This window comes from Sulfurovum sp. UBA12169 (genome assembly GCA_002742845.1).
Taxonomy (GTDB): Bacteria; Campylobacterota; Campylobacteria; order Campylobacterales; family Sulfurovaceae; genus Sulfurovum.
This window is the reverse complement of the sequence record DLUH01000001.1, coordinates 591,087-648,757: the sequence shown is the minus strand read 5'-3', so window position 1 is coordinate 648,757 and position 57,671 is coordinate 591,087. Positions and strand designations below refer to the sequence as shown.

Annotated in this window: 55 protein-coding genes (2 of these 55 cut by a window edge); 29 read left to right on the top strand and 26 right to left on the bottom strand. The window is 39.8% G+C overall.

Features of this window, described 5'->3' with window-relative positions; genetic code table 11:
- Positions 1-1,006: the 3' portion of a threonine synthase gene (locus tag CFH81_03375; protein ID DAB41346.1), read on the top strand. Its footprint begins 461 nt before the window's first position; 1,006 of the gene's 1,467 nt are visible here — the last part of the coding sequence; the start codon falls outside the window, past its left edge; the stop codon is at positions 1,004-1,006.
- A gap of 152 nt (positions 1,007-1,158) precedes the next feature.
- Positions 1,159-2,166, top strand: a complete 1,008-nt coding sequence (locus tag CFH81_03370; protein DAB41434.1) for a hypothetical protein — start codon at positions 1,159-1,161, stop codon at positions 2,164-2,166.
- 21 nt (positions 2,167-2,187) lie between these two features.
- Here the strand turns inward: CFH81_03370 and CFH81_03365 are convergent, their stop codons facing one another.
- Positions 2,188-4,128, bottom strand: a complete 1,941-nt coding sequence (locus tag CFH81_03365; protein DAB41345.1) for an ABC transporter ATP-binding protein — start codon at positions 4,126-4,128, stop codon at positions 2,188-2,190.
- A gap of 110 nt (positions 4,129-4,238) precedes the next feature.
- Between CFH81_03365 and CFH81_03360 the strand changes: the two genes are divergently transcribed.
- The 6 genes from CFH81_03360 (at position 4,239) to ppk2 (ending at position 9,244) form a co-directional block, all read left to right on the top strand.
- Entirely contained in the window at positions 4,239-5,537 is a 1,299-nt protein-coding gene (locus CFH81_03360; protein ID DAB41344.1) for a peptidase M48, read from the top strand.
- 2 nt (positions 5,538-5,539) lie between these two features.
- On the top strand, positions 5,540-6,385 hold the full coding sequence (gene prmC / locus CFH81_03355; protein ID DAB41343.1) for a protein-(glutamine-N5) methyltransferase, release factor-specific: 846 nt from the start codon (positions 5,540-5,542) through the stop codon (positions 6,383-6,385).
- Entirely contained in the window at positions 6,369-6,848 is a 480-nt protein-coding gene (locus CFH81_03350) for a hypothetical protein (protein ID DAB41342.1), read from the top strand. Before prmC ends, CFH81_03350 begins: the two co-directional genes overlap by 17 nt.
- A gap of 20 nt (positions 6,849-6,868) precedes the next feature.
- On the top strand, positions 6,869-7,372 hold the full coding sequence (locus CFH81_03345; GenBank protein ID DAB41341.1) for a DNA-deoxyinosine glycosylase: 504 nt from the start codon (positions 6,869-6,871) through the stop codon (positions 7,370-7,372).
- Positions 7,373-7,433: 61 nt separating this feature from the next.
- Complete coding sequence (locus CFH81_03340; GenBank protein ID DAB41340.1) at positions 7,434-8,258, top strand: diadenosine tetraphosphatase; 825 nt, start codon at positions 7,434-7,436, stop codon at positions 8,256-8,258.
- Between the two features lie 212 nt (positions 8,259-8,470).
- Entirely contained in the window at positions 8,471-9,244 is a 774-nt protein-coding gene (gene ppk2 / locus CFH81_03335) for a polyphosphate kinase 2 (GenBank protein DAB41433.1), read from the top strand.
- A 67-nt stretch (positions 9,245-9,311) separates the two neighbouring features.
- Here the strand turns inward: ppk2 and CFH81_03330 are convergent, their stop codons facing one another.
- The 6 genes from CFH81_03330 to CFH81_03305 form a co-directional block, all read right to left on the bottom strand.
- Positions 9,312-9,539 (bottom strand): hypothetical protein, encoded by a 228-nt coding sequence (locus CFH81_03330; protein DAB41339.1) that lies wholly within the window; start codon positions 9,537-9,539, stop codon positions 9,312-9,314.
- An 86-nt stretch (positions 9,540-9,625) separates the two neighbouring features.
- On the bottom strand, positions 9,626-10,804 hold the full coding sequence (locus CFH81_03325) for a glutathionylspermidine synthase (GenBank protein ID DAB41338.1): 1,179 nt from the start codon (positions 10,802-10,804) through the stop codon (positions 9,626-9,628).
- A 3-nt stretch (positions 10,805-10,807) separates the two neighbouring features.
- Positions 10,808-11,401 (bottom strand): hypothetical protein, encoded by a 594-nt coding sequence (locus CFH81_03320; GenBank protein ID DAB41337.1) that lies wholly within the window; start codon positions 11,399-11,401, stop codon positions 10,808-10,810.
- Positions 11,402-11,542: 141 nt separating this feature from the next.
- Positions 11,543-12,703: a cell division protein FtsZ gene (locus CFH81_03315; protein DAB41336.1), complete on the bottom strand. Its 1,161-nt coding sequence runs from the start codon at positions 12,701-12,703 to the stop codon at positions 11,543-11,545.
- Between the two features lie 33 nt (positions 12,704-12,736).
- Positions 12,737-14,140, bottom strand: coding sequence for a cell division protein FtsA (gene ftsA / locus CFH81_03310; protein ID DAB41335.1), 1,404 nt, complete (start codon positions 14,138-14,140; stop codon positions 12,737-12,739).
- Positions 14,137-15,612: a hypothetical protein gene (locus tag CFH81_03305; GenBank protein DAB41334.1), complete on the bottom strand. Its 1,476-nt coding sequence runs from the start codon at positions 15,610-15,612 to the stop codon at positions 14,137-14,139. Before CFH81_03305 ends, ftsA begins: the two co-directional genes overlap by 4 nt.
- 68 nt (positions 15,613-15,680) lie before the next feature.
- Between CFH81_03305 and CFH81_03300 the strand changes: the two genes are divergently transcribed.
- Complete coding sequence (locus CFH81_03300) at positions 15,681-17,021, top strand: adenosylmethionine--8-amino-7-oxononanoate transaminase (protein ID DAB41333.1); 1,341 nt, start codon at positions 15,681-15,683, stop codon at positions 17,019-17,021.
- 119 nt (positions 17,022-17,140) lie between these two features.
- On the opposite strand, the gene CFH81_03295 is transcribed toward CFH81_03300, so the two are convergent.
- Both CFH81_03295 and CFH81_03290 read right to left on the bottom strand, forming a co-directional pair.
- The gene (locus CFH81_03295; GenBank protein DAB41332.1) at positions 17,141-18,340 is read right to left on the bottom strand and encodes a hypothetical protein; all 1,200 of its coding nucleotides are present in this window, start codon (positions 18,338-18,340) and stop codon (positions 17,141-17,143) included.
- A gap of 65 nt (positions 18,341-18,405) precedes the next feature.
- Positions 18,406-18,978, bottom strand: a complete 573-nt coding sequence (locus tag CFH81_03290; protein DAB41432.1) for a hypothetical protein — start codon at positions 18,976-18,978, stop codon at positions 18,406-18,408.
- Between the two features lie 92 nt (positions 18,979-19,070).
- Here CFH81_03290 and CFH81_03285 point away from each other — a divergent pair, with 92 nt between their 5' ends.
- A complete protein-coding gene (locus CFH81_03285; protein ID DAB41331.1) occupies positions 19,071-19,985 on the top strand; it encodes a 16S rRNA (cytosine(1402)-N(4))-methyltransferase in 915 nt (304 codons plus the stop codon).
- The gene (locus CFH81_03280; GenBank protein DAB41330.1) at positions 19,986-20,264 is read left to right on the top strand and encodes a hypothetical protein; all 279 of its coding nucleotides are present in this window, start codon (positions 19,986-19,988) and stop codon (positions 20,262-20,264) included. It begins immediately after the preceding gene.
- 13 nt (positions 20,265-20,277) lie between these two features.
- On the opposite strand, the gene CFH81_03275 is transcribed toward CFH81_03280, so the two are convergent.
- Complete coding sequence (locus tag CFH81_03275; protein ID DAB41329.1) at positions 20,278-21,105, bottom strand: hypothetical protein; 828 nt, start codon at positions 21,103-21,105, stop codon at positions 20,278-20,280.
- A 132-nt stretch (positions 21,106-21,237) separates the two neighbouring features.
- Here CFH81_03275 and CFH81_03270 point away from each other — a divergent pair, with 132 nt between their 5' ends.
- From CFH81_03270 to CFH81_03210, 13 genes are all read left to right on the top strand, one after another.
- Positions 21,238-23,133, top strand: coding sequence for a hypothetical protein (locus CFH81_03270; protein ID DAB41328.1), 1,896 nt, complete (start codon positions 21,238-21,240; stop codon positions 23,131-23,133).
- On the top strand, positions 23,130-23,579 hold the full coding sequence (locus CFH81_03265) for a hypothetical protein (protein ID DAB41327.1): 450 nt from the start codon (positions 23,130-23,132) through the stop codon (positions 23,577-23,579). Before CFH81_03270 ends, CFH81_03265 begins: the two co-directional genes overlap by 4 nt.
- A complete protein-coding gene (locus CFH81_03260; protein DAB41326.1) occupies positions 23,576-25,468 on the top strand; it encodes a hypothetical protein in 1,893 nt (630 codons plus the stop codon). Before CFH81_03265 ends, CFH81_03260 begins: the two co-directional genes overlap by 4 nt.
- 50 nt (positions 25,469-25,518) lie before the next feature.
- Positions 25,519-25,794: a hypothetical protein gene (locus CFH81_03255; protein DAB41325.1), complete on the top strand. Its 276-nt coding sequence runs from the start codon at positions 25,519-25,521 to the stop codon at positions 25,792-25,794.
- Positions 25,795-25,802: 8 nt separating this feature from the next.
- Positions 25,803-26,699: an octaprenyl-diphosphate synthase gene (locus CFH81_03250; GenBank protein DAB41324.1), complete on the top strand. Its 897-nt coding sequence runs from the start codon at positions 25,803-25,805 to the stop codon at positions 26,697-26,699.
- A gap of 2 nt (positions 26,700-26,701) precedes the next feature.
- Positions 26,702-28,009: a glutamyl-tRNA reductase gene (locus CFH81_03245; protein ID DAB41323.1), complete on the top strand. Its 1,308-nt coding sequence runs from the start codon at positions 26,702-26,704 to the stop codon at positions 28,007-28,009.
- The gene (locus CFH81_03240) at positions 28,006-29,712 is read left to right on the top strand and encodes a proline--tRNA ligase (protein ID DAB41322.1); all 1,707 of its coding nucleotides are present in this window, start codon (positions 28,006-28,008) and stop codon (positions 29,710-29,712) included. Before CFH81_03245 ends, CFH81_03240 begins: the two co-directional genes overlap by 4 nt.
- Positions 29,713-29,714: 2 nt before the next feature.
- The gene (locus CFH81_03235; GenBank protein ID DAB41321.1) at positions 29,715-30,146 is read left to right on the top strand and encodes a hypothetical protein; all 432 of its coding nucleotides are present in this window, start codon (positions 29,715-29,717) and stop codon (positions 30,144-30,146) included.
- On the top strand, positions 30,091-30,924 hold the full coding sequence (locus CFH81_03230) for a hypothetical protein (protein ID DAB41320.1): 834 nt from the start codon (positions 30,091-30,093) through the stop codon (positions 30,922-30,924). Before CFH81_03235 ends, CFH81_03230 begins: the two co-directional genes overlap by 56 nt.
- A gap of 4 nt (positions 30,925-30,928) precedes the next feature.
- Positions 30,929-31,882: a hydroxymethylbilane synthase gene (locus CFH81_03225; protein ID DAB41319.1), complete on the top strand. Its 954-nt coding sequence runs from the start codon at positions 30,929-30,931 to the stop codon at positions 31,880-31,882.
- A 372-nt stretch (positions 31,883-32,254) separates the two neighbouring features.
- The gene (locus tag CFH81_03220) at positions 32,255-34,081 is read left to right on the top strand and encodes a menaquinone biosynthesis decarboxylase (protein DAB41318.1); all 1,827 of its coding nucleotides are present in this window, start codon (positions 32,255-32,257) and stop codon (positions 34,079-34,081) included.
- A 74-nt stretch (positions 34,082-34,155) separates the two neighbouring features.
- Positions 34,156-34,752, top strand: coding sequence for a peroxidase (locus tag CFH81_03215; GenBank protein ID DAB41317.1), 597 nt, complete (start codon positions 34,156-34,158; stop codon positions 34,750-34,752).
- 82 nt (positions 34,753-34,834) lie between these two features.
- Entirely contained in the window at positions 34,835-35,263 is a 429-nt protein-coding gene (locus CFH81_03210) for a transcriptional repressor (protein DAB41316.1), read from the top strand.
- A gap of 26 nt (positions 35,264-35,289) precedes the next feature.
- Here the strand turns inward: CFH81_03210 and CFH81_03205 are convergent, their stop codons facing one another.
- The 13 genes from CFH81_03205 to CFH81_03145 all read right to left on the bottom strand — a co-directional run bounded on the left by CFH81_03205 (position 35,290) and on the right by CFH81_03145 (position 50,226).
- Entirely contained in the window at positions 35,290-35,991 is a 702-nt protein-coding gene (locus tag CFH81_03205; GenBank protein ID DAB41315.1) for a YggS family pyridoxal phosphate-dependent enzyme, read from the bottom strand.
- Entirely contained in the window at positions 35,979-37,034 is a 1,056-nt protein-coding gene (locus CFH81_03200; protein DAB41314.1) for an RIP metalloprotease RseP, read from the bottom strand. The genes CFH81_03205 and CFH81_03200 overlap by 13 nt, the downstream gene beginning before the upstream one ends.
- Positions 37,035-37,143: 109 nt before the next feature.
- Positions 37,144-38,286 carry a hypothetical protein gene (locus CFH81_03195; protein DAB41313.1) on the bottom strand — a complete coding sequence of 381 codons (1,143 nt, stop codon included), beginning with the start codon at positions 38,284-38,286 and terminating at the stop codon, positions 37,144-37,146.
- A gap of 21 nt (positions 38,287-38,307) precedes the next feature.
- Positions 38,308-38,532, bottom strand: coding sequence for an iron transporter (locus CFH81_03190; protein ID DAB41312.1), 225 nt, complete (start codon positions 38,530-38,532; stop codon positions 38,308-38,310).
- Between the two features lie 8 nt (positions 38,533-38,540).
- Complete coding sequence (gene feoB, locus CFH81_03185) at positions 38,541-40,658, bottom strand: ferrous iron transport protein B (protein ID DAB41311.1); 2,118 nt, start codon at positions 40,656-40,658, stop codon at positions 38,541-38,543.
- Positions 40,659-40,868: 210 nt separating this feature from the next.
- A complete protein-coding gene (locus tag CFH81_03180; protein DAB41310.1) occupies positions 40,869-41,990 on the bottom strand; it encodes a hypothetical protein in 1,122 nt (373 codons plus the stop codon).
- Between the two features lie 103 nt (positions 41,991-42,093).
- Positions 42,094-42,654 carry a CDP-diacylglycerol--glycerol-3-phosphate 3-phosphatidyltransferase gene (gene pgsA, locus CFH81_03175; GenBank protein DAB41309.1) on the bottom strand — a complete coding sequence of 187 codons (561 nt, stop codon included), beginning with the start codon at positions 42,652-42,654 and terminating at the stop codon, positions 42,094-42,096.
- Positions 42,655-42,743: 89 nt separating this feature from the next.
- Positions 42,744-43,523: a 7-alpha-hydroxysteroid dehydrogenase gene (locus CFH81_03170; GenBank protein DAB41308.1), complete on the bottom strand. Its 780-nt coding sequence runs from the start codon at positions 43,521-43,523 to the stop codon at positions 42,744-42,746.
- Positions 43,520-44,416 (bottom strand): 4-hydroxy-tetrahydrodipicolinate synthase, encoded by an 897-nt coding sequence (locus CFH81_03165; protein DAB41307.1) that lies wholly within the window; start codon positions 44,414-44,416, stop codon positions 43,520-43,522. Before CFH81_03165 ends, CFH81_03170 begins: the two co-directional genes overlap by 4 nt.
- Positions 44,413-45,765 carry a peptidase M16 gene (locus CFH81_03160; protein DAB41431.1) on the bottom strand — a complete coding sequence of 451 codons (1,353 nt, stop codon included), beginning with the start codon at positions 45,763-45,765 and terminating at the stop codon, positions 44,413-44,415. The genes CFH81_03165 and CFH81_03160 overlap by 4 nt, the downstream gene beginning before the upstream one ends.
- A 64-nt stretch (positions 45,766-45,829) precedes the next feature.
- A complete protein-coding gene (locus CFH81_03155; GenBank protein DAB41306.1) occupies positions 45,830-46,906 on the bottom strand; it encodes a dihydroorotate dehydrogenase (quinone) in 1,077 nt (358 codons plus the stop codon).
- 216 nt (positions 46,907-47,122) lie between these two features.
- The gene (locus CFH81_03150) at positions 47,123-48,826 is read right to left on the bottom strand and encodes an ABC transporter permease (GenBank protein ID DAB41305.1); all 1,704 of its coding nucleotides are present in this window, start codon (positions 48,824-48,826) and stop codon (positions 47,123-47,125) included.
- Positions 48,826-50,226, bottom strand: coding sequence for a cysteine--tRNA ligase (locus CFH81_03145; GenBank protein DAB41304.1), 1,401 nt, complete (start codon positions 50,224-50,226; stop codon positions 48,826-48,828). Before CFH81_03145 ends, CFH81_03150 begins: the two co-directional genes overlap by 1 nt.
- A 153-nt stretch (positions 50,227-50,379) precedes the next feature.
- Here CFH81_03145 and CFH81_03140 point away from each other — a divergent pair, with 153 nt between their 5' ends.
- A complete protein-coding gene (locus CFH81_03140) occupies positions 50,380-50,904 on the top strand; it encodes an aerotaxis receptor Aer (GenBank protein ID DAB41303.1) in 525 nt (174 codons plus the stop codon).
- 1 nt (position 50,905) lies between these two features.
- Here the strand turns inward: CFH81_03140 and mviN are convergent, their stop codons facing one another.
- The gene (gene mviN / locus CFH81_03135; GenBank protein ID DAB41302.1) at positions 50,906-52,312 is read right to left on the bottom strand and encodes a murein biosynthesis integral membrane protein MurJ; all 1,407 of its coding nucleotides are present in this window, start codon (positions 52,310-52,312) and stop codon (positions 50,906-50,908) included.
- 197 nt (positions 52,313-52,509) lie between these two features.
- On the opposite strand from mviN, the gene CFH81_03130 reads away from it, so the two are divergent.
- Entirely contained in the window at positions 52,510-53,067 is a 558-nt protein-coding gene (locus CFH81_03130) for a Holliday junction branch migration protein RuvA (protein DAB41301.1), read from the top strand.
- Positions 53,068-53,097: 30 nt separating this feature from the next.
- On the opposite strand, the gene CFH81_03125 is transcribed toward CFH81_03130, so the two are convergent.
- Together CFH81_03125 and CFH81_03120 are read right to left on the bottom strand one after the other, a co-directional pair.
- Positions 53,098-53,925 carry a hypothetical protein gene (locus CFH81_03125; protein ID DAB41300.1) on the bottom strand — a complete coding sequence of 276 codons (828 nt, stop codon included), beginning with the start codon at positions 53,923-53,925 and terminating at the stop codon, positions 53,098-53,100.
- Between the two features lie 123 nt (positions 53,926-54,048).
- A complete protein-coding gene (locus CFH81_03120) occupies positions 54,049-54,723 on the bottom strand; it encodes a hypothetical protein (GenBank protein ID DAB41299.1) in 675 nt (224 codons plus the stop codon).
- An 87-nt stretch (positions 54,724-54,810) separates the two neighbouring features.
- Between CFH81_03120 and CFH81_03115 the strand changes: the two genes are divergently transcribed.
- The 3 genes in view from CFH81_03115 to CFH81_03105 are tightly spaced (at most 31 nt apart) and all read left to right on the top strand, a layout consistent with a single transcriptional unit that may run on beyond the window.
- Entirely contained in the window at positions 54,811-55,956 is a 1,146-nt protein-coding gene (locus CFH81_03115) for an aminoacetone oxidase family FAD-binding enzyme (protein ID DAB41298.1), read from the top strand.
- A gap of 31 nt (positions 55,957-55,987) precedes the next feature.
- The gene (locus CFH81_03110; GenBank protein DAB41297.1) at positions 55,988-56,719 is read left to right on the top strand and encodes a 2-hydroxy-6-oxohepta-2,4-dienoate hydrolase; all 732 of its coding nucleotides are present in this window, start codon (positions 55,988-55,990) and stop codon (positions 56,717-56,719) included.
- On the top strand, positions 56,716-57,671 hold the 5' portion of the coding sequence (locus CFH81_03105) for a UDP-N-acetylmuramoylalanyl-D-glutamyl-2, 6-diaminopimelate--D-alanyl-D-alanine ligase (GenBank protein ID DAB41296.1). 454 nt of this gene lie beyond the right edge of the window; only the first 956 of its 1,410 coding nucleotides appear in the window; the start codon lies at positions 56,716-56,718; its stop codon lies off the right edge, out of view. The genes CFH81_03110 and CFH81_03105 overlap by 4 nt, the downstream gene beginning before the upstream one ends.

Sequence of the window (57,671 nt, the reverse complement as noted above, 5' to 3'; positions counted from 1 at the left end):
GTTTAAAAACCAAGCCAATATTAAAGTGGCATGTCTCTATCCTGAAGGGGGGACTTCGGATGTGCAAAGACTTCAGATGGTGACCGAAGACGGCAAAAATCTAAAAGTGATAGGCGTCAAAGGTGATTTTGATGATACGCAAAATACACTTAAGTCGCTTCTTGCTTCTGAAGATTTTAAAAATGAATTAAAACATCATAATATTAAACTTTCTGCGGCGAATTCAGTTAACTTCGGACGTATTATTTTTCAAATTATTTATCATATTCATTCTTATTTGGAACTGGTTCGCCAGGAAAAGATTCATATGGGAGAAAAAATCTATCTTGTGGTTCCAAGCGGGAATTTTGGAAATGCATTGGGAGCTTATTATGCAAAAAAAGCAGGTTTACCTATCGAAAAGATACTTATTTCTTCCAATATCAACAATATTCTTACAGATTGGATTACCAAAGGAGTTTATGATCTGACCGTCAGAACACTTGTTCGTACAGAATCGCCGGCAATGGATATTTTAAAAAGTTCAAATGTGGAGCGTATAATGTTTGATAAATTTGGCGCCAAACGGACTAAAGAGCTTATGGAGAGCTTGGAAAAAGAGGGCAAATACCAATTGACTCAAAATGAACTTGAGAAATTAAGAGAAGATTTTGATGCTTCTTTTTCTGATGATGCGACATGCGAAGCAGTCATAGGAAACTATGCCCAAAAAGGTTATATTATGGATCCGCATACAGCAACGTGTATAGGCGCATACGAAAAGCTTCGTGATAAAAAACTTAAAACAGTGGTCTATTCTACTGCTGAATGGACAAAGTTTAGTCCGACTGTTTCAAAGGCACTCGGAAATGAGCTTAAGAGCGATATTGAGGCGCTCAAATGGGTAAGCGGACATGCCAATGCGACTGTTCCTTCTGCCATTAATGCGTTATTTAAAAAACCGATCATTCATACGGTCGTGGTAGAAAAAGAATCTATTAAAAGAGAGATGTTGGACTTTTTGTAGTCTAATATGATACTATATTTTAGATGATTAAAAAATATTTTTTTCTTTTTGTGCTGTTTTGGATAGGATGGGAAAATGCATCAGCAGCCCGTATTGTAGATTGCACAATCGCAACAAAAGGTACGAAGGAGTGTAATCCTTACACTCAGAGAATGATTCGCATAAAAGAAATAAAATATGATTTAAATCGCAATAAACTGATTGTCACCAAAACACTTCCTTCTCCGGAACAAAAATCTCATACCAGAGTAATTACTATTGATGAGATGGCTGAAAAATATGTAAAAATTGAAGATTCGCTGCGTTTTAAAGGGACAAGAAGAGTCCATTTGTCAGATCTTTTTCAGCCAGAAGAAGAGTGCAAAGCCGAGCAAAATATTTCTCAAGAAAATAAGCAAGAGAGAACACAAAGCACGGCAAAAAAAGAAGAAAGCAGTTTAAAGTATGGAGAATATACTGTCATTCAAGGCGATACGCTTGGCGATATTGCAAAAAAATTCGAATTTACACTTCAAGAGCTTTCTGGCCTAAACGGATTGGGAGATAAAGATGCAATCAAAGTAGGGCAAAAACTTCAAATTCCGCTTTCGCAAAACATGATAGATACAATAGTATCGGGAGAATACCGGATTCAAGCCGGAGATACGCTAATTTCGATAGCAAATAAATTCAATTTTTCACCTAAGGAATTGAGCCGATTTAACGATATTAAAACAACTGCCGCCCTCAGAACAGGCAAAATCTTACAGCTTCCTTTTCCTTATATTGTTGCGCAATTAGAAGCAAAACAAAAAAAAGAAGCAGCAATAAAAGCAAAAGAAAAAAGAGAAAAGACTCTCCGTGAGTTTGGAAAAAACAGACTTCGGGTGACAGCAACAGCCTATACCTCGCATGCTTCACAGACAGACAAAACGCCTTTTGTTGCTGCATGGGGAAACCGTATCGGCCCCGGTATGAAAATCATTGCAGTATCAAGAGATCTACTGTCTAGATACGGATTGAGCTATGGCTCAAAAGTAAAAGTAGGGGGATTGGCCGGTTTTTATACTGTAGGGGACAAGATGAACAAGCGGTTTCGAAAGCGTATTGACATTTATATGGGGGTAGATAAAAGGCGCGCTTTGCAATGGGGAAGAAGGAGTGTTGTGCTTCACTGGTAATCCTCGTGAAACAAAAATGTTTTACAGGGATTCTAAAATTTCCAAGATTTCAAAATATCTTTCGCTTTTTTCTTCGTATTCTTTTTCTAGAGCAGCCAGTTCTTTGCCGATAATAGTTACTCCTTTTTCTTGGTAGCATGCAGGATCTTGGAGGCATTTATTGAGCAGCTCTATCTTGTGTTCCAGGGCTTCGATAATATCGGGCAGCATGTCAAAATCCCTTTGTTCTTTATAGCTGAGTTTGGTTTTTTGTTTTTCTTTTTGGGCATTGTCTTGAGACAAGAAAGAGATAGGCTTCATCTCTTTTTCAAGACTTTGAAGTTCTTTGAGTTCTTTTTCTATGTCTAAGTACTCAGTGTAAGATTGATAAGATTCCTCTATGACACCGTTGCCTTTAAAAATAAAAAGTTTAGAAGCAATTTTGTCTATAAAATAACGGTCATGTGAGACAAAGAGAATGGCTCCGGGAAAATTAATCAGTTTTTCTTCTAAGACATTGATAGTTTGAATGTCTAAGTCGTTCGTCGGTTCATCTAGAATCAAACAATCTACTTTCTTGGTTAGCAGCAAAGCCAAGGCGACACGGTTTTTCTCTCCGCCGCTTAATGTGCCGATCTTTTTGTCTAAAAATTCTTTGGGAAAAAGAAAACTTTTCATGTACCCATACACATGCAGATTGCTTCCTTGTACCTCTACTCTGTCTCCGCCGTCAGGACAAAAAGTTTCAATAAGCGTTTTGCTGTCATCAAGCATTTCTCTGTGCTGGTCGAAATAGCCTATAGAAAAATCACCCTGTTTTATCACCCCGCTATCCGGTTTTAGTTTACCAAGCATAAGTTTAAGCAGTGTAGATTTTCCGGCACCGTTGATGCCGACGATAGCGATTTTATCTTTTTGTAAAATACGTGCAGAGAAGTGTTCTATCAGAATTTTTCCAGGCACAGCATAGCTGATATTTTCAAGTTCAAAGAGCATTTTTTTGCGCGACACACCTTCTTCTTGATTGAAATGTTTTTTTTCCCGTTCAAGCTCGATCATCATTTTGCGTATCAAGGTAGGATTTTCTTTGGCTGCATCACGAAGTTCAAAGACTCGCTTTTTGCGCCCCTGGTTCCGTTTTTCTCTTGCTCTTACGCCTTTGGCAAGCCAGGCTTCTTCTTGCTTAAGCAGTCTAAGCAGATTCTCATGACCTTTTTGCAGGGCATGCATCCGGTCTTCTTTTTGTTCAAGATAACTGATGTAGCCTCCATTATAAGAGATGAGCTTTCTGTTGTCTACTTCTAGGATTCGTGTTGCAATGGTATCAATGAAATGTCTGTCATGAGAGATAAAAAGCAGAGTGAATTTCTCCTTCAGAAGCATTTCTTCAAGAAATTCAACCATATAAACGTCAAGATGGTTTGTGGGCTCATCAAGCAAAAGCACATCCGGTTTTTTAAGTATCAAAGAAGCCAGTGCTACACGGCGCTGTTCTCCTCCGGAAAGTGATACAACAGCCCTGTCTTCATACTCTTTGAGTTTGAATTCCTGCAATACACGCTCAATTTTGTCATCAAGGTTCCAGGCATTGTGATGATCCAAAAAAGCAGAGATGCGTTCATACTCTTTGTGCAGTGCGGTATTTTCAAAATCCAAAGAAAGGATTTCCGTTAGATCGTTAAAGCGTTTTTTTGCCTCTTGCAGTTGTGAAAGTTCATTTTCTATGGCTTTTCTTACGCTTAAATGGGCTTCAAAATGAGGCTGCTGCGAAAGCATTTCGATCTGTATGGTGCTGTTGATGATACATTTGCCTTCACTTGGTTCTTCTTGTTTCATAATGATCTTCATCAGGGTGGATTTTCCGCATCCGTTTTGGCCGACGATGGCGACGCGTTCGCCGGCATTAAGATGAAAATCCACATCATCAAGAAGCAATTTGATGTCATACTGTTTTTTGATGTTAAAAAGATCGATGAGTGCCACATTGGTTCCTTGGATTTAATGGTGAAATTATAGCAAACATAGAAGGTTTTTAAGGCCTGCTAAAGCTCATCTTGATATATTTCAACTAAAATAAAAAAGGTATTTTATATATGCTAGAAACAATTCTTATTATTTATTCCATTTATACATTTATGCGAATTTATATTTCTATAATGCAAATTGGATATATCAATGATGAAAAACGAAAAGCTCCTGTACTTATGTCTGCATCCAAATACAAGATCGCAGCTGATTATGCAGTGGCCAAAGAGAAGCTTTCTTTAGCGGAAATGTTCGTAGATTACTTGATATTTGTGTGGTGGGTGCTTATGGGATTTTCATGGCTGGCATCATTCGTTCAGGTTGAAGGAAATATCCTCCAGTCGGTACTTTTTTTGTTTGGTTTTGTAATAATTAATTATCTGGCAGGACTTCCTTTTGAACTGTATCAAAAATTTAAGATAGATGAAACTTTTGGATTTAACCAAATGACACCCAAGATGTTTATGGCGGATACCTTTAAGTCTTCGTTGATATTTTTTATTTTTGGAGGAGCACTGTTTGCCTTGCTGGCATGGATTATCACATTGAGCACATTATGGTGGCTTTGGGGATTTGTGCTGATTTTTTCTGTTGCGATTTTAGTCAATGTACTTTATCCTACTATCATTGCACCGCTGTTTAACAAATTTAATCCGCTCGAAGAAGGTGAACTCAAGAAGGAGATTATTAAGCTAATGGAGCGGGCAGGACTTAAAAGCGATGGTATTTTTGTTATGGATGCGAGCAAAAGAGACAGTCGTCTGAATGCTTATTTTGGAGGACTTGGCAAAAGCAAGCGTGTCGTGCTTTTTGACACACTTTTAGAAAAACTCAATACCAAAGAGCTTTTGGCTGTATTGGGTCATGAGCTTGGGCATTTTTCCCACGGTGATATTTGGAAAAATATCGGCTTAATGGGCATGCTTTTATTTATCTCTTTTTACCTTTTTGGGCACTTGCCTGATATTCTTTTTACGCAGATGGGAGTTACTCCGCTGCCTGGGGCACAGATCGCCGCATTGATACTGCTTTTGCCTTTGATAAGTTTTGTTTTAACTCCTTTTATGAGCTATGTGAGCCGCCGCAATGAATATGCCGCTGATGTATTTGGTTCAGAAATGGGGGGCAGAGAAAATCTTGTTTCGGCATTGTTAAAATTGATTACAGAAAACAAATCTTTTCCAAAATCGCATCCTCTGGTGATCTTTTTTTACTACACTCATCCTCCTGTACTCCAAAGGCTTAAAGAGTTAGGATATGATGCAAGCAATACAATTATGAAAGAAGAACAATCCATTGAAGCAAAAGATGATACAGGCAAGAAGGGCGGGAATATTTTTGCCTTTATAGACAAGCAGGATAATTGATTATGACCATCAAACAGGGTATATTTTGGGCGCGAGAAGAGTTGATGAGCAGCTGTGAGCGTCCCTTGCTTGAGGCCGAATTACTTTTGTCTTATCATCTTCAAAAAGAGCGGGTTTATTTGCACATGCATGAACATGATAAGATAGAAAACGTCAAAGCCTTCGGGTTGCTTGTTGCAAGGCGAGCGATGCATGAGCCCTATGAATATATCGCAGGAAAGGCAAGCTTTTATGATATTGAGCTTTTTGTGGAGCAGGGCGTGCTTATTCCTCGTCCTGAAACCGAACTTCTTATCGATCATGCTTCCAAGATCATTAAAAAAAAACAAATAACTCGTTTAGTAGAAATAGGAGTTGGTTCCGGGGCTATCTCTATTGTATTGGCACGTAAATTTCCTGAGCTTCAAATTATTGCTACGGACATATGCGATACCCCTCTGAAGGTAGCAGCGCGCAATATTAAACATTTTGGCCTGCAAAAACAGATTACGCTGCTCAAAAGTAATTTGATGGACGAGATAAAAGAAGACATAGAGTTTGTCATCTCCAATCCTCCCTATATTGCAGATAATTTCGCACTTGAGCCCAATGTTGCAAATTATGAGCCCAAAGAGGCACTTTTTGGCGGCAAGGCAGGAGATGAACTTTTAAAGCAGATTGTGGTTGATGCAAGCAATAGGGGCGTTAATTATCTTGCGTGTGAGATGGGATATGATCAAAAATCATCTCTCCAGGTTTTTGCCAATGAAATCGGAGTAAAATATATTGATTTTTATCAGGACCTGTCCGGGTGGGATAGGGGATTTATAATCCATTTTAACAAGGAAAACAATGAACAAATATTTTAAAATCGCGACCATATTGTATTTGACGCTTATGGGTATTGTGCTTGGCGCAGGACTTTTTGCAGGTGTTGTGGTGGCGCCCGTAACGTTTCATACAGAAGTATGGCTGCAAAGTGAAGTACTGAGTCAGTATCAAGAGGGTATTGTTATGACGGAAAACTTTGTGAGACTTTCTTATTTGATAGATATTTTACTGGCAAGTATTTTTTTGTACGAAGGATACAAGTATAAAAAATTTGAAAGAGATAGGCTTACACAAATCGCTGTATTTTTTGTGATAGCTACCGGATTGCTTTTTGGGCATTATTATCTTCCTGATATTGTAGCGATGCAGCTGGCAGGAGAAGAGATGACGCAAACTTCGGTGTTTGTCAATACTCATAAAGGAAGTGAAATTAACTTTAAAATCTTCTCTTTGGCACTTTTGGTATTGATGATAAGAAATATGCAAAAGGCATGTAAATAAATAAAGAGGGTCGCTAAGCAGTGAAAAATAAAATAGTAGAGCATCCTTTTGCGCCGATTGTGTTTAAAAATACGGAGATTTTGATATTGGGTTCGTTCCCCAGTGTTCAGTCATTTGAAAAAAATTTTTATTATGCACATCCCCGTAATCAATTTTGGAAAATACTTGAAGCAATTACAAAATATCCCGTTCTTAACAAAGATCAAAAAATTTGGCTACTTAAAGAGATGAAATTCGGATTGTGGGATATGGTGCAAACATGTCAAAGAAATAACTCGCTTGACAGCAATCTTGAACAAGAAGAGGTAAATGATATTGCTTCATTTTTACAAACCCACCCAAGCATCAAAAAATTAGCTTTTACAGGCAAAAAAGCAGAAAAACTTTTTGAAAAACATTTTTCTAATTTGAAAATAGAGAAAATATATTTGCCTTCACCTTCATCTGCTTATGCCATGATGACATTTGAAGAAAAAATACAGGCATATCGTGAAAAATTATTAAACAAGGCGGATAAAAAATGAAAAATATAAAGATGACATTACGTTTTGATGTTTTATTTTCTATTCAAAAAAAGGTTAGATAATGGCAGTTTGGGCAATTGGAGATATACAAGGGTGCTATGCTTCCTTAAGAACACTGTTGCAAAAGATAGAGTTTAATCCGCAAAATGACAAATTATGGCTGGTTGGCGATCTTGTTAACAGGGGAAAGGAATCCCTGGAAACACTTGAATATCTTTATGATATTCGCCATAGTGTGGAAATTGTTTTAGGAAATCACGACATTGCACTCATCGGAGCCTATTACGGTATCAAAAAATCCAATGCAACACTAGATCCTATATTGGAATCCCCTGAGGCTAAAAAACTGATAGACTGGATCAAGGATCAAAAGTTTTTACATGTTGATTATGAGTTGGGATATTGTATGGCGCATGCGGGGATCTCTCCTGAATTTGATCTGGGCATGGCTATTCGCTATGCGGCACACCTTGAAACAGAACTGCAGAGCGCTAATGCTCATATTTGGTTGGAAAAACTATTGAAAAAGAACACCGGCAGATTTGATAGAAAAGCAGATATTGCTGATATAGACCGTTATTTGATGAGTTCGTTTACACGAATGCGTTTTTGTTTCAATGACCACCGTTTGGATTTTGACCAAAAAGGACCGCCGAGCGAAATGCTCACAAACAAAGGGATGACTCCCTGGTTTCTCTCTTCTTACCGTAAAAAAATAGACTTAAAAATCGTTTTTGGACATTGGTCGGCTTTGGGTTATTATCAAGACGACAATGTATTGGCCTTGGATACGGGATGCATATGGAAAGGAAAACTTACAGCAGCAAGATTGGATATGCCTCAGCCTGACATTGTGCAAGTAGAATGCAAGAATCTTTTGAAGTAGCCAAGGCTCCCCTCAGCAGGCATTTAAAAAAAAAAGTATAGAATTTTATCTTTTCTACAAATATTTTATCGGGATTGCGTGATTGCGCCCGATTTTAGTTTCATAAAGGTTTTTTAATGGACAGCGTTACTTTAGAGAGTTTGCAAAATGAAATTGATAGTTTACGCAGTGAGCTTGCTGCATTTCATTCAAAAAATCATGAAGCCTTAAAAATGTACAAAGAGCTCAAAGAGCTTGAAATCTATCAAGCCGAGATGGTTAAATTGCAAAAGTACATCGAAAAGCAAGGCAAAAAGCTGATTGTTATTTTTGAGGGAAGGGATGCGGCAGGAAAAGGAAGCTTGATCGGTACAGTCTCGCGCTACATGAATCCAAAACACTATCGTATTGTCGCTTTAGGAAAACCCACACAAGAGCAAAAAACACAATGGTACTTTCAAAAATATATTGAACATTTTCCTTCGGCCGCCCAGATCATTCTTTTTGACAGGAGTTGGTACAATCGTGCGATGGTTGAACCCGTATTTGGTTTTTGTACACGCAAAGAGTATGATATTTTTATGAATGATGTTACGGGTTTTGAGCGGTCGTTATCCAGACAAGGAATTGTTTTAATCAAACTCTACCTTAGTGTAAAAAAATCTGTTCAGGCAACACGATTTGAGCAAAGAAGAACAGACCCCCTGAGAAAATGGAAGCTTAGCGAAGTTGATCTTCAGTCTCAGGGATTATGGGATGAATTTAGTAAAATGAAATACCAAATGCTTAAAAAAACAAACCATCTTTACGCGCCATGGCATGTCATTAGATCTAACGACAAACATCAAGCCAGAATAGAAGCTATGAAACTTATTTTAAATCATTTTGATTATGAGCAAAGAAATGAAAGTCTTTCTTTTGTTTATAACGAAAAGATAGTGATTTCTGCCGAAAAAGAGTTAGAAATGATGCAGCATGCGAAACCTGAGTTGTACAGTGCACCATAATCTAATTTTTTATCACTTGAATAATTTTAATAAGTTTTGTACGCTGTTGGAGTATGATGAGTAAGTTTTACTCATCAGCTAAATGTTTCCGATGGTTGAAGATTTTCTCTCTTGTATCATAACCTCCATCTATCTCTGCGTCACTAAAGATAGCATCATAACCCAATGCTAAAAGGCGGTCATCTACTTTTTGTGCATTGAACCCATTTTTCTCGATAAAGGCCACGATACTTTCAATATCTTCATCTTTCACATAATTTGTCTGCATCTCAAACACAATGTCTGAAATTTTCATTCTAATCCTTATTGTAAAAATTTTCGAATAATTATAGTGTAAAAATAATCTTTTTTCTATAATTTTTTTTAAAATTTATGCAAGAATTATTGAATGATATGCCCTACGAATTTAGACATATTGTTTAGGATTTTTTCTCCCTTTCTAAATCCAAGTCCACAGGCTTCATAGGCATAAAAAAGGCCGGCTTGATAGTTTTGATCCATTGTATCTTTTGGAAGTTGCACGTAAGACTGATAGACCATTTTATGGTTGCCGTATTCTCCTTGGTTGGCAGCTATATTTTTTCCATTTTCGTCTAGAATCGTTATACTGCCGCCTTCTCTGCCAAAGACAGGTTTTTTTACCTGTTTTTGATCTTTTAGCGGGGAGAAAGAAGTTTCAAGCAAAAGCGGATGCTCCGGATAGAGATCCCAAAGGACTTTGAGCAGCCCTTTGCTTTGAAATAACAGGGTATAGGCAGGATTAAATATGATAGCTTTTTGATTTTTTATGATATCAGTAAGCAGCATTGCCAAATCAGACTCTTCTAAGGCAATATCTTCCCAGGGAATAAGCTTAAACCACAGTTCGTAGGTTTCACCATTATAAAAAATACCCTCTTCAGAAGAAAATTCTATCTCATCAATATAGGCAAATTCAGTACGATAGCCGGCATCTGTTGCAATATGCTGTAAAAGTCTTACGGTGTTTTCTTCTTCGGCATTGCCTCTGATGGAAGTAAAAAGAAATTTCCAGCCCTCATAGCGCTCTTTGAATGCATCTACGCTCTCTTCAAGCGTAACAAGTCTTTTAAAGTTGTCCAAAAGAGCTTCATAAAGTCCGTTGAACTGGCTTTTTTCTTCCAGGTTGTTTTGCTTAAGTATCGCCCATTGGATAATGGCTGTTTCAAAAAGTGCTGTAGGGGTATCTGCATTGAATTCCAAAAGTTTGATCGGTTTTCCGTCTATGCCCCCTGCAAGATCAAAACGGCCATACAGGTGCCAGTGTATTTCGTTTTCCCAAGAAGTTTTAATAAGTTCTACCAAATTAAAAGGAATTCCTATCTCATGGAAAAGGTTGTGATCTATAACATATTGGGATGCCTGTATAAACATCTCATAAAGCGTATTGCCTGCTTCATAATAAGCCTCAGCTTCAGCTTCAGAGAGCACAACGAGCGTGTCCGCAAGATAGCTTGTTTCATCACCGTCTGTATGCCACACAAAGCCAAGCGACTCAAGATAGTCTTTTTGCAGCGGTTTTACTTTTTGCAAATTTACCATCTTTTACCCGCCAAACGAGGAGGTTCCGCTTCTTGTGGAGCCGCTTTGACTTCCAAAAAAACCGCTTCGAGTACTTTTGGCGCCTGATGCCGATTTGCTAAAACTGTTTGCGCTTCGAGAGTAGGTTGAAGGAGACTTATACCCGGCTTTTCTGTTATTTTGATAGTTTTGGTTTCCAAAAAGTTTACTGCCTATCCAGCTGCCGATAATAGCGCCTGCCGCACTTGCAAGAATTGCTTCGCCCAATCCCATTCCGCCTTGTTGAGACATTTGTGCATCGGGCTGAGTTAGTGCCGAGGTGCCGTTATCTATTTTGGCTGCTTCCTCTTTAATGAGAGCATCCATCTCTTCTTGGGTTAGTACTTGTTCGTTTCCGTCCAGTTTTTTAAGAACAATACGTGTTTCCTCGGCAGGAAATTCATCTTTGATTTTGTATTTGCCCGGAGCTGTTTCTTCTATGATGACAAAAGCTCCCTTGGCTTGCGGTTGTTCTTCCTGGGATTGCGATTCGTTTCCACAACCTGTAACGCCCGCGGCAAGCAAAACCCCAAGCCCGCTAAGCGCGGTAATGTGTGAAAGTTTTTTGATATATTTCATAGCGTATTCCTAGGCAATATTTTTGGGTAATCATAGCAAAAAAAGATTAATAAAGCAGACTTTCAAGGCAGATAGGTTTTGTAATGTATTGAAAAAAAAGAGAGAGGAGAAAACTCTCTTTTTTATAAATTTATTGGGCTGTCAGTCCATCTGTTTTCTGAGAAAAGTCGGGACATCCAAAATATCTTCATTTTCACCATTGTAGCCGCCAACAACCATTTTGTTTGCAGCTCTTAGTGTATGAATGGTGGCTGAAGAAGAGGTGCTGCTGCCAAGAAGTGTCTCTTGGTGTCTCACTGTGGGCTCTGCAATAGCATTTTTATCCTCAAATCCTGTTGCAATAATAGTGATTCTTACTTCATCTATATCCATATCCAGATTGGTGGTCGTTCCAAAGATAACGCTTGCATCTTCATCGGCACTCTCTTCGATAATATTCATCGCTTCGCTGATCTCCATAATCGGATAATCAGGATGAATGTCAAAGTGTACGAGCACACCCATTGCCCCATCGATAGAAATATTATCAAGCAATGGGGATTCTATGGCCGCTTTTGCTGCATCATAGGCTGCATTGGCTCCTGTGCTGTATCCGGCTCCCATCAGCGCAAGTCCTTTATGGCTCATTACTGTTTTTACATCGGCAAAATCAAGATTGATATCGTTTTCACCATGGGATAAAATGACTTTTGAGATACCGCCTACTGCTTGAGAGAGAATATCATCAACCATTCTAAAACTCTCTTTAATGCCCAGATTTTTCTCTACAATCGAGAGAAGTTTTTCATTGGGAACTACAATGATGGAGTCGCTTTCTCTTTTTAGTTCTTCTAAGCCTTCTTTTGCAAGTTTGGTTCTTTTGCGACCTTCAAATTTAAAAGGGCTTGTAACGATAGAAACGGTCAAGGCTCCTACTTCTTTGGCTGCTTGTGCAATAATGGGAGCTGCACCTGTTCCCGTACCGCCTCCAAGGCCTGCGGAAATAAAGACTATATCCGAACCCTGAAGCATTGATTTGATATCTTCAAAGCTTTCAAGCGCTGCCTCTCTTCCTTTGTCCGGGATCATTCCTGCGCCCAATCCTCTTGTAGCATTCATACCAAGCTGTAACTTAAAAGGTGCAACCGATGTTTCCAAAGCCTGCGCATCCGTATTGGCTACGATTAGGTCAATATCACTAATCCCCTCATTGATCATATGGTTAATCATATTGCCGCCACCGCCGCCAACACCGATCGCTTTTATCTTTGCACCGTTTGTGCGACATTTTGTTTCGATAACATTGATGTCAAACTCTTCCATGTTTCTCTCCCTCCTTTTTTTGATGTGATATATTTAAAAAAGCTGCTTTGCCCAGTTGGTCAACTTTCTAAACGGATGACCTTTCTCTTTGTTGACGTCAGGCAAATCTTCAAATATGATTGTGTCTGTGTTTTGAATAGTTTCTGTATCTTTTTGGTTTGGACGTTTCAAGATCGGTTTATTTTTATATGCCTTGCTCTCGACTGCCTGATTGACGGTATTGGTAATTTTAATATCACCTAAGTTGTCTTCATGATCAGTTTTTGAGTGCAGCATTTCTTGTTGAAAATTGATTTCATACGGTGTATGTTTTCCTGCCCTGTAAAGCAAAAGGCCTACCACGGTTGAATAGGCCGGATCCTTAAGTTCTTCAAAAAGCCCATCTACATTTTTAGGATAGGCAACCCTGACTGCCATGCCCGTAAAAATAGCTTGTGCCAATTCTCTGATGCCTTTAAGTTTAGTCATGCCGCCTGTGAGTATAATGCCGGCACTTATCTGTTCTTTAAGCGCGCTTTTTTCAAGCATTTTAGCCAATATCATCAATGTTTCTTCTACACGGGAGAAGATAACGCTGTGTACAATTTCAAGAGAAACACCGTTGCGGTTTTCTTCATCACCTATGATGGGAAGCTCTATGATTTCATTGCTGCTTTCAATGAGATTGCCGTATTGAATTTTGACATTTTCTGCTACCTGCAATGGCGTATGCAATGCCATAGAGAGATCATTGGTGATATGATTTGATCCTACACCCAAAAAGTTGTTATAGCGGATAGAGTTGCCTGTATGGATTACAAGATTACTTGTTTGACCGCCCAGGTCTATTACGGCTATACCAAGTTCTCTCTCATCTATATCCATGGTGGCTATCGCCGAAGCATAACCGCTGAGTACGATTCCGTCTATATCTACTCCGGCAGATCGTACGGCTTTTTTAAGATTTGATAGATTTGATTTTTGGGTCATAATGATGTTGACATCAACTTCCATACGACTGGCATTCATCCCAAAAGGATCTTCTATAAAATCTTGGTCATCTACTCTAAAATTATAAGGAAGGACATGAATGACTTCATATTCATTGGGTACGCTGGCATTGTAGAGTGCTGTTTGTATTACACGGTTAATTTCTTTAATAGAAATATCTTTATGCGGAATATTTACAACACCCGTAGAGTTTAAACTTTTTGCATACGCATTTGAGATGGAAACAATCGCTGAGGCCATATTGCATCCGGCAATACGCTTGGCATCGCCCAAAGCTTTTTTGATAGATTTGGACGCAAGCTCAATATTGGTAATAACGCCTTTTTTTATACCTTGGGACTTGGAAATTCCGTGGCCAAGCACTTGCACTTTGCCCTCTTCAATTTCAGCTATAATCGCACAAATTTTAGTAGAACCAATATCAATAGCTAAAATTGTTTCACTCAATTTGTGAGTCCTCCCATGTAAACTTCTGTTGGATATTTTTTATCTAACATTTTGATAAGATTTGTTTCAAAAATACTCTGCTTTATTTGATTGACACTGTTTTTGACAACTTCTGTTTTGTTAGTGTCTAACGGCAAAATCTTTTGTTCTAAAATGCTATATACCACTATTTTGTCTAATACGTTTATAATACCTTTTTCTTTTGAAGATGTAAAGAGTTTTTCTAAAAATTGTAAACTTTCTTGTGTATTTAGCGGTTTTAAATTGTCATGTGTTTCCAGTGTCACAAAATTTGAAACGGTAGCATTGGCATCTTGGAAATTTTCCAGCACGGTTTGTGCGAGTGATGACAATGCTTCTTTTTGTGCCTGAACCGTATAGGCCGCGACAACTTTTTCTTTGGCTTCCTCATAGGTCATCACTTTGGATTCTGCTATGTTATCTATTTTGACTGTTGCATATCTGTCTCCTACAACTTTTGGCTTTAGAATATCACCGATATTTTTGGTTTGTATTTCACTCCAAAGTTCTGTTGACAATCGAGGATCGTTCAGAGAAAGTGTCATTTTTTCACTGCTTTGAATATCTCCTTTCTTAAATTCAATATAATTTTTTTGAGCAGCCTTTTTGGTTTTGCTTAGCTTAAGGTCTTTAGTTGCGAAATCTTTTGCTTTTTCAAATAAAATAGGTTTGCCTTCAGCGTCAGTATAGTTGAAGCTGTTGGCATGATAATAGGTTTTTATTTCCTCTTCTGTGACATCGGCTGTTGCGCTTGGTGTCCATACGATTGAAAAACTATAGGTTTTTGGCGTCATGTAACTTTCTTTTTGTGTTTCCCAAAAGTTTTTAATTTTTGTTTCATCTAATGTAATATTTACATCATTGGATGTGAGTACTTTATAAGAAAGCTTATCAGCGACGTTCAATGCTCCGCCTACTGTTTCTATTTCCAAAGAAAAGTTAGGTGTTCTAAGCAGGTTAAGCGTTTTGTTGATGGTTATTTCATCTTTCAGCATAGCTTCAAAGACTTTAGCTTTGAGTCTTTGGCTTTTAAGGTAGCCTTCATAGATGGTTTTGTCAAACACACCATCTTTTTGAAATCCTTGAATGGATTGAAGTTTATCAGCTATCTCTTTATCTGAAACAATAACACCAAGATCTTTGGCAAAATTAAGTACTTTTGCTTGTGTTACAAGCGTATCAAAAGCACGTTGAATAAGTCCTAGTTCTTTGGCTTTTTGCTCATCGAGTTTGCCTTGCATCATTTCATTGTATTGATTGTAAATATTTCCGTATGCTACATCAAGTTTTGACCTTGGGATTTCTATCTCTCCTACCTTTGCTACAGCGCTTGCTTTGGTGCCGTAAGTATAGCTTCCCCAGCCTACAAAACCAGCGCCTATAAATGCAATTGTGGCTATCCAAATAGTCCACACGAGATACCTGTTATGTTTTTGCATCCAACTTATCATGCTTTATCTGCCTTCAATCTAAAAATTTGTACAATATTCTAATCAAGTTGTGGTTAATAGTAATTGAAATGGGGTTCAAATTGGATGAGACAGTAAGCAAAAACAATCAAATGATGCGACGAGATCTTGAAGTGATATGGCATCCTTGTACGCAAATGAAAGATCATGAGACTTTGCCTCTTATTCCAATCAAATCAGGCAAAGGAATTTATCTCTATGATTTTGACGGGAATGCATACATAGATGCCATAAGCAGTTGGTGGGTCAATTTGTTTGGGCATGCCAATAAAATCATTAATGAAAAGATCAAAACACAGCTTGATACGCTTGAGCATGTCTTGCTGGCCGGTTTTACGCATGAGCCTGCAATCGAGTTGGCACATAAGCTCGTCGCCATAACACCCAATAAGCTGCAAAAGGTTTTTTATGTAGACAATGGTTCAAGCTCAGTGGAAGCGGCACTCAAGATGAGCTACCACTATCATCTCAATAAAGGCATCAGCAAATCTATGTTTTTGTCTTTAGCCAACAGTTATCATGGCGAAACCATAGGGGCCTTAAGCGTGGGAGATGTAGCGCTTTACAAGGAGACGTATCGGCCCTTGCTTTTGGCATGCCTGCAGGTGCCCGTGCCTAAAGACCAGCGTCAAGATTCAGCCCATGAGGCACTGGAAGTACTCGAAGAGGTATTGAGCACAAGAGGAGAGGAGATTTCAGCATTTATTCTTGAACCTCTTGTTCAGGGGGCGGGAGGGATGCATATGTATCATCCTGACTACCTCAGAGGCGCAAGAGAACTCACAGAAAAGTTTGGTGTGCATCTTATTGCAGATGAAATCATGACCGGCTTTGGGCGTACCGGGAAGATGTTTGCTTGCGAGCATGCAGGGATCTCTCCTGATTTTATGACACTCTCCAAAGGGCTTACCGGCGGTTATCTTCCTTTGTCTGTTGTGATGACAACCAATGACGTTTATCAGGCTTTTTATTGTGAGTACAATGAATACAAAGCGTTTTTGCATTCCCACAGCTATACAGGAAATCCTTTAGCCTGCACTGCTGCCTTGGCTACATTGGAGATTTTTGAATCCATGGATGTTTTGGGTGAAAATGAAAAGAAATCTGATCATATCAAAATGAAACTGGAAAAGTTTACAGAACTGACAAATGTCAAAAAAGTAAGACAGCAAGGTATGATCGCAGCAGTAGAGCTTCAGGGCTATGCCCCGCAAGAAAGGATAGGATTGCGTATTTATGAATACGGCTTGAAGCACGGGGTGCTTCTGCGGCCTTTGGGGCATGTAATCTATTTTATGCCGCCTTTTGTTATTTCCATAGACGAGATTGACAGGATGATGGAAGTAGCATATGAAGCGATTAAACAATTAATGATTGAAAGCCTCTCTTAAATTATAAACCAGATTGCAGCCCAAGCCTTCAATGACTAACGTTATGTGAATTCTGATCCCGAATCGAGTTGAGGACAAGAGGGTTGGGATCTACCGGTTTAATTGCACAAAGAGTTTAATTATATAACGAATGCATCATCTCTCTTTTTAAAAATTCCAAAAATTTTTTTCTTTTTCTTTTTCATTCTTTCATAATGTGATGCGGCTCTTTGAACACCTAAATCCATAGCTTCTTTATATAAAGACAATGCTTGTTCTTTGTCTTTCTCTTTGCCTATACCGTGTTCGTAGAATTGTGCCAAATCACACAGTGCTTCAGGGTAATCATCCATTGCTAACCGGTAGATATGGGTGATAGATTCGGAAATATTTTTTTTCAGCAATCCCCCCTTGTAGAGCTCTCTGGCTAGCATAAATTGCGCAAATTTTGATTCCGTTGCTCCTGCTAGCAACAGTAATTGTACTGCCTGGGTTTTGTCGGTGCTGCGCAGTTCTTTCACTTTTGTAAATAGTGCTTCTATGTCTTCATCACTATAGCCTTCGGTGCTAATATGCAATAGCCAATCTGAAACCGAAGAAAAATCTTCAAAATTTTCTTCGGTTGGAGGAAATTGAGTATACATATTGTGCAGCTTTTGTTCTATGTGGGGGATAGGTTTATATCCGGAATGTATTGTTTTTCTCGTAGATTTTAAAATTGACTGTTTTTGAAAATACTCTTCATCAGCTAATGTTTGTGCCTCTTCTTGAGAAATGCTGTTTTTTGCGGTTGTGGATTTATATGTATCAAAAAAATCATCTTTTGGTGTCTCGGGGGTATCGATTGTTTGATCGGTTTGTATATCAAAAAAATTATCATTGATGCCAAAAGAGACCGGATTGATATTGTCAGCTAAAACATCATTTGGATCAATTTGAAGCAAATCGTTAAAATCTGTATAGGTATTGTTTTTCTTTGAAGATTTAGTATCTGGATATAAAAAAGAATCAAAATCTATCTCTTTATTTGATTCTTTATGCTTTTCTTCGGTGATAAAGAGATCAAACTCTTCAATAAGAGCATATTCTTTTTCTCCCGGTATTTGCTCTTCTTCTTGAAAAGTTCTTTGGATGATCTCATCTGTGTATGTTTCAATATAGGTGGTAATGAGCGCTTGGGCTTGTGCATAATTTTCCGATTGAAGCGCTGTGAGAATTTCTTTTATTTTCTCATCTGTTCTAAGAAGACCCAGTTTGAGCACTTGAAGCTGGATGGTTTCAATATCTGTAATAGAAATAGCAAGCTTAATAATTTTTAGTCTTTTTTTTGTTTGGTTCATCCCCTACCTGCTTTCATGAATGGCGGTAACAAAAAGTATAACAAAACTAAGCTTTACAAAACTCTTTACAGATTTGCACTCAATGCCAACAGTCTGCAGGAATTTTCCAATATAGAGACTTTTTTCGCCATCTCTATAATGTCCCTATCATAAGAGATGAGTCCGAACCCTTTGACAAGAAGAAGATGGGTGTCATGCTTTTGAAAAAATCGGGGTATCTCATAAGGTGCACGCTCAAGCCAATCATCACTCTGTTTGGGATCGTAGACAACCACTTCCCCTAAAACTTTTTGACCAAAATAGTCAGCAGGCGAAACCTTTCCGTGCTTTAAAGAGTAAGCTGTTGCATAGGGAGGCATCGTATAACAAACATATTTGGCACTAGGGATAGCTTCATAAATATGTTCATGGATGGCAACATCATGATTGGCTTCGCTCCATCGGTAATCTTTTTTTTGACAATCAAGTGTAATCAGCGAGATTTCACTAATGCTGTCAAGCATAGCATCTTTTTTATTGATAAGAAAACCTGAAGACGAAAGTCTTGCGGAAATAGAACCATGGTAAACACTGAAGAAATTTTTGTTAAACATCGATAGTGAAACATGTTTAATCTGTTCAACCAGATATTCATTCATACCCATAAAAACCTTTTTCATCTAATTTAGGTATTATAACATCTTTAAAAAATAAAGAATTATAAAGCGAATGCTTTCTAAAAGGATTTTTTGTGCAAGCACCTCACATTCCTGTATTGCTTGAAGAGGTATTGGAGAGTTTTTCCGATGTGAGGGACGGATATTTTGTTGACTGTACCCTGGGGTATGCAGGCCATAGTTTCCATATGCTGTCTCGCTACCCCCATCTTAAACATATAGGGATAGACCGTGATGATGAAGCATTGGCATTTTCAAAGAAACGTCTTGAGTCTTATGCAAACAGAAGCACGCTTTATAAGGGAACATTTGCTGCTGTGCTCCCTACGCTTAAAGAAGAACCCATTGTTGCTTTGCTTGCAGATTTTGGCGTTTCTTCTTTGCAGCTGGATAAAAAAGAGAGAGGATTCAGTTTTGAAAGCAGTACTTTGGATATGCGCATGGATTCCGCAGCCTCTTTGTCGGCTTATGAGGTGGTCAATACGTATTCTCAGGAGAAATTGGAGTATATTTTTGATATCTATGGCGAAATTCGCTCTTTTAAAAAATTGGCAGCAGCTGTCATAGAGGCACGCTCAAAAACACCTATAAGCAGCGCAAAAGCATTGAGCGAAATCGCCAAGCAAGTGATACCTCCCGGAGGAAAAATCCACCCTGCAACGTTAATGTTTCAAGCGATACGCATAGAGGTCAACAATGAATTGGGAGAGATAGAAGGGCTTCTTGATGCCATAGAGGCGAAACACTATCCGCAAGAAGTGGTTTCACTTATTACATTCCATTCTCTTGAAGACCGTTTAGTGAAAGAGCGTTTTAAAAAATGGAGCACGGCGTGCATTTGTGATCCTCATGCGATACGATGTACCTGCGGCAAAAACCATGCCTTGGGAAAAGTGTTGACACGAAAGCCCATCACTGCAAGCAACAAGGAGCTTAAATCCAATCCCAGAAGCAGATCGGCAAAATTACGAAGTTTTAGGTTTAACTAGATGAAAAAAATAAAACGATCGCAACCTAACGGTATTACGCTTGGAATGATCAGTATCATTTTTATATCTGTAGCCATTGTTCTTATATTGACGATGATAAAGATTTATTTAAGTAACCAAATTTACTATGAGAGTAAAAAAGTTAACAGTATTCAAGGAGAGGTGGATGCGCTGAAGGCGGAAAAAGTTCTTTTGCAGCAAAATGTAGAAGCCCTTAAATTCAAAAACAGGGTGACAGATACTATCTTCGTTATTGATGAAGATGAAGACGGCAAATAAAAGATAAAAAGTTTTATGCGTTTGCCGCAGCCATCTCTTCATTTTCTTCAAGCAGGTATGACAGCTCTACGTCCTCGCCATGGGTTTTAAAAAGTTCGCAGATCTTTTCAAGCCGGATATCCGACCGGTCCAGGTAAGGGTTGGCATCGATAAACTGCCAAAAAGGCTCAGGATCTTTGCAGAGCGCTTTGAGGTAGTGCCTTGTGATGTCGCCCATTGATTCTTCGGTTTCTTTTAACAGTTTTTTTCTGTCGATTGCAAAAGGGGTTCTCATGCCATAGTAATCTACAGGCTCCCCTATTTGTTCGAAATTGACACCTTGTCTTTTAAGTATGCGATGCAAAGAAGGTTCCATGATTGCAAAAATAATAGCATATCGATAAAGAAAAAAATTTATTCTTGTGGTAATCATTAATCCTAAAGAAAGATAATTTCTTAATTTAAGTTCAGAAAAATCTTTATAGGAATCTAGTTGATTTGAAAGCGCCATTCTAGAAATTTCACAAATTGGTATATTGTTGACAAGATGATCAATTCCCTCTACGTGCCCATCTTTTTGCATGGGCATTGAAAGTATTTTTGAATCAGAGTTTATAAAAAAATTTCTCGCTGTTCCTACATATCTTCCTGTGCGGGTATGCTGCAAAAGAAATAAAAATGATTGCTTGTCGTCTTCACTAAAAAGATACCCTTTGCTTTCAAGAAGTTCGCGTGACATATTGTATTTGGGAGCAAATACTTCAGCTCTTACGGCTTTGACTGCTTGAAAGTCTTCTTGCGTGGTTGCAAGTTTAAGGGTGTACTCTTCTGTCAGGATCTTAAAAGCTTCGTTGTTTGTCATAGGGATATCTGTCTTTCTGTTGAATTTGATGCAGTAGTATAAAACGTACTTGATAAGAATATACTAAAAAATATGTATTTTATTTGAGTTGAGATATACTTAGGTTCAAATTTTATGAGAAATGGACAAGGGATGGGAAGTTTTTTAAAAGGAATGAACGTACTAAGGCGCGTATCGCTTTTATGCGTATTTTTGTGCATTGCCGCCAATGCGCAAAGTGTTGAGGGTATGATGCAGGAGTTTGACAAAAAAAATGCTTTAAGTCAAAAGACTATCGATGAGAACAAAGGGCATTTGGTGCTTTTTGGCAGAGAACAGCTTGAAGAGATGCGTGCCAAAACACTTAGAGATGTTTTCAAAACTACGCCGGTGATCTATTATCATGAGAACAGATTCGGCTTGCCCGATCCGCTTACCAGCGGTGCGTTTGAGCCTTACCGGAGCAATTTTATACGGCTCTACATCGACGGGGTGGAGATCACCCAGGGGTGGGCAGGAAGCGGACTGGTACTGTATGGGGATATCAATATCGATTTTGTCGATCATATCGAGTTTTACTATATGATTCCTTCTTTCGAAAGTTCTGTGGAGCCTGCCTATCTGACGATCTTTCTTTATTCCAAAGATCCCAAGCGTGACGGCGGAGGGCAACTGGGCCTAAGCGGAGGAAGCAGGGGGTATAATGCCCAAACGCTCAGCTATGCCAAGCAAGAGAAAGATTTTGCTCATATGATTAACTTTTCGCATACCAAAGAGAAGCGCGAAAAGATAGACAACGGCACCTCTCTTCCTTTGTCAAGGGACTATGAGACCACACAGCTTTTTTCATATGTCAAAACAGATGATCAAACCTTTCATCTTCAAGTGATGAAGAAAAATGCCGATTCTTTGGCCGGTCTTAGTTACGATGCGACGCCTGAGGCCAGCAAAATGGATTATTTGAATGTGCATATGGACTACGGGATCGATCTTGATGCGAATTGGCGCGCACAGTTTTCTTATGACTGGCTTGAGAAAGGGATCTATGCCAAAGATGATACTCCTTTGCTTTATCTGGGTCTTTTTTCGCCCGGCCTAACAGAGTTGGATGCCGAGGCAACGACAAGTGCTTATACGGGGGAGCTGACCTATCAAGAGACGATTGGGAAACACAGGATCGCTGCAGGCGTCAAAGGCAGGCTCAAACAGCTTGACCGTTTGAGTGCCCAGGGTAGGGGGGAGATATCTTTGGATTTTGACAGCGAAGCGATCGCTTCGCTTTTCTTGCAAGACCAGTATACCCTTGCAGAAAATCAGCTGCTGACGTTGGGGATCGAAGGGATTCATTTTGGCAGAAACGGCGGCGTAGAAGATGACAACCTAATGCAGTTTCGTTTAGGATATATCTACGGCAACGAACACTGGACATACAAGACCTATCTGTATCGGGTGATGTTTGCCCTGGATCCTTTAAGCAGATATTTGGGGTATGCAACTTCTGAGAGTGTGCCTGCGCAAAAGACGCTGGGGTTTACGCAGGAGCTTGCTTATACTGATGAAAAACAATATATCCGGTTGATGCTGCTTCTGATGAAAGACGAGGACGGACTGGTTCAAAACCCCGGAGCGTCAGGCGATACCAAGTATTTCTTTTCGGTATTCAATTATGACTATCGTTTTGATGCGAATAATAAACTGACTACGCAGGTCTACTACGCAGAATATAAAAATATTTTTGGACTTGATTTACTGGAGGATGTGAGCGGGTTTTTTACCTTTTTTAAACGGTATGAAGACTTGGATTTTTATAACGGTTTGGTGTGGCACCGCAACAGCCTTGACTGGGAAAATTATTGGGATTTGACCAGTTCGGTGACCTGGAATGTCAACGAAGATTTGACGCTGACGCTCAAAGGGGAAAATCTTTTGGACAAAGCCAAAGAGACCGATCTTTATAGATATGACCTCTCTAGCGGTTCGTTTTTAAGCCCTTTGTCTATCTCACCGATAGATCGCAGAATCATGCTGGAGCTGGAGTATATATTTTGAAAAGATTTTTCTTTTTCTTTTTACTGTTGTGCGGGCAATTATACGCTTTAGAGAGAGAAAGTACGCTCAAAATGTATGCTACCATCTTTGAGGCCCTTGGTCTAAAGGCTCCTATCTATCTTTATGTCGACGACAAAGAGTACAGAAGCGTATTTAGGCATTCGTCCGATATTGAGATGGTGAATACTTTTGAAAAATCCGATATCGTTTTGATCACAACCGAAGAGATGCTGGATCTGGCAAGAAGAAAAAAAGGTCAAATCCCTGAAGGTAAACCGCTTTTGTTTGCTACGGATTATCATTTTCTGAAATCATGCGAAAAAGCAGTGGGCGCGTTTTACTGGAGAAAAGGACGGTCTCAATTGTTATTTTTGAAAAAGAGATTAGATAAACACCATATTGTCGTGCCCAAACGTTATGATCAGTTTGTCATAGATGAGCTATGAAGCAGCCATACTTTAATCGAATTATTTTTGGCATCATAGGATTGCTTATCCTTTTTGCCTTGTATTTGCAGTATGCTATTGTTGAAAATACAGAAAAACTTAAAAAAGACGAGATCCAAAAATCAGAAAATTATGTCCAAAAAATAGCTCAGTACCTCCAAGCAAAAACAAACAACCATATCGAGTCGGCTCTCACAAGCAGTCCTAAGCTTAGAGGCCAGCTTAATGATGTGCTGCAGGCTTTTTTAAATGAAAAGTATCAGTATATCTTTGTGCTTAAAAAAGATAGCAAGGGGCACTACCGGTTCTTGCTGGATGGATCAAAAGAAGATGCGGTTGAATATAAAACTATTTTTTTTCCGCAAAGCAGTGTATTTGACCGGGTGTATGAGACGCAAAAAACAGGCATAGCCAAACAGCAGGAAGGTACCCAAAAAATTTGGCTTTCATTGCTTTATCCTATCGTTGAAGACGAGCAAACGCAAGCACTTTTGGTTGTCGATCTTTCAGAAGAATATGCCGATTATTTAAATAGTTTCAACTCTCCTTTGAAAATGCTTGTCGGCTTAATGGAAGTTTTTTTGATAGTGAGTATGATGCTGCTGGGATTGATGGCGTATCGTTACTATAAATTTCGTCAAAGCATTTTAAACGATATGTTAACGGGCGCACATACCAAACTTTATCTGGAAGAATTTTTTAACCGCAATAGACTGGATGAATACAATGCGATACTAATCGATATAGACGAATTTAAAGAGATCAATGAAAAATACGGTTATGATGCCGGAGATGCTATCATCAAAGAGTTTGTCCGGGCCGTATTGGCCGAACTTTCTTTAAAAGCAAAGCTCATAAGAACAGGGGGTACAGAATTTTTTATCGTTGTGCCAAAAAATGAGATCGAGATCGGGATAGTGACACAAAAGCTGTTTGAAATCCTGAAAGAAAAAAAATACCTTACGGGCAATAATATCGTTTCTTTGAGTATCTCCATGAGCGCCATGGTTATTCCGAAGGGCGCATCTTCTTTGCTGTCTATACAAAGGATACTGGATGAAAAGCTTCTTGAGGTGAAAAGCGGCGGGAAAAATAATTTTATCGTTTTAGATCTGCAAAGCATCGATGATCTAAGATACCGCGATATCAACTATATCAAAGAAGCACTGGAAGAAAAAAGAGTATGCTGTCTTTATCAGCCCATCGTTTGCACCCAAACAAAACAAATCATCAAATACGAGGCTTTGGTGCGATTGATCGACAAAGAAGATGACAAAAAACTGATCACGCCTCATCATTTCTTAAAAGTGATCAAAGGCACCACACAATACATCAAAATGAGCAAATTGGTGTTGGAGGAAGTTTTTAGCACTCTGCATACTTTTTCAGATATCCAAGTAAGCATCAATCTTGATCTTGACGATCTGTACAGCAGCGATATGATGAAGCTGATCACAAAACATCTCCATAAAAACAGGGAAGTGGCAAATCGATTGACGTTTGAGATTTTAGAATATCATGAAATACAAGATTATGACAAAGTCGCATTGATTTTCCAGCAATTAAAAACTTACGGTTCCAAAATTGCCATCGATGATTTTGGAAGCGGCTATGCAAACTATTATTATTTGATACATTTGGATATCGATATTATCAAAATAGACGGAAATCTTATATCTCAGCTTCATACTTCTTTCCGGCGCACTAAAATCGTGCTTCAGTCGATCCAAAAATTGGCTAAAGATTTTGAATACAAACTGGTTGCTGAATTTGTCTGCGATGAAATGATTTATGAGCAAATCAAAGAGTTGGAAATCGAATATGCACAAGGATATTATCTGGGTGAGCCTAAGCCAATCGAGGCGTATGAGAAATTCATTAAAGTTTGATATAATACTTTTCCTATAATGAGCAGAGTACAAAAAGTAATGGAGAGCAGATGAGACTATTTGATGATGAAGATGATTTTTTGGTAGGAACGCCTAGAAGCAATTTTTTTGGGATAGCAAGATCAGCCAATCAAAATATCGTAGAGATGGAACTTGAAAAGGTATTTCAGCGTTTGGCGGTGGCAGAAAAATTGCTGGAAGAAAAAGGGTTGGAAGAGGAGCATGAGATGCTTTTAAAAAGCATGATCATCGAACAAGAACTAGAAGACAGAACCAATAGCATCTTCATAGAGCTTGTAGGAAATATTGTGACACAGTGTGAATAGGATAAAAGTTGCTAAGTGCTGTTGAAAGAAAAATAGAACAATTTGTTGCTGACTTAAATGACAAGCATGTTTCTTCATTGTACATGAAGCTTCCTCAAGGAAAAAGGCTTCGCGCCAAACTTATTTTGAAAATTGCCGGTACCGGATTTTCCGTTGTGAAAACGGCTGCTGTGGTAGAAATGATACATGCGGCCAGTTTGTTGCATGATGATGTGATTGATGATGCCTATACTCGCCGCAACAAACCTTCCCTTAATGCTATTTATGGCAACAAAACAGCTATTATGCTGGGAGATATACTCTACTCTAAAGGTTTTTTTGAGCTAAACAATATCGGCGCTGACGTAGCGAAGCTTATCTCCAATGCAGTTACGCAATTAAGTCTGGGAGAGCTTAAAGATGTTTCTCTTTCCGTAGCGTTTAATGACAATAAAGAGAGTTATCTGGGGATGATTTACCAAAAAACGGCCTCCTTGATAGAAGCAAGTGCCGGTGCAGCTGCATTGTTGGCCGGAAAGCCTAAAGAAACGTATATGATCTACGGAAGAAATTTGGGGCTTGCGTTTCAAATGATTGATGATCTTTTGGATATCACCTCAGACAGTATAACGCTAGGCAAACCTGCATTGCATGATTTTGCCGAAGGGAAAACCACTTTGCCTTATATTTATCTTTATGAAGCTTTAGACGAACAATCAAAACAAAAACTTCGTTCATTGCACGGCAGGGTACTCAATCTTGAAGAGCAAACATGGATCTTGGAGCAGATGCAACAACACCTTATTGTTGAAAAATCCTATCAGGAAGCCAGAAAACTTATAGATGAAGCGATAGAGCTCATGGAACAGCAAGGCGAAAAAGCACTTTCAGGTATTGCCAAAGAGATGATAGAGAGGGATTTTTAACCATGTATTATCAAGTGATAAGTTTTTCTCACAAAAATTGTGATTTGGCCATGAGGGAGAAGTTGGCGTTTGCCAATAATGAAGAAAAAAAAATAATGCTCAATGCGTTAGTCGAATTTGATTTTATTCATGAAGCGTTTATCGTCTCAACATGCAACAGAGTAGAGATCGTGATGGCAACGCGTGATAATTTTTCAAGCTATCATACGGTACTGGGCCTAGTAAGTCAACACAGCACATTGAATTTTTATGACATTAAAGCAACGGCAAAACGCTATGATGATGAAGAGGCGATCGGGCATATTTTTTCTGTGGTTTCTTCGTTGGACTCTTTAGTTGTGGGTGAGTCTCAAATTACCGGCCAAGTAAAAGAGGCTTTCAGATTTTCCTATGAAAACGGCACGGCAGGACGCAAGCTTAACCGCGTAGTCTCTTATGCAATCAAATGTGCAGCTCAGGTACGGAATGAAACCAATATTTCCGAACACCCTATCTCCATTGCTTCGGTTGCGGTCTCCCAGGCACAGAAAATCCTAGGCGAAAACATGCTTGGCATGACCGCCGTCGTTGTGGGGACAGGAGAAATAGGCGTATTGGCTGCAAAGCATTTGCTTAGGGCGGGATGCGATGTGGTGCTTATGGGCAGAGATCTTGAAAAAGTGCAGCAGATTGCCCAGGGTCTGGGTGAAAATGTTAAAGCCGACACAAGCGACAAGCTGGATAAGTATCTCAATAGATACCGTTTGCTTTTTTCGGCTACCTCTTCATCGGAATATATTATTACCAAGGGAATGATAGAAAATGATATGCTTCCAAGACTTTGGTTTGATATGGCCATACCCCGAGATATCGAAGATATGGATATAGAAAAGCTTCGGTTGTTCCGTATCGATGATTTGCAGAGTATATCACAGGATAATCACGCTTTACGGGAAGAGCAGGCGGTAAGAGCATCGGAGATCGTAGAACGCTATAAAGATGAATTTTACGCATGGCTGCGTGCGCTTTCCGTGGAGCCGATTATTAAGCAAATGCGGGAACATGTATCAGCAGCCATAGAACGTGAAATGCAAAGAGCGATCAAAAAAGGATTTGTTCCGGCAGAATATGAAGAAAATATAAGAAAAATGGCGTATCAAATGTTTAACCGTTTCTTGCATGACCCTACCCAAAACCTCAGACACTCTTCTGCGCAGAAACAAAATGCAAATTGCCTTGAATCTGTCAAAGAAATGTTCAATATAAATACAGAACATATTGATTTTAAACAATATAAAGATGATCACCATACAAAAGGATACAGCGCGTGAGATTTTCAAGATTATTGATACCTACTACCAAAGAAACACCCAATGATGCAACATTGGCAAGCCACATTTATCTTGTAAGAGGCGGATTTATCCAATCGGTTGGAGGAAGCGGGCTTTACAATTTTTTGCCTTTGGGAAAAAAAGTACTGGATAAAGTACATAGCGTGGTCAAGGAAGAGCTTGATTGTGCAGGTTGTCAAGAGGTAAGTCTAAGCTTTGTGACTCCTGCATCGCTTTGGCAAGAGAGCGGACGTTTCGAAAAATACGGTAAAGAGCTGCTGCGTTTCAAAGACCGTAAAGAGAATGATTTTATTTTGGGTCCGACCCACGAAGAGATGATGGTAAATCTCGTCAGGCAAACGGTACAAAGCTATAAGCAGCTGCCGTTAAATCTGTATCAGATCAATCTAAAGTTTCGAGATGAGATCAGACCGCGTTTTGGTTTGATGCGCGGACGAGAGTTTTTAATGAAGGATGGATACAGTTTCCATGCTTCTACTGAAGATATGCAGCGTGAATTTGCATTGATGGAAGAGACTTATAAAAAAATATTTACACGTTTGGGACTTGAGTTTAGGGTAGTCGAGGCAGACAGCGGTGCCATAGGAGGAAGCGGAAGCAAAGAATTTATGGTGCTTGCTGAAAGCGGAGAGGATACCATTGTGGTTTGTGACGCTTGTGAGTATGGCGCCAATATAGAAGCGGCCGTACGTAAAGAAAAAAAATGTGAAGCCCAGGCGCCTGAGGCCAATTTTGCAAAATTTTATACTCCCGATGTAAAAACGATAGAAGCTCTGAGTGAGTATTTTAGGGTAGATCCCTATTATTTGGTAAAAACAGTAGCCAAACGTGCACTTTATGATGAAGGCAGAAGCGAAGTTGTTCTTTTTGCCTTAAGAGGTTCGGACGAACTTCAGGAAGTTAAAGCGTGCAATGCGGTTGATGCTAATGATCTGGCAGAAATCAGTGAAGAAGAATTGGCTCAAACGGGTTTAATTGCAGGCTTTATGGGTCCAACTGCAACACAGGAAGGGGTAAGAGTTGTTTTGGATAATACACTTAAAAATGCCTCTTCTCTCATTTGCGGAGCCAACGAAAAAGATTATCATTTAGTGGGTGTAAACCTTGCAGGTATTGAGGCAGAATATTTTGATCTTGCTGCTGTGCAAGAGGGAGATTTGTGCAGTTGTTGCGGTAAACCATTACGATACACCAAAGGGATAGAGGCAGGACACATTTTTCAGCTTGGTACACGTTACAGTGAACCGTTAGGGGCTACTTTTTTGGACGAAAACGGCAAAGCGCAGCCGATGGTGATGGGAACCTATGGGATAGGTGTGAGTCGTTTGCTTGCAGCCATTATCGAGCAGCATCATGATGACAAAGGATGTATCTGGACTAAAGAGTCTGCGCCGTTTGATCTTCAGATCATCGTTTCTAACGTTAAAGACGAAGAGCAAAGAATGTTGGGAGAAGAACTTTATGAAAAATTAAAAACACAAGGCAAAGATGTGCTGCTTGATGATAGAAAAGAGCGATTTGGTTTCAAAATGAAAGATTATGAACTTCTAGGGATACCCTATGCCATAATCATAGGAAAGAAATTGCAAGACGGTCTTGTGGAGTTTGTTTGCAGGGAAGGGTTGCATACAGAAGATGTTTTGATTGATGCTGTTATAGATGTTGTAAATCAAAAGGTTTAGCTGTGATTATTATTCTCATACCGCTTTTGCTTTTGGAGCTTTATCTTTCGCTTAAAGTGGGCGAAAAGATAGGGTTTGTATGGAGTGCTGTATGGATTTTAGTAAGTATGGGCGCGGGAATAAGACTGCTTCAGTCTACACCGTTTGCCATGATGAACAATCTTAGTTCTGTAGCAAAAGGCAAGTTGAGTATGAAAAGTTTTCATGATGCGGCTACGGCCTATTTTGTGGGGGCCATACTGCTTATTATACCTGGAGTTTTGAGTGATTTTATGGGTATGGTCTGTTTGGGCTATACACTCTATTTGAAATTTATTGCTAAAATAACACCCGAACAAAAACCATATGATGCAAATCATGTTTATAAAGGAGAGAAAGATGTCATTGATGTTGAAATTATTGATGAGTATAGCAGTCGCGACGATCGCAATTAGCGCAAATACACAACCGGATAATAAATTATTGTTAAAATATGTTAAAAAAAATATTGTAAAAAATCCCCAGGTTGAAGCAAAAGGGGTGCGAGTTGTTGAGAGTAAAACCGTTGAGGCTCTTCCCGGGTGGACAGTGCTTTTTACCACTATGGATTTGGTTTATCAGGGAAAAGAGATTCATGCGCCTGAAACAATGTTTGTTAAGGATGGGCTTGTTACCGGACATTTAGTTGATTTGAAAACAGGCAATGATTATCGTGACGAGATAAAGCCGACAGTTCCAGCGGGTATGTATAATGACGCACATCTTCTTTTTGGAAACAAAGATGCCAAGCATAAGATCCTTATCTTTTCGGATCCGCTATGCCCTTTCTGCCAAGAGGCGGTACCTGAAATATTTACCATAGCACAAGAGTATCCCGAAATAATGGCAGTTTACTATTATCATCTTCCTCTTTTAAGCCTTCATCCGGTTTCGGGTATTTTGACGCGCATAATGCATGTGGCGCAAGAAGCAGGCAAAAGGGATGTGGTTGCAAAAATGTATTCGCTTCAGATAGACCCAAGAGAAAACAACGTAACCAAAGTGCTTGAAATGGTCAAAAAACAGACAGGCTATGAAGTGACAGAAGCACAAATCAATCAACCCAAAGTGAAAGAAGCCTTAGAGTCTGATGAAGAAAATGCGGCTAGAATGATGGTTACAGGTACACCAACTGTTTATATTGACGGTGAATGGGATAAAACAAGAGATGGATATAAAAAATTTATAAAGTAGTCAAATGGAAAAATTAATTATAGCAACCAGGGCAAGTGATCTTGCATTATGGCAGGCATATCATATCAAAGAAAGAATAGAAAATACGTTTCCCCATGTGAAAGTAGAACTCAATAAGATCACTTCACAGGGAGACAAAATCTTGGATAAGCCATTGGCACTGATTGGAGGAAAAGGACATTTCACCAAAGAGCTTGAGGATGAAATGCTTGCAGGAAAAGCAGACCTTGCCGTACATTCGCTCAAAGATGTTCCCACCTATATTCCTGAGGGTTTGGAGCTTGTGGCTATTACGCAGCGTCAAGATCAGAGCGATGTTTTTTTGTCACATCGTTATGATAGTCTAAAAGAACTTCCGAAGGGTGCCATTGTAGGCACCACAAGCTTAAGAAGACGTATGCAGCTTTTGCAAAAACGTCCGGATCTAAAAGTAAAAGATTTGCGAGGTAATGTTAATACAAGATTAAGAAAACTCAAAGAGGGTCAATATGACGCTATTATACTTGCTTATATAGGACTTCATAGACTTGATCTGCTTAAAGATATTCCTTATGTTCAAAAATTGGATTTTATGATACCCCCTATGGGGCAGGCAGCCCTAGGCATAGAAATTATAAGTTCCAACGAGAACGTGCGCCAGATCGCTATGACGCTCAATGATGAAAAAAGTTTTCTTTGCACCAAATTAGAAAGAGACTTTGTCTCCAAGATAGGCGCGGGATGTTCTGCTCCTGTGGCAGTAAATGCAGTGATAGAGGGGGATACCATGACAATAAGGTCTATGCTTGGTTATCCCGATGGTACACATATCATGCAAGAAGAGCTTTCCGCACCGCTTTTGGCATGCGATAGCTTAGGAGATCATCTTGCAGAGCGGATGATTGCAAATGGTGCCCTGGAAATACTTTCAAAAGCTGAAGAGATTGCCTTTAAGGAAGAGATGCCCCAAAGGCTTTAATCTTTTTGGTGTTCCAAACAATCAAAGACCATCGCGATAAAGTTACAAGGTGATGCAAGGCAGTAATTTTAGGCAAATAAAAAATAATAGAGTCAGGTGTATTTTTATTTTTCAAACTACTGCTTGTAAAGTTGTTTTACGATGTTCTAATCATTATATCTCTTCCGTAAAAACTAATTCGCTTTTGCTATAATCATGTAAGTGAAACCCCTGATTAAATCACAAAATAGAGTGCGGATCAAGAACTGTGATGATGAAAAATCTGTTATTTTGATCCTGAATCAAGTTCGGGAGGACAGATTTAGGATCCAATACGTATTGGAGGGTTCAATTAGTAGAAATTTTATTTCTTAAAAGTAAAGGATGACGCAGATGACGGATGTGGTGAAATGGTTGAAGGAAAATGGCAATTTAAAGATTATCGAAGAACCGCTGGATGTGGAACTTGAAATACCTCATGTGGCGTATATTGAGGTTAAAAAAGAGGATTCTAGGCCGTTGCTGTTTACCAAGCCTGTCAATAAAAACAAGGGTATCGAATATGATATCCCTGTTTTAATGAATATTTTTGCCAACAAGGAGATTACACAAAAAATCTTTGGCAAGCATCCTGATCAGATCGCTTTGGGGATCGATGAACTCATGAAACTGAAACCGCCTAGGGGCATTAGGGCAAAATTGGCGATGATTCCAAAGCTTTTTGCACTGAGAAATGTATTTCCAAAACGTTTAAGAGGCAAAGGGGAATGCCAGGAGATTGTGTATAGTAAAGAAGAGGTGGATTTGGATAAATTGCCTATTTTGAAAACCTGGGAAGAGGATGGCGGACCTTTTATAACTATGGGACAGGTTTACACGCAGAGCATTGATGGAAAAACGCAAAATCTTGGCATGTATCGTTTGCAGCAGTATGATAAAAAAAGACTCGGTATGCATTGGCAGATCCACAAAGATGCATCTCATTTTTTTGACCAGTATCAAAATGAAGGTAAAAAAATGCCCGTAACAGTTGCGATCGGAGGTGATCCGCTTTATATCTGGTGCGGACAGGCTCCCATGCCCTATGGCATGTTCGAACTTTTACTTTATGGTTTTGTGCGAGGCAAAAATGCAAAGACGGTCAAGTCACTTACAAACGATATCTATATCCCTCGCGATGTGGATGTAGTGATTGAGGGATTTGTTGATCCTGTCAAGATGAAGATTGAAGGGCCGTTTGGCGATCATACCGGATATTATACGCTTAGAGAACCTTTTCCTGTTATGGAAGTAGATACCGTTACTATGAAGAAAAACCCTGTTTTCCAAGCAACAGTGGTAGGCAAGCCTCCTTTGGAGGATAAATATATGGGATGGGCTACAGAGCGTATCTTTCTTCCGATGCTTAAACCTATGGCGCCCGATCTTATAGACTACAATATGCCCGAAAATGGAGTTTTTCATAATCTTATCCTTGCAAAGATGAAGACTCTCTACAAGGGTCATGCACAGCAATTTATGCATGCGTTTTGGGGAGTAGGGCAGATGAGTTTTGTAAAACATGCTGTTTTTGTGGGAGAAAAAGCACCAGATTTGGAAGAAAGCGAAAAACTTATCGAACACATACTTAACAGACTAGATAAGAGTAAGATTCTTATCACCCAGGGGGTTGTAGATCACCTTGATCATTCTTCGCCAGAACAGTTTGTGGGCGGTAAGCTGGGGATAGATGCCACTGCAGATGAGATAGACGAAGGAATAGAGCACCCCCTGGATGACAGCCGGCTTCTAGAGAGGATGCAAAAAATAGATGAAACCATCTGTGAAGTCAAACAGTACATGATACATACAAAAACGCCGGTATGCTTTATCTCGGTAACAAAAAAAGAATCTCAAAAATATGTGATCTCAAAATTGCATGAGCTTAAGGCGCATATTAAACTTTTAGTAATTGTGGATAAGGAAAACAATGCTTTGGATAATCCTTACATGCTTATTTGGAGGGTTGCCAACAACATAGATGCACAAAGAGATATCGTGCTTGAGCCTTTTATTGCCATAGACGGAACAAATAAAGACAAGCATGACCGCCATGAAAGAGAGTGGCCGGGCGATACTTTTTGTACCAAAGAAGTTTTAGACAGGCTGCAGAAAAAAAGGGTGATTGATATCGATGAGGCATTTATTAAAAAATTTGGATTATTGCCATTTTATGAATAACCCATTTCAATTTTGTTTAAAGATAGTGTGATAAAATATATTTGTTAATAAAAATTATCATTAAGGAAAATAGTATGTTAGTTACAAAAAAAGCTCCGGATTTTACAGCAACAGCTGTACTTGCAGATGGATCAATTGTAGAAGATTTTAATCTTATGAATAATCTTGGTGAAAAAGGTGCGGTTCTTTTTTTCTATCCGTTGGATTTTACTTTTGTGTGTCCTTCGGAAATTATTGCATTTTCTCACCGAATTGAAGAATTCAAAAGCAGGGACATCAACGTAATCGGTGTTTCTGTGGATAGCCAGTTTTCTCACTTTGCATGGAGAGAGACTCCTGTAGAAAAAGGAGGTATCGGAAGGGTAAAATTCCCACTTGTTGCCGATCTTAGCAAGCAAATTTCAAGAGATTATGATGTACTCTTTGGTGAGTCTGTTGCGTTGAGAGGCTCATTTCTTATTGATGCTGACGGTACGGTCAGACATGCGGTAATCAATGATCTTCCTCTTGGCAGAAATATTGATGAAATGATCAGAATGGCAGATGCAATGATCTTTACAAATGAACACGGTGAAGTATGTCCGGCCGGTTGGGCCAAAGGAGAAGAGGGTATGAAAGCAAGTACCCAAGGGGTTGCAGAGTACTTAGAGAAACACGCAGAAGAACTATAATTTTTAGATCTGTTTCCAAAAATAAACAAAACAATGGCTAAAAATCAATAGCGCTGCGCCATATGAGTCAAAAAGGATAAGAATGACAAGCTACATAACACTTTTAAAGAAGAGTGAGCTTAAAGCAACATTTCAGCGGTTGCATATATTGGAAGTGGTAGATAAATACGGACATATGACAATAGATGAGATTTACGATAAGGTTATTAAAGTGCATCCTTCTCTTTCTGTGGCAACAATTTATAAAAATATCATTATCATGGTTGAAAAAGGCGTTTTGGTGGAAGTTCCTATTATGGGACGAAAGCCAAAATATGAATTGTCAAAACTTGATCATATCCATATGGTATGCACGCAATGCGGAGAGGTAGAAGATCTTTCTTGTACAAAGGAGATGAATCAAATCTTGGAGACACTTACAAAGGAAGTACATTTTATGCTAGTTAAGCAGCAATTCAACCTGTACGGCATTTGCGCCCATTGTCAATCTAAAAATGTTGTGCAAAAATAATTTTTGCACAACAAAAAATGAAACAGCTATGATTTAAAGAGCGCTGAACCGACACGCACCAGATTTGATCCGCATTTAATGGCCAATTCATAATCTTCGCTCATACCCATCGAGCAGACAGTCGCTCCCTCTTTTTTTAAATCATCAAAGATGCGGTATGTTGTTTCAAAACTTTTTTGAATGATGGCATTGTCATCGCTGTGTGCGCCGATGCTCATGATGCCTTTAAGGGCGATATGCGGACAGCTTTCTTTGATCTGCTGATATGCGTCGATAGCTTGTTGTGCTAAAAATCCTGATTTGCTCTTTTCGTTTGCACTGTTGATTTGAAGGAGGCAGTGCATTGTTTGTGCTTTGGCTCCCAGTCTTTTGTTGAGCTCTATAGCCAAATCTATACTGTCAAGCGACTGCATCAGGCTTGGATGAAGGTCTATGAGGTTGTTAATCTTGTTTTTTTGAAGTGTGCCTATCATATGCCATTCAAGAGGCAGCTCTTTTAGTGCCAGCATACGTTCTTTGAGTTGCTGAACCTGATTTTCGCCAAATGCTCTCTGTCCCAATTCATAAAGTGTGTGAATATTTTCAACCGCCGTATATTTCGCGACTGTTACCAGTTTAACAATGTGGTGTTCGCTAACACTGATACGTGCCCGCTCAATATTCCAGATGACTTCATCCAGATTTTTTCTAAGCTGTTCCTTGTCTAGTATTTGCATTAATTCCCCCATAATCTGTTGATATCATTATATAGTCCAAGCAGCATAAGCCCAAGCAAAATGCCCCATCCTGCAATCGTCATACGATACATGACAATTTCACTGGGCGCTTTTTTGCGGATCCATTCGTAAAGATTAAATATAATGTGCCCGCCGTCAAGTGCAGGGATCGGAAGCAGATTGAGTACGCCCAAATTGACCGAAATAAGCGCAGCAAAAAACAGAAGCGAAGTCAATCCCGCATGGCTTGCTTGTGCCGTCACATCTACAATGGTGATGACTCCCCCCACTTGGTCTGCCCCCACTACGCCGGTTAGCAGTTTTTGTACGCTTTGTATAATGAGCAGGCTGGCTTTTTTGGTCTCCTCCCAGGCATAGGCTACTCCATCAATAAGTCCAAAATAAACCGTTGCTTGTTTTCCTGAAGGACTGATACCGATAATACGTCTGGTAACAGTTTCGCCAAAAATATTCTTATCTTCGATACGTTTTGGAGCAAGCCAGAGAGTAACTATTTGATAATTTCGTTCGACTTCCAATACAACATCGCCGGTGCTTTCATTGATTTGTCGGCCGATCTCTTCCCAGTATCCAATCTCTTGTTCGTTAACACTGATAATTTTGTCATTTTTTTGAAGTCCTGCCTTATGGGCCGGAGTGCCTTGGCTTATCTCTCCCACATAAGGTAAAAGTTTGGGCACGCCAAGATTGGCGATGGCAAAATAGAGAAAAAAAGCTAAAAAAAAGTTTGCAAAAGGCCCTGCAAGCAAAATAATGATGCGTTGCCAAGGCTGTTTGCTGCTGTAGCTGTCTGTATCATAGCTGCTCTTGGCGGGATCAGCATCATCTTGCCCTTTCATTTTCACATAACCGCCCAGAGGAATGGCAGAAATGCTCCACTGGGTTTTGCCTATCATTTTTGAATACAGTTTTTTACCAAATCCGATACTAAAAACCTCTACATGCACACCCAAAAAGCGTGCAGCGGCAAAGTGCCCCAATTCGTGGAAAAATACCAATGCCGATAAAACTAAAAGTGCCACAATAAAACTCATAAAACTCCTCTGTACTGTTTAAGATAAAGATTATAGCAAAAGTTGGTGATGATTTGATTAGAAAGACCGGTGTCAAGCAATATGACACCCTATATCGATACAAAATGAATCAAAATGTATAGTTAAGAAATACTCTTGTGTTTTTGCATTTGGCTGCGTTGATTTTGTCATCGATGTGGCTGATATATGCTTCAATGCTTAAGGCATCCGAAAAAGAGTAGCTTGCTGCAAAGTCTATTTCATCGCTTTGAATGCCGCTGTTGTCTTCAAGTATAAATTTTCCGATCAAGAATGAGAGATTTTCCAAACCTACGCTCTTGGCATCCCAGGTTGCAGTATAAAAAAAAGCTTCGCCTTCGCCGTTTGCTTCGGCAAGCGTCAGATGTTCGGAACTTGTAAAAAATGGTCCTCCGCCAAAGCCATTGTCTGCAGCGTTGCCTTCGCTTTTATTGTAGGCAACCCCAAACGCAAGCCCTGCATCCTCAAATCCGACCGAAGCATCTATCCCATAAATATCGGCATTGTCTGTGCCCGGCATTTGAGCGTTTTGCAGAGCATATTGCAGATTGAAACTATAGGTTAAATCATTATATGTGTTTTCGTAGTTGGCTTCAAAATAAGCGATGTTGTCTGTTTCGTAACGGTTTAATCTATAGTCCCATGCAGATAAAGTAAGATTGCTTATGCCTTCATAGCTGACGCCCAAGAGCTGCACTCCTTCATCATCGTTGATGCGCGTAAACTCAGAAGGATTGGGTGCATCAACGCCGGCCATTTTGTGCAAATGACCAAGTGTAATCGTCGCAGCTTCTGTTATTTGGCTTACAAGCATTGCTGCTTCAAACGTATTGGGTATCATGCCGATATCATCCGTATCGGCAAAAGGGGTGTCGATCTCCTGGCGGCCAATGGTTAATGTGGCGTTTTCCCATTTTCCCTTCAGGTACGCTTCTCCTAAAATCGTATAAGAGTGATTGGCTGTATCAAAAAAAGGTATCCCGTTTCCTTCTTGTTTGCCAAGCGCATTGGTAGTGTAGAGACTTACACCTGCACTTATCGTGTAAAACGATTGCGTATCTATATGGAGTTTCCCTCCCAACGCTATATCTGTGTAGGTGTCGTCATGTTTGATATCAGTTGTTTGAACGCCTGATCGAACATAGCCCTCAACCGTGTCAATGAACGTATCGGCATGAATGATATCAAGAGTTGATATCAATAATACATTAGCAAAAAATAGTCTGGACTTCATTTTTTATTTCCTCCTTTTTATTTATAGTTTGATAATTTCTATTTTATTGGCTTCTACGGCTCTTAGGGCAATATGTGTGCCTTCTATCTCTATCTCCATGGTTTGTTTTGCCATAGAACATGTTTTAACAGCGAGTGTTTCGCCGGGTATGATGCCAAACGAAACAAAACGATCTTTGAGTATTTTGTTTGCGTTAATTTTAACTATTTGCGCCCGGTCCCCTTTGTGTAATTGACTAAGTAACATACTCTCTCCTAGATGATTAATAATGTAACACGATATGCAATAAAGCTCAATATCCATGCCGTTGAGGTAGTCATCACAAACAAGTAAAGCAGATATTTCCATCCGCCTGCTTCTTTTGCGAAAACCATGGATGCAGCCAAACAAGGCAAGTAAATCATTACAAATACGATAAAGGCTATGGCTGAAGCAAAAGGTATATTGGCTTTGATTTGTGCCACAAGGCCTTTGTTTCCTTCGTCCACGTCATCGCCCAATGCGTAGAGTACCCCAAGCGTAGAAACAACCACTTCTTTTGCTGCAAGTCCTGCTTCAAGTGCAATCGACATGCGCCAGTCAAATCCAAGCGGAGCAAAAAATGGGGCTGTTGCATGACCGATCCGCCCCAGATAACTTTCTTCGAGCAGTTTGCTTGTAAGTTCGTTGCTAAGCTGTGTCTTGGCTGCTTCGTCTGCTGCCAGTTCTATCTTGGCGGCATAGGCCTCTTCTAAGGCCTCGTTTTTGGGATAATTGCTTGCAAACCAGATCAGCATGGAAGCTGCCAAAATGAAAGTCCCTGCTTTTTTGAGATAGCTTTTGGCCTGTCCGTATACGGTGTGCCAAATAAGTTTTAAAGAGGGCAAGCGGTATTTTGGCATCTCCATAACAAAAGGTTCATCTTCTCCTTTAAACACAAAAAGTTTTAACGCTTTTGCTGCAAACAATCCTAAAATCGCGCCGGAAATATAAATAAGAAACAAGATGCTTCCTGCTTCATCTTCTGCAAAAAAAGCTCCCGCAAAAAGCACATAGATAGGCAGTCTGGCTCCGCAACTCATGAATCCAATGATAAAGAGTGTTATGAGTCTGTCTTTTTCATTTTTCAAGGCTCTAGCTGCCATGTAGGCCGGAACAGAGCATCCAAAACCTGTTACCAAGGGGATAAAACTTTTTCCGTGAAGTCCAAATTTATGAAAAAAACCATCAAGCAAAAAAGCAACCCGACTCATGTAGCCTGTAGTTTCAAGCAATGCGATACCAATAAAAAGAATCACAATATTGGGCAAAAACATTACAACGGCACCCACTCCGGCGATGGCACCATCTGCGATTAATGATCCCAAAATGCCTTCGCCAAGTATGTTTTTTGTTTGCTCTCCCAGCCAAACAAAAACAGTATCAATATAATCCATAGGCAGTGAACCCAATTCGAAAGTAAGCTGAAAAAGCCCCCACATAAAGAAAAGAAACAAAGGAATACCTAAAAATTTATTGATAAGCAGGTTGTCTATCTTTTGTGTCAAATTTTTAGCTTTCATGGACTTGACCGACATTACCTCCATCTTGGCACCTTTGGCAAAAGCAAAATGTTCATCTGCAAAAATCTGTTCCAAATCTTTGGTTTCATTGTGTAGATAGATATGGCTTAACGCTTCTCTGATTGTCGGCAGAAGTTCGATCCAAATAGGTTCATCGTGCATTTTTTTGTAGACTTCTTTGTTTTCTTGTAAAAGTCTTACGGCAAGTTGTCTTAACGGCATAGTGCTTTGATATTTTTTTTCAACAAGAAAAGATGTGATTTGTGCGATCTCTTCTTCGATAGGATCACTGTAAATCACCTTTGCTGATATGCTTTTTGTTTGATAGGCTTTGACAATGGCATGCTTTAGCGCTTCAACCCCTTCTTTGGTTGTTGCACTTGTTTTGATGCAAGGAACTCCAAGGATCTTTGAGAGCTGCTTTTCATCGATTTCAATTCCTTCTTTTTTAGCTTCATCGATCATATTGAGAACTACAATCACCTTTTTACCTGTTTCAAGAAGTTGCGTTGTAAAAAGAAGATTTCTTTGCAGATTGGTTGCATCTACAACATTTACTATGATGTCGTACTCGTCACTAAGCAAGAAGCTTTTAGTGACTTTTTCTTCTATCGTATAGTCTGTCAAAGAGTATGCACCGGGTAAATCTATGATTCTTACGTCAAAATCTTTACACTCGATTTCATCACATATTCTAAAAGAAACTTCTATTTTATCGACAGTAACACCCGGAAAGTTGCCTACTTTTAGTTTGGCATTAGAGATGGCATTGATCAGGGAGCTTTTGCCGACATTAGGTTGCCCCGCAAGCGCCACTATAATTGGTTTCATAGATAGAAAATCCTTATGGTTTTTTAAAAATATAAATGATAACTGCTTTCATTTATATTTCAATACGGCATAATACAGCTTTGATTCTTAAATTATGTTAAATTGATAGTCATTATCATAAAATAAATAATGGAAAAAATAAAGAGAAAAAGCAAACACTCTTCTATTGCAAAAGAGTGTTATGTTTAAAAGCTTGAAGCGTGCATGAGGCTAGAATTTGTAAATCGCATACAATTCAAATTGATTTACACTAGTGTCGCCCGTAGCTGCACTTTGTGTATTGGAATACACCATGCCAAGATCAACGGATTTGGTGAGTTCGTATCCTAAGATCACGTCTGTTTCATATCGGTCATTGTCGTAATCTCCGTACGACACTTCGGCAGAAAGTGCATTATAAGTTTTTGAAGCGGCTACTTTAAACGCATTGATATCGCCCGGTGTCCACTGATCTGCAACAGAACTGTTCCACGAGTTGGTGTAGAGATTATTCCAGCCAATATATGCCGTACCATTATCTGCAAGACGGTTGTATGCAGCACTTAACTCAACCCCTGAAAGCGAAGTGGAGACTTTGGCGCCAAACGCAGTTGCATCATCTCCTGTATCAAAGTCGGTATTGACAAATTGTCCTTCTACTTTTGCCTCACCAAAATCGTACCCTAGGTCCGCATATACTTGGGTATAATCCCCTGCATCTACATTGTAGAACCAAATGCTGCCGCTGAGGGCTTTGTCATCATACATTCCGCCGAACGCAAAATTATCTCCCAAAAGATCATCGTCAAATTCGCCGCTGTTGTTTGGCCGCCATTTGGTTACATAGGATCCTGCAAACGTCACATTTTCGATAGAATTATTCGTAAGCGTATAGGCTTCAAAAGATCCCGGTGCAAGCAGCCAATCATATCCTTGAAGCATCGGTGTACCAAGAAGCTGTCTTCCCGCCACCAATGTAGTGTCGGAGTAGGTTGCCGTAAGGTTTGCTATGTTGAAGTAAGCCCCCTTTTTATTATCTTCAAAATAACCGTAGGTTGAGTCTCCCGTCCCAAGCGTATTGAGATATCCTACAGCAGAAAAGTTTGCACTTAACCAATCAGCAAATTTGTGCGATACCTCCAGTGCTGCACCCAATGCAAGCTGATGATGATCTCCAAATATATCATCTGACGAATCATCGGTAATGTAATATCCTGTTAATTTACCGCTTATAGTTGTGGTGTTTAGGGTTGCCGGAGTTTCAATAACAGGCTCTACAGGAGCAATGTTTCCGCCGCCTGCCGCAACACTTACCGCGATCGTTGCCATTAGACTAAGTTTTGTGAATCGCATGTTTTCCCCTTTTTTAATATGGTAAAACAATTATGTCACAGGTATAAACAAAAAGTTGTCAAAAAATGATTAAAAAATAGGCAATTAGTGTTTCAAGTGATTTTTAATGCATTGAGGCATGTTTTAAGAAGCCTTTAGCGTATTCATAGCCGGAGTAGAGGGTAAGAATTACCGCTGCCCATAAAAGTATTTCTCCGCCGGGCCACTGCATGAGCAAGAAACCAATCGCTATCATTTGTGCAACAGTTTTTACTTTTCCCATCCATGAGGCAGCAATATCCAACCCTTCGCCTGCGGCTGAGACTCGAAGGCCGGTGATAAAAAGTTCACGTGTAATGATAAGAAATATCGCCCATTCTGAAGCGCGATCAAGCATCATTAGACCTAAAAAACCCGCAAGCGTAAGCATTTTATCGGCCAAAGGATCAAGTATCTTTCCCAGAGTGGTTATCTGGTTAAATGTACGGGCAATATACCCATCAAAAAAATCTGTAGCGCTTGCAATAACAAAAATAAAAGCAGCCATATAATCGAGCCAACTGAAGTGAATATCTGCCAAAAGAGAATTGTCGCGGTCGACCAGTAAAAAAAACATTAAAGGAGCCAGCAGAAGGCGGATAAATGCTAAAATATTTGGTACATTAAAGAGTTGAGAGGCCGACACATATCATCCTTGTTACTATAAACAATAAAAAGTTAAAAAATCAAAATATTTTAACCAAATTTACCCAAAAGACAAAGACACCTCTTTTCTTAACGAAAAGTAGTTCCTCCGTCTACCACGATGGTTTGTCCTGTGATCCAGCTTGCTTCGTCGGTGCAAAGAAAGTAAACAGCCCCTGCGATATCTTTGGGGGTACCCATTCTGTTGACCGCGGAACGCTTGATAGTCTCTGCTTTTACCTCTTCATAGTTGGTAAATGCTTTCAGGGCGTCTGTGTCTATAGGACCGCCGGAAACTGCATTGACACGGATATTCATCTCTCCTAGCTCTACGGCAGCATAGCGGCTCATTGCTTCTACGGCTGCTTTGTTGGTCCCGTGTCCGGCATAGTTTTCAATATAAATAAGATTTCCCGTACTCGACATCGTGACTACGGCGCCTCCGCCTACTTTTTCCATACGTTTTGCAGCCTCTTGGGTGCCTACAACAAACGCATTAACGGTTGCTGTATAGATATTGTTAAGACCTTTTGGTTTAAGCCGCATAAATTTTCCATATCCGCCGACAACGGGGCGGCCATAGATCATAGCATTGCTTACAAAAAAATCTACTCTGTCAAAATCTTGATCAATCGCTTCAAAAAGAGGCTTGAATTCATCGGGCTCTAAAATATTAAGCGGATAGGCTTTGGCTTTAACCTTATAGGCCTCTTCCCATTTTTTGGCGAGTTCGTTTGCAGCCTGCTCATTGCTGTTGTAAGTGAATGCGATATTGGCACCATTTTGGGCAAATTTTTCTGCAATGGCTTCACCAATTCCTTTGGTTGCTCCTGTGACAACCAGTGTTTTTCCTTTCATTTGAGACATCAATTCACTCCTGCTATTTGGTAATGCTTCATTACATTTTCTATTTTTTTCATATTCTCAGCGCTTGGTTCCACCAAAGGCAGTCGGTACTCCAGTGTATCAATGAGACCTGCTATATACATAGCCGCTTTGATCGGGATGGGATTGCTTTCGCAAAAGAGTATTTTGTTGATCTCGAAAAGAGCATCGTTAATGGCTTTGGAAGTTTTGAAATCACCTTCAAGTGCGGCATGTACAAGTTTGCTTTTTATGTCCGGCAAAAGATTGGAGGTAACCGAAGTGACTCCTTTGCCTCCGCTGGCCAAAATAGGAAAATCGATGGCGTCATCCCCGCTAAATACGTAAAGGTCCGGTATTTTTGCCAAAAGTTCAACCGTCCTTTCAATGGAACCCGTCGCTTCTTTGATGCCCATGATATTTGGAACATCATCAAAAAGCCGTTTGACAGTGTCCGGCAAAATATCAACTCCGGTTCTGCCCGGAACATTGTAGAGCATAAAAGGAACACTTACTGCTGATGCAATAGCTTTATAGTGCTGATAGAGTCCTTCTTGGGAGGGCTTGTTGTAGTAGGGGCTCACAGAAAAGATGGCATCTGCACCGCAAGCTTGAGCATGTTTTGCTATCTCTATGGCCTCATGCGTTGCGTTGCTTCCTGCTCCTGCGAGCACTTTTGTTTTAGTGCCCTTGCAGACTTCAACAGCAATTTCTATGCACCTTTTGTCTTCTTCGTAACTAAGCGTTGCGCTTTCACCTGTCGTCCCTACCGGGCAAACAGCATCAATACCGTTGTCGATTTGTCTTTGGATGAGTTTTGCAAATGTGGCTTCATCCAGCTTTCCTTTTTTAAAAGGAGTGATCAGTGCAGTGGTTGCACCTGTTATATAGTCACTCATGGGCGTTGTCCTGTAGATGTTTCTTGTTTTTTGAGTATCACGGTGGTCGAATATGAATGGTCAAAATATTTTTTAGCCACACGGCTAATATCGTCAAGCGTAATTTTATCCAAATTCTCTTCATATTTAAGCAAAGGCTCGATATTCCCTTTGACGTAATAGTCTCCGTAGAGTTCTGCTACAGAGCTGGAACTCTCCAGAGAGTAGATAAATTCTGCTTTTGTATTGATTTTAACTTTGTCTAGTTCGGATTGTGTGACATCGCCGTTTTTGAGTTTTTCAAGTTCTAAAAGAATCTCTTTTTCTACTGTTTCCGGGGCTGCATCTTGAGCGCATAGTGCCATAATGAGAAATACGCCGGGATCTTTTAGTTCCATGTTATACCCATAGATTTGATTGGCAAGCTGTTTTTCCTGCACCAGTTTTTTTTCAAAACGACTGCTTTTTCCGGCACTTAAAATGTGGCTGATGGCAGAGAGTACAATTTGGTCGCTATCTTCAAAGTTGGGAATAGGGTAGGCTATGGCTAATGTATCCACCTGATTGCTTTCTTTATGCAGGATAGCCCTTTTAGCGCCATCTATCTTGGGCTCAACTGCGATTACCTCAGGTATGTCATAATTGTTTTTGATGTCGCCAAAATATTTCTTTGCTTGAATAAATACCTCTTGCGGAGCTATATCCCCGGCCACTACCAAAATAGCGTTGTTTGGCTGATAGTAATGCTTATAAAAAGTGCGTATATCTTCTATTTTCCAGTTTAAAATATCCTCCATAAACCCTATAGGGAGCCAGTGGTAAGGGTGGTAGGTAAAATGTGTATTGAAAAGGCGAAAATAAAGATAGCCCATAGGACTATTGTCTGTACGCAAACGACGCTCTTCCGCCACAACATCCCTTTCTTTTTGAAACTCATCATCTTTAAGAAGAAGGCTACTCATAAGCTCACTAAAAAGCTCGAAAGTCATACTTAGATTTTTGCTGGCGGTTTTGATGTAGTAGTGCGTTTTGTCAAAACCTGTCGCTGCATTATCTACACCTCCATGCCCTTTGACGATCACATCAAAATCGCCTGCTTTGAGTTTGTCTGTGGATTTAAAGCTTAAATGTTCAAGCATATGCGCCATACCGCTTTTGCCCATCACCTCATTCCTGCTGCCTACTTTGTAGTAAATGTCCGTAGTGATAACGCCTGAGTTATTTTTTATAGGAATAACAACAACTTGCAACCCGTTATCTAGTGTTTCGGTAAAATGTTTTGGTAAAGAATTTGCCATGAGAATCCCTGAAAAAGCTAGCATACACGCTAGTGAAATTTTTAATTTTAAACGATTAATCAAAAACGACAGTTTGAAATCTGTTTGTATCAAGCTTTGCATTGCCTTGCTGCCTTCTGCTCTTTTGTATGTGAATTTATTTATAATCTGCACCGACAGCTTCGCTGATATGGCTGTATCCGTCTTTTTGTAAGAGCATCAAAAGTCCTTCATTGATTTCTTTAATGAGGGCGGGTCCTTTGAAAATAAGCATGCTGTAAACTTGGACCAAAGAAGCGCCCGCTTTAATGCGTTTATAAGCTTCTTCGGCCGAATCGATACCGCCTACAGAAATAAGCACCGTTTTTCCGTAAAATTCTTTACCTATGGCTTTGAAGAGTTCGTAACTCTTTTCTTTTAGCAATGCTCCGCTGATGCCCCCAAAATCCTTGGCATGAGGAGTAAGGGAGTAGTCTATGGTTGTATTGGTTGCGATAATGCCTGCTGCTCCTGCTTCAACCGCACTCTTGCAAAGCGCAATAGCCTCCTTCGGATCCATATCGGGTGCAATTTTGAGCAAGACGGGCTGAGAAGTGATTGTTTTTGCCATCTCAAAAATAGTCTTGACAAAGGTTTCATTTTGCAGATTTCTGAGTCCGGGGGTGTTGGGCGAGGAGATATTGATCACTATATAATCGCCATACTCTTTAAATGCCCTAAAAAGCGTTTCATAGTCTCTAAGCGCTTCGGTTTCAGGAGTGATCTTATTTTTGCCTATATTGATACCGACAGGATAATCAAAAAAGTAGAGCTTTTTAAGCTGCTGAAGCATATAGTAGCTTCCCTTGTTGTTAAACCCCATGGCATTTTGTATGGAATTTTCTTCAATCAGTCTGAAAAGTCTTGGTTTTGGGTTGCCGTCTTGAGGTCTTGGTGTTACTGTTCCTACTTCTGTAAATCCAAATCCCAAGATAGGCGTTGCAGCGATGTATTGAGCGTTTTTATCAAACCCTGCGCCTAAACCTACAGGATTTTGAAAAGTTTGTCCAAAGATTTTCTGCTGAAGCATGGGGTGAGTGACAAAGTATTTATTTTTAACAAAGCGTAACAGCAGAGGACAATGAGCTATAGTCATCAATCCAAACCCGGCAAAAGTGTGAGCAGTTTCGGGATCTAGTTTAAAGAGAATTTTTTTAAGATTTTGATAAGAAAAAAGTGACACTACGCTCTCCATTTACAAATAGTTTATATTCTAAAAAGCAGCAAACCAAAAAGCTTACCGTTAAAAAAGTTTAGTATGGGCATGAAATATAAATTTTTGTCTCATATGCACACTATAAACAATAGTATAGCAAATTATCAATAAAAGTAGTGTACACGCAATCTTCTTGCCCGAGAGAACAATTTTTTAATTTCGTTTTTAAACTATTTTTTATTGCAAAATCATAGTTTAGGTTGTTTTACAGAGCTTGCTGTAGGTTTTGCATTGTTGCAGCAAATCAGTATGCGAACCCCTGCAGATGATTTCTCCTTTTTCAAACACCAAAATAGTATCGGACTCTTCAATAGTGCTCAATCTGTGGGCAACAGTGAAAGTAATCATGTGGGGTTTTAGCGCTTTAAGCGCTTGCTGTATAAGCGCTTCGCTTATATTATCGAGCGCAGAAGTAGCTTCATCAAGAATAAGGATATCCGGATTTTTATAAAGTGCTCTGGCAAGAGCGATACGTTGCCTTTGTCCTCCTGAGAGATTATTGCCGTTTTCGGACAAAAGTGTAAAAATTCCCTCTTCAAATTTTTCTACAAACTCCATTGCATAAGCTTTTTTAAGTGCCCGGATAACCCTCTCTTGATCTATCTCTTCGCCATAGGCGACATTGGCTGCGATGGTATCGTTAAAAATATAGATACGTTGTGTTACATAAGCGATCTTGCGATGCAAAGAGGGAAGTGTAAAATCAGTATAATCTGTGCCATTGATAAGAATTTTTCCTTCAGTCGGATCATAAAAGCGTACAAGCAGGCTGACCAAAGAACTTTTGCCCGCACCGCTGTCTCCCACAAGAGCAATAGACTGGCCTCTTTTTGCCTCAAATGAAATATTGTTAAGCGCAGGTATGCGGCCGTATGCAAGTGAAACATTTTGGAGCATGATGGTTTGTATGCTTCCTGTAAGCACTTTATCTCCTGATATGATACGAGGCTGTTTGGCTAAAAGTTCATGCATGCGGGTGTTTGCTGTGATGGCATCCTGCGCTCTGTTGTAAAGGGCAGAGAGACGTTTGACGGGATCATAAAGCATGAAAAGTGCAGTTGCAAAGGCAAAAAAAGACCCCACGCTCATCCGCCCTTCGATCACCTCTTTGCCGCCTATGTAGATAACAATTCCTATCGCTATCGAGCCTAGAAGCTCCATGACGGGAGAGGTAAGCGCATTGGTTCTTACTTGTTTCATAATAAATTTGAAAACATTTTGGTTTTCTTTGGCGAAGCGGTTTTTTTCATACTTTTGTGATGAATTGGATTTGATGATTTCGATATTGGCAAGGATTTCTCCCAGCCTTGCCGTCATATCCGCGGTACTTTCCTGGGAGAGTTTGGAATATCTTCGCATTTTTTTAGCCAATTTTGAAAGAGGAAAAATAGCCAAAGGCATAATGATAAGAAAATAAAATGCCAATTTAGGGCTTTCATAGATCACATATCCTGTAAGCGCAATGATAGTCATTGTTTCACGCATGAGATCGGGAATAATGCCTGCGACCACCATTTGAATGCGGGAAATATCATTGGTAACACGAGAAAGTATCTCTCCTGTATGCATGCGTCTGAAAAAATCTATATCAAGATAAGTTAGATGCTCTACCAATCTGTCGCGAAGCTTTCGAACAACGTCTTGTCCGATAAAAGAAGTGTAGTAGGTTTGGATATATTTTCCTATTCCTTTAAGAGCAAAAACACCAAAGAGCAAAAAAGGCATCAGCAAAAGCATCTCTTTGTCTTTATTGATAAAAATATCATCCAATACCGGCTTGATAAGCTGCGCCGTTCCTGCGGTTCCTGCAGCAACGGCAATCATCCCCAGTACGGCAAAGAAAAAATGTTTTTTATAGCCAGCCAAATAAGGAAGATACTGTCTAAGCAATTCTTTCATCAGGCTTTTTCCCATACAGTGCCGCCGGGCGTATCCATAATGGATATCCCCATGGCTATGAGTTCATCCCGAATGGCGTCCGAGAGCGTAAAGTTTTTGGCTTTTTTGGCCTCGGTGCGCGTGGCAAGAAGTGTTTCTATTTTATTTTTAAGCACTTCATCTATACCGATTTGAAAATACTCAAACGGCTCTTTGCCTCCAAAACCAAGCAGGCTGTCTATAAAATCAATATTGGCAGTAATTTTGCTTTTGAGTTCTTTATCTTTTGGGTTAAGATCTAGTTTTTCATTGTTTTGTGCAACCATCTCATCGATAACGGAAAGTGCCATAGAAACATTTAGATCATCCGATAGAGCTTCGAGCAGGGCAGTTTTGAATGTAGTGTCCGGTGCGGAAGATTGGCTTGGGATCACACGTTTTTTGAGTCTGTAAAGTTTATCCAGTCTTTTTTTGGCCGCAAGCAGATCTTCTTCATTGAAGTTAAAATCATTACGGTAGTGTACAGAGTTGAGATAGTAGCGCAAGACTTCACCGTCATAGACGCGAAGCGCATCTTTAAGAAAAAAGCTATTGCCAAGACTTTTGCTCATCTTTTCGCCATCGATTTGAACAAAACCGTTATGCATCCAGTACTTGGCAAGCTCATGTCCTGTAGCGCATCTGCTTTGGGCGGCTTCATTTTCATGGTGAGGAAAAAGCAGATCAGCACCTCCTCCATGGATATCAATACTGTATTCATTGTTGCCGCAAAAATGCTTTTCTATCATGGCCGAACACTCAATATGCCATCCCGGACGTCCTGAAGAAAATGCAGTTTCAAAACAAATATCCTCATTGCCTTTGCATGCTTTCCACAACGCAAAATCTTTGGGGTTCTTTTTTTCGTCTGTGTGCGTGATGCGGCTTTGGTTTTCTTCATTTTCGTTCACACGATGGGAAATGTCTCCGTAATGACTGTCTTTGGAGGTATCAAAATAGACATCTCCGTTAGATACCCTGTAGGCAAATCCTTTGTTTATAAGTGTTTGTATCATTGTTTCGATAGCTTCGAGGGACTCGGTGGCCTTGGGCTCTATGTCGGCACGTCCAACGCCAAGAGCACCCATCTCTTGAAGGTATCTGTCGGTATAGAAAGAGGTGATTTCCTGCATGCTTTTGCCTGTGGCCTCTATTTTTTTGATGATCTTGTCGTCAATATCGGTAAAATTTTTTGCCATAGTAACTTTATAACCGAGATTTTTAAGAGTGCGGGAGAGCAAATCAAAGGCCAAAGCACTCCTGGCATGTCCCAAATGGGCATCGTCATAGACAGTGGGACCGCACACATAGATAGATACTTCTCCTGCTTTTATGGGAACCAGTTGAAGTTTGGTTTTTTGTACACTGTCATAGATAAACATGGGATTGACCTTCTAAAATTATAGTGCTGTGATTATAGCCAAATGTTAATTAGGATAGATTATTTAGTTTTTTATAAAAATAAGATACTATTATTTGTTAAATGGAACATACGCTGTATGGATAAATGATAAATTTTAAGGGGGGGGTATTGGATGGAAAAGACGACAAAAACAATTTACAATACAATCACAAAAGAAGAGATTCGCCGCAATACACCCATGGACAAGGGTGCTCCTTATGAGGGAGGTGCCATGATTACAGAAACAGATCTTAACGGTATCCTAACCTATGCAAGCCGGGATTTTGTCAAGATGAGCGGGTATTCAAAAGAAGAACTTATAGGCTCACCGCATAGTGTTGTGCGTCATCCGGATATGCCCCAAGGGCTTTTTAGAGGTTTATGGAAAACAATACAAGAAGGAAGAGTATGGCGGGGGTATATCAAAAATCTCAGAAAAGACGGAAGATATTTTTGGTCACTAGTTTATATACAACCAAGATTTGATAACAATAATGAGATCGCAGGATTCATTGCAAGCAGAAGAGAAGCTTATCCTCAGTCGCTTATAGAGATAGAAATCAAGTACAAAGAGCTTTTTGATGAGAGTTTTATTGATGACCCCTATTTTGCAAAAGGAGAACTTTATCATGGTGAAGGAATTGCCAGAAGGGGATAATTTAACGGATCAATCCAATCAGCCAAAGATTGATAAAATAGAAAACTAAAAGCGATCCGGCCATGCACATTATCCAATAAAGCGTTCTGATTGTATTGGTGATCTCCCAAAACCTATTCATCCCTACTTCGCGTACCGTCAGAATAAAGAGCACCCATCCCCCAATACTTCCCGCCAAAGCTAAACCCATGGCGCCAAGCGGTTTAATGAGCAGCAAAGAAGCGATGATGTTGAGAAGAAGCGAAACGGTAGCGATCTTTGCGGCTGCAGCTTGGCGATGAGAGGCATATAAAAAAAGCGAAAAAAGTTTAGCCAGACCGAAAGGCAGCAGCCCGACAAGATACATTATAAGTACATAGGAGGTTTCCATTGTATTTGCTTGTGCAAACTTCCCTCTTTCAAATAAAAGCCATATGATGGGTTCTGCCAACATGATGCCTCCCGCAGTCGCAATCCCCAGCGCAAAAGCCAAAAGCCAAAACGCATTATTTAAATTAAGGTAAGCTTCTTCGCTGCGTCCGTTTTTGACAGCTTTTGATATCGAAGGAAAAAGTGCCGTAGTTGTAGCTATCGCAATAATGGCAAGGGGAAGCTGAAATACACGATTGGCATAAAAAAGATAAGATACGGAACCTGATATCAGAAAAGTTGCCAGCATGGTATCGATGAAACTGTTGATCTGTGCAGTAGAGCTTCCCCACACCGCAGGAATGAAAAGTTTATTAAAATTTTGTTTTTCTTCCGCGATATCTTTCTTATTCCTGTAATGCCATCCGCCCAGAAGCATTCGCTGCAAGTTAAGATGCTTAAGTGAAACTATATGCGTGACAACTTGCAAGACACCCCCGACAAGTACTGAAAAACTTAAAGCATAGGCCACCGTTTTTGGGTCCTCATGCATAAAAAGAAGCAGTGCCCCGATCATGGAGAGGTTGAGTAGGGCGGTTGACATCGCCGTGGTGGCAAAATGTTCTTTGTATTGAAGCAGGGTGCCGATAAACGTAACGATAAAAATCAGATCCAGATACCAAAAGTTGATTGCGGTGAGCGGCCCTGTTTGTGCTATCTGCTCACTGCTCCATCCCCATGCAAGAAGTTTGGTTACGGGAGTCGGAAAAAGCGTGATAAGAAGAGAGGCAAGAGTAAGAAAAAGTAAAAACCTTAAAAAAATAGCCGTAGCAAAAACCCCCTTTTGTTTTGAAGCGACAAAAGAAGGCATAAACGCTTGGGTAAATGCACCTTCTGCAAAGATACGGCGAAAAAGATTGGGAAGTTTAAAAGCAATGAAAAAGATATCACTCCACAAAGAAGCCCCAAGTGCTGAAGCCATGAGTACGTCACGACCCAAGCCCGTAACGCGTGAAACAAGGATACCGAAACTGTTGGTAAATATAGATTTGAGTCGCATGCTCTTCTTTTGTGTGAAATGAAACGTATTTTATCTTAAAAGTGTTATTGTCATTCTGAAACAGTTTAATGGACACAAAATGAACAAAATGGGTCAATTTGACATATTTTATACAGACCGGAAAAAACTCTTGGTATACTTCTTTGATTTATTTTTTATGCCCCTGAGAATCTCGGGGGTGATTTAAAAGGAAAGAAATGATTGTAGGCATCGAAGGAACTCTGGAAAGAAAAGACCCCACTTTTGTGCATCTTAATGTGCAGGGAATCATCTATGAGGTAATGGTATCGATCCATACTTCAAATGCTATCAAAGAAAAAAATGTAAAACTTTTTGTGACACAGATTATACGAGAAGATGCCCACCTGCTTTTTGGGTTTATGCAGATGGGTGAGAAAAAAATGTTTGATACCGTGCTCAAGATAAACGGGGTAGGACCCAAAGTCGGATTGGCAATCTGTTCTACTTTTACCCCTGAGACATTTGCCAAAGTAGTCTCTTCCAAAGATGTGGGTATGCTCAAGCGTGTTCCGGGCATCGGACCCAAAGCAGCAAGTCGTATTTTAGTTGAATTGGCAGATTTTATTAGTGACGGCAATGCAGACGAAAACAGCTCAACGGCCATGGCAGAAGCGATGATGGCGCTGGAAAGTCTGGGCTTCAAAAAAGATGCGATCCAAAAAGCACTCAGCGGCTGCAGCGGTGATACAAGCACTATAGTAAAAGAAGGACTTAAAAAGCTTCAGCGGCTTTAAAAAGAAGTGTATTTTTAGAGTTTATCCTCATTATCCACGCTTAAAAATCATTGATTTGACATCTTGGCCTATTATCTGGCCCACAACATCACATTTGACGATAAAAAGAAAATAGATTGCACGGTTGGCTGTTTGATAAAGACTTTCAAAGTTCCCCATTCCTTTGGCAAGTACGATATCGGCACGGTCGAAGATCTCTTTGGCTTTCGTATTGGATTCTTTTAAATCATAACCTGGAGTCTGAACGCCCGTGTCGACAATATTGGCGCAATCAGCCAAGAGAACGGCTTCATTTTTTGTTATATCATTAATGATGGGTTTTCCTCTGACAAAATAGTATATTTTGATATGGTAGTGCTCTTTGATTGTTTCTATGAGCAGTTTATCAAAGATGTGTTCTCCCGCGTTGTCGCCGATAATGACCATCTCTTTTGCTTTTTTTAACTCTTGTTCAAATAAGGAAAAATCATCAATGGCAAACGGCTGACTGAAATGATTTTGAATCATCTCTTTGAGATCAAACTGTTTTTGTGCGCCAAAATCAATCACATTTCCGATCGCCGATAGTTTAATGGCATCGCTGATGGTTTTGACAAAGGAGGTATCTACTTTGAGCGCTTCTTTTGTAGCATATATTTTAGACAATAATACAGGGTCATCATTTTGGGTAATTTCGGAGATAGCATGATAAATATCTTTGGCAATTTGAGGCGGTGTATGTGACATATCGCGATCTATAAGGATCTGTGCCGCTTTGTTAAGAACTTTTTTGGTTTCAGTGTCATCCAGATCTAAGAGTTTTGAAACTTTTAATGCCTGGTTAAGCAGACAGGTAATGCAATCGGGTTTAATATTCAAAATTTTCCCTTCTTGGTTGTATGGAATTATTATAGCATTGGAGTATTGATTTTATAATAAATATTTCATTTTCTTATGACAAAAAATCCCTGTTTGATTTTGTTGCGATAGGCTTGCCAAACATCAAGTTTGCGTTACCACTCTTCGCGCTTCAACAAATTTTTCTCTGTAAGTTCCATGTGTAATGGGAGAGACAATAATGCCGTCTTTTTTGGAGGCGGCATGGATAAACTTTCCTTCTCCGATATAGATACCCACATGCGTAACAGGTATGCCGCGTTTTTTATCGGTTAAAAAGAAAAGAAGATCTCCTTTTTGAAGGCTATTGATATCAATCGGTTGGCCTTTTTTAGATTGGGCATAGGCTGTCCGGGGAAGATCAATACGGTGTTTTTTATAAAGATACTGTACATATCCTGAGCAGTCAAACCCTTGCGGAGTGGTACCTCCCCATATATAGCGCCCTCCCTTGTAGTATTTGGCATCTTTTAAAAGCTGTTTTTTGTCGGACTCAGAGAGATGATAGGTTTTGCCTGCTTTTTTGGCTTCTGCTTTTTCATGGGCAATACGTTCTTCTCTTGCTCGTGCGGCTTGTGCCATTCGGGCAAGATTTTCGGCACGATGAAGTTCGTCATAGATAGCCTGAAGAGAGTATTCGGTTGTTTTTTGGTTGATAAAAGCATTTTCAGTATGTTGAAGATTTTTGCTATGAAGTATTTTTCCGTTTTTGTCTGTTATCACAAAGAGATTGCTATACGCTAAAGAATAAAAAAGCAAAAAAGCAACTAAAACCCTCATTTTCTCATTCTCTGTCTTTTTTATAATTATAGCACAGAAAATCAAAGACAAAGAGCAGGTTTATGTGATGCAATTGGCTATAATGTCATCATGGATAAAGAGCTCATTATTATAGGCGGAGGAGCAAGCGCATTGATGCTCGCTTCCGTGCTTCCGAGGCAATCGGCACTACTGATAGAGGCTAATGGCAAAGCAGGAGCCAAGATGCTGGTCTCCGGCGGGGGGAAATGCAATATCACCAACCAGAGGATGGACAGTGCTTTTTATGCAGGAAGAGACAGTTTTATCAAACAAAGTCTCAGGGCATTTGATCAAAAAGCTCTTTTGGCATGGATAAAACAGCGAGGCATTGATCCTGTTGTAAAAAAAGAGGGCCAGTACTTTTGTCCCAACAGCGCTAAAGAACTTTTGGAAATTTTTAACAAAGAAAGCAAAAAACAAACGATACTTTTGGATGAAAAAGTATTAAAAGTCAGCAAAAGGGGAGACTATTTTAGTGTTAAAACCGACAAAAGAGTGCTAACCTCCAAGATTGTCGTGGTGGCATCGGGCGGATTGAGTTATCCCATTCTTGGCGCAAGTTCTATCGGATATGAAATTGCAGCTTCTTTTGGGCATACGATTGTAAAAACAGCGCCGGCATTGGTAGGGTTTACTGTACAAAAAGAACAGTTTTTTTTCAAAGAACTCAGCGGTACTTCGGTAGAGGTGGAGATCAAGGTGGCAGATCAGCTTTGCAGGGGGCCGCTTCTTTTCGCCCATAAAGGCATCAGTGGTCCGGCGATTTTGGATGCTTCTTTGTATTGGGAAAAAGGAAATATCACTATAGACTTTTTACCCGGATTTTCCTGGAGCACTGTACGCTCAAGCAAAAAGCAGCTCACTTCTATTTTTCCTTTTCCTAAACGGGTTGCCAAGGCATTTTTGATACAATTGGGAATCGAAGATAAAATGGGCTCCAAACTCAGTCTGGATGAATTAAAACGGTTGGAGACCTTGAGTCATTACAGTTTTGCACCGGCAGGCACATTTGGATACAGCAAGGCCGAGGTGACCAGAGGCGGTGTATGTACCGATGAAGTGGATGCAAATACGATGATGAGCCTGAAAAGCGACGGGTTGTATTTTATCGGGGAAGTGCTTGATGTGACAGGAAGACTTGGCGGATATAATTTTCAGTGGGCATTTTCAAGTGCTTACAACTGCGCTAAATCGTTAAAAATTAAAAGATAAAATCACAAAAATTAAAATACAATGGTATATTATGGCATCTAAAGAAATTATTTACAAAAACAATAGCTATCAACTCTCTTATGAGTTGGCAAATCCGAGTGAGCAGGATGTTTTTCTTGTGCTTCATGGATGGGGAAGCAGTAAAGAGATCATGAAGCAAGCATTTGGGCAAACGCTCAAGATGTACAAACATATCTATCTGGATATGCCCGGTTTTGGCAAAAGCTCCAACAACTCTATATTGACAACCAAAGATTATGCACAGATTGTGAAGCTTTTTTTGATGGAGTTGCGGGTTTCTCCAAAGATTATTATGGGTCACTCTTTTGGCGGGAAGGTTTCTGTGCTGCTGGATTCTCCTTGTTTGGTTTTGCTTTCCTCTTCGGGGGTGCTTGTGCCAAAGCCCTGGAACGTGCGAATAAAAATCGCACTCTTTAAATTGCTCAAGCCGCTAGGGATACAAAAATTGCGTCAAATATTTGTCAGTGATGATGCCAAAGGGATGAATCACGAGATGTACGAAACCTTTAAAAACGTGGTGAACGAAGATTTTGAAGCCAATTTTGCAAAAACTCAAAGCAAAACACTTCTTTTTTGGGGCAAAAAAGATACGGCAACACCGTTATGGACAGCCGAAAAAATAAAAAGCCTAATACCCAAAAGTTCGCTTTATCCGCTTGAGGGGGACCATTTCTTTTTTTTAAAACACGGTACCTTTATCGCACAGACCATAGAAACACAATGCAAGGAAACACACCTATGATACTTCTTGATATTTTTGCCTATGCGCTGTTCATCGCAGCAATGGGATATTATGTGATCACCAATCTCCAGTGGTATAGCTATAAGCTTGAACGTGTGGTGCTGCATCATACAAAAACATGGTGGCATTTTGTCTATTTTCTTATACCGTTTGCGATTTACATGCTTATACACTATACGACTTCATATGCCTTTGTTGTCGTTGCGATATATCTGGGTGCGCTGTATGGTTGGTATAGGGGGCTGGACAAACCTTTGGTGTTTACCGGAAGAGTTAAACGCTTTTTTGCCGTACTCTTTTTTGTGGCCTTTTTTATTGTTTTAGTGTTTCATCATTTTGGAGTTATTATCCCGCTTTTGATTGCATACTTTGTTTCATCGTTCATTGAGAAAATGCTTTTCAGCGGGTTTAAACTGAAGGCAAAAAAGAAGATAGAATCGATGAAAAACCTCACAGTAGTGGGTATTACTGCAAGCTACGGAAAAACAAGTATCAAAAATTATGTAGAGCATCTTCTTAAAGCCAAGTATAAAACCTATGCAACACCTCGTTCGGTTAATACTCTGGGGGGAGTGCTGAAGGATATCAATGATGATCTTCCTGAAGATACAGAAGTGTATGTGGTGGAGATGGGTGCCAGAGGCGAGGGGGATATTGCAGAAATCAGCACTTTTGTCAATCCTCATTATGTGGTTGTAGGCAAGATCGGTCCTGCACATATTGAGTATTTCAAGACACTTGAAAATATCCGCAATACCAAGATGGAAATTCTTCGGACAAACAGACTCAAAGAGGCATGGATACATGAAAGTGTGAGGGTAGAACCTCAAGAAAATATTCACTCTTTTGGTCCAGATATTACGGAAATTGAAGCAACCCTCGAGGGGACGAGTTTTACGCTTGAGGGTGTACGCTATACGGCCGGTATCTTGGGTGCATTTAATGCGATGAA

What these genes read in the sequence shown, in the direction of transcription:
- CFH81_03130 (DAB41301.1), top strand. Translation starts at nt 52,510, where the DNA reads ATGATTGTAGGCATCGAAGGAACTCTGGAAAGAAAAGACCCCACTTTT.
- CFH81_03330 (DAB41339.1), bottom strand. Translation starts at nt 9,539, where the DNA reads ATGAAAATTTCAGACATTGTGTTTGAGATGCAGACAAATTATGTGAAA.
- CFH81_03295 (DAB41332.1), bottom strand. Translation starts at nt 18,340, where the DNA reads ATGAACCAAACAAAAAAAAGACTAAAAATTATTAAGCTTGCTATTTCT.
- CFH81_03340 (DAB41340.1), top strand. Translation starts at nt 7,434, where the DNA reads ATGGCAGTTTGGGCAATTGGAGATATACAAGGGTGCTATGCTTCCTTA.
- CFH81_03260 (DAB41326.1), top strand. Translation starts at nt 23,576, where the DNA reads ATGAAGCAGCCATACTTTAATCGAATTATTTTTGGCATCATAGGATTG.
- CFH81_03140 (DAB41303.1), top strand. Translation starts at nt 50,380, where the DNA reads ATGGAAAAGACGACAAAAACAATTTACAATACAATCACAAAAGAAGAG.
- CFH81_03110 (DAB41297.1), top strand. Translation starts at nt 55,988, where the DNA reads ATGGCATCTAAAGAAATTATTTACAAAAACAATAGCTATCAACTCTCT.
- CFH81_03370 (DAB41434.1), top strand. Translation starts at nt 1,159, where the DNA reads ATGATTCGCATAAAAGAAATAAAATATGATTTAAATCGCAATAAACTG.
- CFH81_03145 (DAB41304.1), bottom strand. Translation starts at nt 50,226, where the DNA reads ATGTTTATCTATGACAGTGTACAAAAAACCAAACTTCAACTGGTTCCC.
- CFH81_03200 (DAB41314.1), bottom strand. Translation starts at nt 37,034, where the DNA reads ATGAGTTTTATTGTGGCACTTTTAGTTTTATCGGCATTGGTATTTTTC.
- CFH81_03155 (DAB41306.1), bottom strand. Translation starts at nt 46,906, where the DNA reads ATGGAGAGCGTAGTGTCACTTTTTTCTTATCAAAATCTTAAAAAAATT.
- CFH81_03350 (DAB41342.1), top strand. Translation starts at nt 6,369, where the DNA reads ATGAACAAATATTTTAAAATCGCGACCATATTGTATTTGACGCTTATG.
- CFH81_03180 (DAB41310.1), bottom strand. Translation starts at nt 41,990, where the DNA reads ATGCGATTCACAAAACTTAGTCTAATGGCAACGATCGCGGTAAGTGTT.
- CFH81_03120 (DAB41299.1), bottom strand. Translation starts at nt 54,723, where the DNA reads ATGAGGGTTTTAGTTGCTTTTTTGCTTTTTTATTCTTTAGCGTATAGC.
- CFH81_03225 (DAB41319.1), top strand. Translation starts at nt 30,929, where the DNA reads ATGGAAAAATTAATTATAGCAACCAGGGCAAGTGATCTTGCATTATGG.
- CFH81_03195 (DAB41313.1), bottom strand. Translation starts at nt 38,286, where the DNA reads ATGAAGTCCAGACTATTTTTTGCTAATGTATTATTGATATCAACTCTT.
- CFH81_03300 (DAB41333.1), top strand. Translation starts at nt 15,681, where the DNA reads ATGGGGTTCAAATTGGATGAGACAGTAAGCAAAAACAATCAAATGATG.
- CFH81_03305 (DAB41334.1), bottom strand. Translation starts at nt 15,612, where the DNA reads ATGATAAGTTGGATGCAAAAACATAACAGGTATCTCGTGTGGACTATT.
- CFH81_03190 (DAB41312.1), bottom strand. Translation starts at nt 38,532, where the DNA reads ATGTTACTTAGTCAATTACACAAAGGGGACCGGGCGCAAATAGTTAAA.
- CFH81_03360 (DAB41344.1), top strand. Translation starts at nt 4,239, where the DNA reads ATGCTAGAAACAATTCTTATTATTTATTCCATTTATACATTTATGCGA.
- CFH81_03315 (DAB41336.1), bottom strand. Translation starts at nt 12,703, where the DNA reads ATGGAAGAGTTTGACATCAATGTTATCGAAACAAAATGTCGCACAAAC.
- CFH81_03255 (DAB41325.1), top strand. Translation starts at nt 25,519, where the DNA reads ATGAGACTATTTGATGATGAAGATGATTTTTTGGTAGGAACGCCTAGA.
- CFH81_03325 (DAB41338.1), bottom strand. Translation starts at nt 10,804, where the DNA reads ATGGTAAATTTGCAAAAAGTAAAACCGCTGCAAAAAGACTATCTTGAG.
- CFH81_03210 (DAB41316.1), top strand. Translation starts at nt 34,835, where the DNA reads ATGACAAGCTACATAACACTTTTAAAGAAGAGTGAGCTTAAAGCAACA.
- CFH81_03165 (DAB41307.1), bottom strand. Translation starts at nt 44,416, where the DNA reads ATGAGTGACTATATAACAGGTGCAACCACTGCACTGATCACTCCTTTT.
- CFH81_03230 (DAB41320.1), top strand. Translation starts at nt 30,091, where the DNA reads ATGTCATTGATGTTGAAATTATTGATGAGTATAGCAGTCGCGACGATC.
- CFH81_03205 (DAB41315.1), bottom strand. Translation starts at nt 35,991, where the DNA reads ATGGGGGAATTAATGCAAATACTAGACAAGGAACAGCTTAGAAAAAAT.
- CFH81_03215 (DAB41317.1), top strand. Translation starts at nt 34,156, where the DNA reads ATGTTAGTTACAAAAAAAGCTCCGGATTTTACAGCAACAGCTGTACTT.
- ppk2 (DAB41433.1), top strand. Translation starts at nt 8,471, where the DNA reads ATGTACAAAGAGCTCAAAGAGCTTGAAATCTATCAAGCCGAGATGGTT.
- mviN (DAB41302.1), bottom strand. Translation starts at nt 52,312, where the DNA reads ATGCGACTCAAATCTATATTTACCAACAGTTTCGGTATCCTTGTTTCA.
- CFH81_03270 (DAB41328.1), top strand. Translation starts at nt 21,238, where the DNA reads ATGGGAAGTTTTTTAAAAGGAATGAACGTACTAAGGCGCGTATCGCTT.
- CFH81_03320 (DAB41337.1), bottom strand. Translation starts at nt 11,401, where the DNA reads ATGAAATATATCAAAAAACTTTCACACATTACCGCGCTTAGCGGGCTT.
- feoB (DAB41311.1), bottom strand. Translation starts at nt 40,658, where the DNA reads ATGAAACCAATTATAGTGGCGCTTGCGGGGCAACCTAATGTCGGCAAA.
- CFH81_03220 (DAB41318.1), top strand. Translation starts at nt 32,255, where the DNA reads ATGACGGATGTGGTGAAATGGTTGAAGGAAAATGGCAATTTAAAGATT.
- CFH81_03275 (DAB41329.1), bottom strand. Translation starts at nt 21,105, where the DNA reads ATGACAAACAACGAAGCTTTTAAGATCCTGACAGAAGAGTACACCCTT.
- CFH81_03290 (DAB41432.1), bottom strand. Translation starts at nt 18,978, where the DNA reads ATGAATGAATATCTGGTTGAACAGATTAAACATGTTTCACTATCGATG.
- prmC (DAB41343.1), top strand. Translation starts at nt 5,540, where the DNA reads ATGACCATCAAACAGGGTATATTTTGGGCGCGAGAAGAGTTGATGAGC.
- CFH81_03245 (DAB41323.1), top strand. Translation starts at nt 26,702, where the DNA reads ATGTATTATCAAGTGATAAGTTTTTCTCACAAAAATTGTGATTTGGCC.
- CFH81_03280 (DAB41330.1), top strand. Translation starts at nt 19,986, where the DNA reads ATGAAAAAAATAAAACGATCGCAACCTAACGGTATTACGCTTGGAATG.
- CFH81_03150 (DAB41305.1), bottom strand. Translation starts at nt 48,826, where the DNA reads ATGAAAGAATTGCTTAGACAGTATCTTCCTTATTTGGCTGGCTATAAA.